This is a genomic window from Falsirhodobacter sp. 1013 (assembly GCF_051195255.1).
In the GTDB taxonomy this organism is placed as follows: domain Bacteria; phylum Pseudomonadota; class Alphaproteobacteria; order Rhodobacterales; family Rhodobacteraceae; genus Falsirhodobacter.
The window spans coordinates 1-49238 of sequence record NZ_JBNJLK010000016.1 but is presented as its reverse complement, the minus strand read 5'-3'; the positions used below and the strand labels follow the sequence as shown (position 1 = coordinate 49238).

Here is a 49238-nt window from a genome sequence, read left to right as displayed (position 1 = left end):
AAGTCCGAGGCCAGGATATGCTGCGGCGACGCTGTCCGGAATTGGCCCGCCTTGTTCGCGTTGTACTTCCGATCCAGAAACGCGAGCTGTCCGAACCGCTCGCCCAGATAGTCCTCGATGCTGGTACCCGCGCACTTTGGGACATGGGCGAAATAGCAGAGCTTCCCCGCAACCTTGAAGATCGGCATCTATATCCCTCGCTTTGTTGGCTTCTTCGAGAGAATGAAACACGCGCAGGAAGACGGGGTAAAGATAAAATCTTCTATAAGTTGCGCGCTGAGCAGTCGCGCCCCTGATGCGTCCTGTACCGAAGGGCGGCGATGAAGCTGCCCCGCCAAGAGCCGCCCTCCGTCAAATTACCAGACTGTCCCGGTGTCGTCGCAGCGCATCCAACCGCTCGCGGTTAGCTGAACGTTCCTGTAGACGCGCGCCCTGATTCTACCTGAGGTTGTTGATCTGGATCAACTTAGGGAGCGCCACCATGAGGTCTGCATTACATTCCATCATCCTGTCGATGACGGTCGTGGCGTTCGCCGCGTCAACGGCTTCAGCCCACGGCGGCGGCTGCAGGAAGTCATCCCCTGCGGGCCAGTGCTGCCACATGGACAATAGTACAGGCCGAGTGCACTGCCACTAAGAGTTGTCGCCTCTTCTTCTGCTCAGCCATAAGCGTAAAAATGAACGTCAAACGGCTTCCATCTGAGGTCGCACCGACAGATCATCCATTCGTGCACGCTCGTTCTTCGGCATCTGGTTGAACAACGCGAAGTCTTCGCTGGCAAAGATTAGTTGCACCCTCCCCCAAACCCGATCACAACATCCGTCCCCGCCTCGCCCACGGGATTGGGCGTTTCAGGATGCGCCTCCAGCGCCGACCGCAGGTTGGCCACGTAGGGCCGCAGCGGCGCGCACAGCGCATCACTTGCGGGACGCGCGCAGCCGCTCACGCCAATCGCTGCCGTCAGCCCGAGAATCCACCACCGCATCCTGCACGTCCTTCTGTTTCTGGATTGCCGCCTCGGCCTGCTGCTGCTCGACCTTGGCCGTCGTCTCTGTCTTGCCCTTCGCCTTGCCGCGCAGATACGCGACGACGACGCCGAGGATGGCCGCGCCCAGCGTGCCGAGAATCGCCCCGACCCCGTCCATCATTCCACCGGCGCGTTGGTACGGTCGGGCACGAAGTAGCCGATCCCCATGGCGATCAGGATGCCGGCCAGCGTGGACATGCCGGGGCCGGAGATTGCGGGCCACGCCGCGAACAGTTCCGACCAGGCGGAGGTGATGACGGCCGCACTGATGCCGCCGGCCAGCAGTTTGTTCGTCGGCGCGGCGGAGGTCTGTTTTGCCAAAGGCATGGTCATTCTCCTTGGATGAGAGTTTCGAGGCGGGCGGCTTTCTCCCGCAGGGCGTCGATGCCGACATGCTGGCCCGGGCCCCACTTGGTGTCGAGCGGCAGGCGGTAGAGGTCGAGGCCGCGCAGCAGGACCTGCACATCACGGTTGCGGGGGTCGTCGCTGCCGAAGCTGAGGGGGGTCGAGGGGAGGGTCGACACCCCATCCGCATCCGGCGTCAGGAACAGCTCCTGCTCGGCGGCGCGGCGGCGGGCCAGCCCGGATAGCACCGACCCGTTCGACCGGTTCCATCGCGGGAACTCCTCGGCGGCACCCGAATAGTCACCCGCGTTCAGCTTCCGCAGAAGCGTCGACGACCGGAGGTTGCCCGCCCCGAGGTTAAACGTGAAGGACACCAGAGCGGCGAACTGGTTGCCGGTCAGCGGCACGGTCACAGCTGCCGTCACGGCACGCTCGAATTGCGCCAGATCACGCTGCAGAATGGCCTCCGCTTCCTCTGCGGTGATCGTCATGCCCCTCGTGACCTTCGGCTCTCCAGCGGCCGAAGTGTGGCCAACACCAATGGTAGGGATCGTCCAGCCATGTCCGGGGTCGGGATAGGCTTCCAGCCTCAAGCCCTCGTGCTCCTTGATGAGCGCGAGGCCGGCGTCGTTCGTCTGCATGGTGATCTCCGGATATGAAAAAGCCCCGCGTGATGGCGGGGCAATGTGAAAAGGGAGTTGGAGAGGCTGCAAAGCGGGCGAACGGGCCACGCTCCAGTCAATTCACGGTTGTTGACATTCATTAAAGTTTTACCGACAACGAAGGAACTGAGGCAGACCATCTGACCAAAAAAAGAACCTGTACGGGAAGGTCCACAGATCAGAAGGTGCCTCAGTGCCTTGCGATCATCGAAGTAAACGAGGACTTCTACCCGGAGGCCGATATGACCACACCCGTACTGCTGCTGATGAAAAGCGTCCATGCGAACGCGAATATCGCCCGCCATCATGGCTACGACAGCGTTGTAGACAAACTGGTCGAGGCTTTAATTCAGCTCGACTGCGACATTGCACGATCCGCTACCGAATGTAGCTTTCCTAAATTGCGTATCATTCAAGGCGGCAAGCTCTAAGACTTTAGGCCCTTCCCAACGGCTGGTAGACTGCGATGTCTGTCCGGTTGTAGCCCTGCTAGCCAGTAGAAACGGGTACGGTTAAGGCGACTTCCGCCGACAGGCAATATTGAAGATCAACAGAATCCTGCACTGAGGCACGGAACTGAACCTCAGGTTGTCCGTTCTTCCCGGCTGCCGGATGCAGCGGGTAATCAGTGTGCGCTGAGCTTCTGGCTTGGCGCTTTTTTTTTGTGGCTGCATCCGGTAGATCCATATGGTCAGCGTCAGCGCGGCAGCCGGTCTTCGATCACTTTGCCAAGACCTTCCATGCGCTCCAGGCGGTCTTCCTGCTTATCCAGCTTGCGGAAGACCTCATCAAAGCGGTGGTCGAGGTGCATCCGAAGGTCGCGCCCGAGACGGTTGCCTTCCCGCGCCTCCTCCAGCACGAACGGGACCAATTTGGCGTTCTCCTTCACCGCTTCCATGGGCGACGAATGCGGCTCCGGCGGCGGCCGCTTCCAGAGATAGACGATCGCGAAGATGAGGCCGAGCAAGGCCAGCGTGCCGATGAGGCCATACTCGCGAAGGGATTGTTCCGTCAGGGCATCAATGGGCGGCATAGTGGATGCGCTCCCAACGCAGGCGAGAAGCCGCGCGGAACTCGGCTATGACAAAGGCGGGATAGATGGCGAGAAGGAAGCCGGCCGCGTCGGACGCGCCGGACAGGTAATCGAACCAAAGGTTGTAGGAGAGCATCCCGAAGAACATGCACGAGCAGAAGGACATGATTGCCCGCCAGCGTGGGGTGCGGAAGTGGTATCCGTTCACGTAGAGCGCCGTGAAGCGGAACACGCCCCAGCCGCATAGGATGACGGCCGCGAAGGTCTCGGAGAGGCCGGTCTCATAGACCTGCCGGTAGGTGGGCAGCATGAGCGTGTTCTCCGGCAGGACCAGGACGAGCCCCATGAAGAAGATCACCTTGCTCATGTGATACTCGATGCCGCGCCCCTCCCGGTCCATGACCGAGAAGAAGTCGGCGATCATGCCGAGGATGAAGCGCAACGTTTTCATGTCATCACCCCCGTGATGGCGGCCTTCACGACGGCGGCCGTGGTGTTTCGGCAAACGATCTTCTCAAGCGCCGCCGTCACCTCGACATCAGCCCCGACCTGCGTGACGGAAGCTGGGCCAATGGGGGCCCAATCCACCAAATCCAGCACGTCGCCCGTGGCGAAGTCGGTGATCGTGTTGACCCGTCCCGTCCGGCCGATGCGGAAGGTGTCGTTGCCCGCGCCGCCGGAAATGAGATGCGCGCCGCCCGTCACGACGATCGTGTCGTTCCCGGTGTCGCCGGTGATCGTGTCGGAACCGGCCGAGGCGAGGATGTAGTCGTTGCCCGGGCCGCCGCCGACCAGATCATCTCCCTCGCCACCGTCCAGCGTGTCGTCGCGCGAGTTACCCGCAAGCGTGTCGTTCCCCGTGCCGCCGTAAAGCTGGTTCGGGTTGCCCTGCCCGCCGCGCAGCAAGTCGTTCCCGCCTTCCCCGTAGGCGATGACGCGGGCCCGCGTCGGGTCCTTGATCTCATCGTCGCCGTCGCCAAGGTAGGCCGTGAGCAACTGGTTCTCGTTGTTCTCGATCCGGATCGTGTTGTTCAGCGCGTTGGCCTGCAGGATGATATTCAGCGCTTCCCGCCCCATCACGGAATAATCCTCGATGTGCGGGGGCATGCGAACGGCCCCGCCGACGTTGGCATTGGCGCCCCACATGCGCTGATAGCCGGGGGACCGCCCCTTGCTGCTGTTGAAGTCGCCCAAGGCCACGAAGCTGGTGGCGAAGCGCTGATCCGTGGGCACGGTGCCGAGGAAGGATTGCAGCTCCGACGGACGCGAGGTGTCGATGCCCTCCTCCACGATCAGGAAGCCCCAGTCATAGGCGGCGTTGATCGCGATCTCCCGGTGCGCTTCGAAGTCCGGATCCGTCTTGGACACGTCCGTCGTGGCCCACGGGTCGTCGACCAGGTCGTACATCTCGGATGTGCCGTCCTGATAAACCGTCGTGCGCTTGGTGCCGATCGCGACCGAGGACGATCCATACCAGAACGTCGGTATGGGTCGCAGTGCCGGCGTCTGCCCCTCGATCCACGGGCGCAGGCTGATCCCCCGGAAACCCTCGGGGATCGGGATGCCGCAATAGTCCATGATCGTGGCGCCGAGGTCGATGTGGCTGACCGGCGTCTCGACCTTGCGCGGCGCCTGCCCGGGGACCTTGATCGCCATCGGCGCGCAGGCCGCCTGCTCGTAGAGCGTGAACTTGTGCCAGCGGTCGCGGTCGCTCAGGTGGTAGCCGTGATCCGAGTAGAAGGTCACGATGGTGTCGGCGGCGAAGGGGCTGGCCTCCAGCGCGTCCAGCACCCGACCCAGCTGCTCGTCCATCCACAGCGCGCCGGCAGCGTAGTTGTGGATCGTGCGGCGGGCGTAGAGCTTGTTCGCATCCGTCCACAACGCGGGATCGGGTCCGAAGCCGTTGGTGCCCTCGCCCATGAACTGCTGGGCAAAGGGGAACGTGTGCCAGCCGCCGTTCCAGTCCTCGGGCAAGATCACGTCGTCAATGCTGATGAGGTCGTGGATCCGCTTCGGCGTCACCCATTCGAGGTGCGGGTGGTGGAAACCGCAGAACCAGGCGAACGGCCGATCCTCGGCGTAGGTGGTCAGGTGCTGGATGGTCAGGTCGGCCATCCGCTTGTCGTACCAGTCCGTCTCGTTCTCGAAGACGTCGCCGTAGAGACCGCCGGTGTAGACGCCGCCAGTCTTCGGCTGGATCGGCTCCTCCGAGAACGGGGCGTTGTCGTAGAGCGCGTCGTAGACCCAGCCCGGTTCCGGCGCGTAGCCATGGTAGATCTTGCCGACAGTCCCGATGTAGTAGCCTGCCTCGCGCAGGCGATACTGCCACATGTGCCGCGGGTGCAGGATGTCCTTCCATCCTTCCGACAGGTCGAACGACCGGGTTTCGGCTGGCGACATGCCCGACATGACCGCGGTGCGCGCGGGTTCGCAGACCGGGACGATGCAGTACGACCGGTCGAAGTCCGTCCCGCTGTTCATCAGTCGGCGCAGGTTCGGCATGTCATAGCCGCGGATCAGCACGCGCAACATCCGGTCGAGGTGGCAGAGATCGTCGGCGGCGATGAAGAGAAGGTTCGTCATAGCTCAGGCCCCATAGGTGGCGGCGTAGCGGATAAGATCGGCGCGCAGGTTGTTCATGGCCGCGGTGCCGTCGAAGATGTCGCCTTGGATCAGCGCGAAATCGAGGATGGAGCCGCTGAAGGGCTGGTTCCCCTGCCCTTGGCCGACGGTCCACTGCCAGACGGTGCCCCCGGTTGCCAGGAGTTCGCTCCAGCGGCCATAGGTCACGCTGGTGGGCGTCTCGGCCCCGTGCGCGCCGGACACCGCACCGGTGGTGAAGTCGAAGGACACGAAGCCCACGTCGCGCGTGTTGAGCGCGGGCGCATTGGGATAGGTCAGCAGCGCGTTGATGGCCGGGTTGATCAGCACCCCGCGCACCTGCGAGGCCCCCGCCGTGCTGCGGGCGACGTGGAACACCCGGGCGCCGTCGCCCTCGGCCACGGACGGATCGGAGTTCCGCAGGCTGATGCCCCAGTCCTCGGTGTCGATGGCCGCGGCCTTGCGGACGCTGAACATCGTCCACCGGCCCGTCAGCTTGGCGGTGTCGAAGCCTAGAACCGGCTGGCCTTGCGTTCCCGCAAAGCTGGCCGCCTCGTAGCCCCCATCCGCGATCCACGGCTGCACGCCGGTGCCGTCAAGGGCCAGCGTGCCGATGCGCGGCGCGATCCGGGTCCGGCCCGTGGTGGCGTCGGTCGCAGCCTGCCCCTTGGTCAGGGTCCACCAGTTCTTGAGGGCGGGATACTTGGCGAAGACCTCCTCCCAGACGAACGCGTCGGTGATCGGGCGGGCGATAGTGCCGGGAAGCGTGGCGATGGGCATGGTTCAGCGCCTCCTCAGCGCACAACAGGGGCGCGGCCGGAGCGCGCGTGACGGTAGTGGGTGGCGCCGCTGACGAGGCGGCTGGCTTGCGACCACTGGTCGGTGAGCGATCCGCGGTTGGCGGTGAAGCCGTCGCCCCGGTCACCGGTCTGGCCCCAGGCATAATGGACGGTCAGCTCGCCCAGCGGTTCGGCGGTCATGGTGATCAGCACGCTCGTGCCGCTGACGGCGACGCTTTCGATCGTCGCACCGTTTGTGACACCGGCCACGGTGAAGCCGTGATTGGCCGGATCGCGGAGGATCAGATTGCTCAGGGCCGTAAAGGGCGCGGTGATGACGCGCCCGGCGATGCTGCACTGGGCGTCAATGCAGGGGCCATACCAGGGCCGCCGCGCCAGCCGCTCGGAAACGGCGATCGCCTCCAACTCGCTCAGCAGCAGCGCGGATTGCGCTGTCAGGGTGGCGGCGGTGCCCGGCTCCAGAGGATACGGGTAGCGCGGGCCAGCGATGACGAAGGCCAGCGAGAAGTGCGCGAAGTCCAGTTCCCCTTCGGCCAGAATGACCTCCGAGGTTCCGTCCGTGCGCGTTCCGGCCGATTGCGACACCACCACCATCGGCAGCGGCGCCTGCCCGGCGGCTTCCGCCACTTCCATCCGCAGGCCGTTGGCCACGGCGGCATAATGCAGATCGGCCGTAGCCTTGGGTGTGGCCGGGGCACCCTCCAGCAGCGCAAGGGCGATGCGGTCGATGAAGAGCTCCTTTCCCCATGGCGCAAGGGCGGCCTTGGCGGCGGCGATGCGCTGGATCAGGGCCGTGCGCGCGGGGGCGCCGGGCAGCGCGTCCGCTTCCACGGTCGAGGCCAGCACCTGCGACAGCGCCACGACCGTCGGAAGCCCGCGATAGATCGCCCGCTCCCCCGTCAGGTGCGCGACGGCCTGCGCCGTGGCGGCCAGCCCGTCCTTCGGGGCCAGCAGCGTCTCGTTCACGACATGATAGGGGAAATCGTCCGGCAATGCGCGGATCACCCCGGAGGAACCGCCACCGAACGACACGATGCCGAGGGCCGGGTTCTGGGTCTGGGCAAGGGTGACGGTGCCGCGCTTTTCGAAGCCCCAGACGTTGCCGCCCCACTGCGTGGACAGGTAACGGAACACCTCGCCGCCCGCGTCGGTCGTCTTGATGCTGTTCCACGCCTCGCCCACGTTGTCAGGATCGGCGAATTCCACGGCCGCGCCCTCGCCGCCACCCCCGCCGCCGGTGTCACCAAGGCCAAGAATGTCTTCCGCGAGGAAGGTCCCTCGCAAAACCCCGTCCTGGCGCATCGTCAGCGCCGGCCCGTTCGCGGCCTCCACCAGAACGATGGAGTCGCTGGGCTTGGCCACCTCCGGCGGCTCGGGAGCGGAAAGCTCTGCCAGCTTCGTCACTAGCCCTTGCACGTCGTCCGGGACAAAGTTCCCGCGCGTGGTCCCGTCCTTGAGCGTCACCAGTGCCGGGCCGTTCTGCGCGGCCACGATGACGACACTGTCGCCGGGGGCTGCAATGTTGCGCAGGTCCAGGACATCCTGCGCGATCGCGGCAACGTCGGTCTTGCTGGCCTTGTTGGCCAGTTCACCTTGTCCGGTGTACACCCAAGCGGTGGTGCCGTAGCGATAGTACCCGCCGCCATTGGCCTGCGTGTCCGTGACGAATGCCATGTCGCCGGTCGTTCCTGTCACGGCGTCTAGTTCGGCCTTTGTCGCCTTGGTGTACTTCACGGGCAGCACGCTTTTCGCCGCCGCCGCGGCAACCTCCGCCCGGTCCGCGCTGGCGATCCCCTCGCCCACCTTCTTTGCAATGGCCTCCTGAAGAAGCGTGATCGCATCCGGGGACAGAGAGGCGACGTCCGCGAGGAATTTCCGGATCGACGGGCGCGAACGGCCATCGGCATCCTGCCACTGTTCGGCCTCGTCACCGTTGGCAAAGGTGTCGAACCGTTCTTCATTGGTGGAGAAGCGCCGGACGGCCTCGTCGATGGGAAGCTTTGCCATTATTACCTCATGCCACAGCGCTTAGCGTTTCGGAAAGTTGACGCATCGTGGCGTCGAACAGATCTTCGATGGTCAGGAAAGCGTCGCCCGGCAGACCAGCGACGGTACGGTAGCGCACGATCGGCAGGGGCTCGATCTCGATGCTGATGGTGCCGGTCACCACGTCGTCCGCACCGTTCACGCCGACGCGGAACGACATGACGACGCCTGAAAACCAGTACATCATCCCGTCCTGCAGGGTGACGCGGAAGAACGCCGGTGATCCGCGGTCACGCGCTGCTTCGACGGCCGCCTGCCCTCCATTCGAGGGATCAAGCGCCACCGTCGGGGCCACCGCTCCGTTGTTGAACGACCCCTTGCGCTTGTCGGTCCCCCGGCGATCAAGCGCCTGATGGGTGACGGTCGCGAATTCCCGCCCGAACTCGCCGATGCTTGTCACTTCGCCAATGGTGACCGGCCGCAACGCCCCGTATCCGTCTGGATCGTAGGAGGCAGGCGCAGCGAGGCTGATCGCCAGCGAGACGCCGGCGCCGGTTTGCGCTGTCATGTCTGGGCCTCCTAGGCCTTATCGGCGGAAGGAAGTGCGACAGGCCCATCCTTGGCAACGTCGATCGCTTTCGGGAATGCCACCGCCTCGGGGGGGTTAGGACCATGGGGCAGCATGATAGTCACGGTGAGCCCGTCATCCCGGCTGATGCCCTTCACCCACGGGTTTTCGGTATCCTGCCGTAGATCAACAGCGATGCCGTTGATGACGAGGATGTCGCCGGTGACCGACAGTGTCAGCACCTCATCGCTGCGAACGGGCGAAAAGATGATCCGCATCAGAACCACCGTCCAATAGCGGTCAGCGCGATGAATGCAAAGGTGCTGCTGGCTCCACCACCCTGACTGAACAAGGACCATTGCGTGCCGGTCGTGTGTATGAACGCTGTCGAAAGCGCCCCCTGATCTGAGCCGGGAATGCCGGTTGTAGATCGCGTCGCGCCCCACGAAACTGAAACGTCCCCAGTGAATGCCGCGGGGAACGGCCACGTATTGGACGATACGTTGTTCGTCGTCAGGTCGGCCGCGACCTTCGCCGTGCAGATCTGGGTTCCGTCAGCGAAGCGCAGGTAATTACCATTGGCGTTGCTCCCCTTCTCTAGAAGCGCGCCGGTGGGTACCCCTGCGGACTGCGCCACCGTGCCGATCACGTTGCCGCGCCGGAACGTTTTGTCCGCAGGATAATCGCTGCGGATCTGCGCCGCCGGCACTGCGCCAAGAGCGGCATAAGCCTGCGCCGCCGTGTTCGCCTTCAGCAATGACACTGCGAAGTCCGTGGGGTCGAGATCGCCCAGACCCATCGCATTCATCGCGGCGACCAGAGCATTCACGGAGGAGAGGAACGCGGGGAGCGAACCCACGAACGCGTTGGCGTCCGTGCCAAAGTTGGCGAGGTCGCCGAAGCTCGGGGGATCGGCAAGGCCGGAAACGGTAGGAAGCGCCATCAGACGAGCCCCTCTATCTCAAGGTTGGCAAAACTCATCCCGTGCGTCAGCGGGATGTCAAAATCAGCGAAGAAGCCGTAGATCGTCGTGCCGAAATCCGCGGTGTCGGCATCAGCGAAGTAGACGGCCGGCGTTGCACGAAGGTTGGACAGGATCCGCTTCACACGGCGCCCGTCCTGCGGCGGCATCGCGAACGAGAAGGTCGTGGTGTCGGAGAATGGGCGTTCCACGATGAGGGGGTTGCCCCAATCGTCACGATCCTTCAGCGAATAGTCAGTCATTCCGATGCTGGAACCTTCTAGGGTGATACCCAAGGTCTGGACGCGCCCCAGCACGATTTCACCGATGCTGGTTTCCCCCCCGCCCGATGAAAGCGTGACCTGCACCTGGGCCCCGGCGAACGCAGGAAGCCCGGTCAGGATCAGCTCGGTTTCGAAGGCGGGAACGTATGTGAAGAAGGAATACCAGTCGGTGACCTCGGATGTATCGATCACTTGGTGGGTCTGGTCGTAGAGCGTTGCACCTGACAACGTGATCTGAACCCGGATCGTTGCCGCCCCGATCCCGAACAGCGCCAGCCCATCAGCCTGAGTGGTCAGTGACATGGTCCACTGCATGTCGCCGTTGCGCGAAGCCCGGTCGTTGATCTTTTTGTCGAACGGCTTGTAGAGGTCTGTCGACCCGACGAGGATCCACCATGTCCCATCATCCGTGACGGGGTTTTTACCGGAGTTGGCAGGCTGGACCGACTGCCATACCTGATGCGTCGAAGGCGTGATGACGCGGGCCCCCGCAACGTAGGTCGTTCCGGTGGCCCATGTGGGATACTCGTTCTCCACCACGTTCGAGGTGAACGTGGTGATGTTCGCTGGCACGATGACTTTCATCAGGCGGCAGTCCCTGTTGCGGCTTGCTCCGGCGGAAGGCCGATCTTGTCGAACTTCTGGAGTATTTTCGCGACCTTCGCGTTGGAAGCGTTCAGCGCCATGAGGAGCTGGCGGTTTTCCTCACGAGAGGCTTTGAGCTCCCTGACCACCTCGCCATTCCCGAGCATGTCTCGGGTCTGGCCGCTGGAGAAGATGCGTGCGGGACCCGTTGCCTCAAGTTCGGGCCCCCGCTCACCCACCAGCCGCAGGCCACCGCCAAAGACCCCGCCACTGGCATAGGCCGGGACGTTCAAACCGATGGAGGACCAGTCGAACACCTCCGGCTGGAACTTGCGGACGCCGGCCAGGATCTCCTGCCAACCGCCGGCATCGAAGTGATCCTGTGGGTTCACCCCTGACCGCTTCACATCTGCATACGCCCCGAGATAATCGGTCGGGTCGACGTCAAGATCTTCGTGGTGTCGCGTGAACTCCAGCCAGAGCAAGTCATTCAGGTTGGCGATCGGCTGCACGCGGTCAATGCTGTCCGATCCCGACAGGGCTGCGATGGCCGCTCCGATCTCGGTGAGCGTCTTCCCTTTGGTGGGGATGCCCGCCTGTGCCGCCAAGGCGTTGATCTGCTTCGTGGTGGCGAAAAGGGTGCCTTCTTTGTTGCTGGTCAGGGTGGCGGCGCTTTGATTCACGCCCGCGATGCGCGCCTGAAGGTCGGCTTCAGCCTTCACCACCGTGTAGAGGTTTTGGATTGCCGTCCGGAGGTTGTCCATCGGGTTGGTGATCGCGGCCTTGGTGGCCGTCTCATACCAGACTGTGAAAGAAGCGGCGGGGTCGAACTTGAAGCTGCCGCCCAAGGTCAGCATGCCCTGAGCGTCGCCGAGGATGTGCAGAAGGCGCTTCTGGCTGTCGCTCATCCCGGACGCCAAGATAGCCGTCACCGTCACCTGGCGGTTGCTCATCGTCTTGAGGGCCAGTTCTACAGCCGAGGCGGACGACTTGCCCGACATCAGCGCCTGAACCTCCTTGATCATAGTGGACTGCCCCGTGATCGCGATCCACTTAAGATCGGCGGGCAGGTCTTTGCGCACGATGAAGTCGATCGACGACCGGATGCCTTCGTTCGCGGCCGTCAGCATGCCACGGATGTAATCCGGCACGTCCGCTTTCGCGATCAGGTCCACGTTGACCTTCAGCCGCTCCTGAAGCGCCGCGTAGCTGAAGCTCGTGACGTCCTTAATGGCGGCCTCGATCGCCCCCGTGGTCTGGTCGAACTGCGCCAGTGTCCCGTCGAAGTCGCGGACCATGGCTTGCAGATCCTTTGGCAGCTGCTTGATCGCCTCCTCCGTCAGCCCTTGGTAGCTGAGGAAGTTCTGCAACTGGGTCAGGACGTCGATCTGCTGCTCGTAGAGCGACCTCAGTACATCATCGTTGGCGCCCTCCAGATCGGAGATGCCAGCCGCAAGGCTCAACCCCGCTGTCACTCGAGCCGCGGCTGTCGCGTATTCGGCTTGGCTGCGGCTGGTCTGGCGCAAGCTGGTCAGCAGATCCGAGGCCGCGCCGGTGATCGACTTCGCCGCGTCGACGTCTCCGCCCTTCACCCGCTCCAGCAGCGTGTCGAACCGCGTCTGGTTGCCGGTCAGCGCCTGCTGCGGGTTGATGTACGACAGGTTCGAGTTGTTCAGGTCGTGGATGAAGTCCCGCAGCGACTGCGCCGTCTGGTACCAGAGGCGCGCCGATTGCTCGTAGGTCTGAGCGGCAGCTTCCGCGCCAGAGATGGCGGTGGCCAGCTCCGTCGACACTGTTCCGGCCAAGGCAGCAATCTCGGCGGTGAAGCTGGCCACTGCCGGCAGGACAGAGTCCATCCCCGCGGCCAGCTGGATCAGGGCAGCGTATGTCTCACGCCCCTTCTCCGTTGTCAGGTCCTGCGCCTCGATCATAGCCATGTAAGCATCGCGCGTTTTGGGCATCGCGATGTTCAGCTTCGCCAGTTGCTCCGTCATCTGACGCTCAAGCGTGCTGCGGCGCTGTTCTTCCGTGTAGAAGGCGTTGTAATAGGTCTGGGTGGCTGTTCCCATCGCGTCCAAGCCGCCGAACAGTTCGGCAAGGGCCGACGCCATATCGGCACCGGCAAGCCCGGTCGCGCTGAACGTGTGACTTAGCGTGTCCATGATGCTCGTCACGCCTACTAAGGACTGCGACAGGCGCGTGAGGGTATCGAGTGCTTCCTCCCCGCTCTTGGCGTACTTGTCGATGCCAGCGATCATGTCCGCCATGGCGTGACCGGCATCCTCAAGCTTCGCCTGGAACTTCTCGGCGATCTCCTCGGGCGACTTGTCGTCGGTGGAGAAACGGAACTTGTAGATGAAATTGTCGAAGGTGTCCCCGGCGATGCCCAGCGTGTCGGCCATGCCCACGACGCTCTCGCGCAACGCGCCGAAGCTCTGGGAGAGCGTGTCCTGCGTGGCCTTGTCCAGCGCTTGCCGTTCTGTGCTGTCGCTGCCGAAGACCCCTCCCTTGTAGCTCTGGTAGGTGCTGCCGCTGAAGCCGCCCGTCCCGTAGAACTTCCCCTCGATCCCGGCGCCCGCCAGCCGCTTGCCGAACAGCCGGTTGGTCAGGCCGCCCAAAGCGCCGCCGACAAGCCCACCCAGAGGGCCGCCGATCAGCGCACCGATGCCCGCGCCGATCATCGACGTGGTGGATCCGCCCAAGCCCGCGATCTTGTAGTCCCCCGCCAGCATGCCGCCGATGGCCGTACCCGCGATGGCCGGGCCTAGGTATGCGCCGATCTGCATGCCGAGGCCGTTGAAGCCTGCCGCGTTCGCACTCAGGCTGGCAGAGTATGACTGGAAGCCCTGCATGATGCCGCCGCTCGTGGCGCTGGACAGGGCCGCCTGCAACGGGGCTGTGATGCCGGACAGGACCGACGACCCGAAGCCGGTGATCTGGCCGAGGAACCCCGCACCCTGCATCAGGCCGCCGCCCATACCACCACCGACGCCTGTGGCGGCCGACGCCGCCCCTGCAACGCCACCTGCCCCACCCATGCCGACGCCGATCATCAGCTTGTTCTGCGCGGCCATGCGGATCATGCTCACCAGCATCGTGCGGAACCCGCCGATCATGGCATCCTTGAAGCTGGCGAAGTCAGCCGCCCCACGCTCCAAGAAGTCCCAGAACGAGTTGGACAGTTGCTCCATCAGGGGATTGCCCTCACGCACCTCCTCGTTGATGAGGTTCTGCGCGCGGGCGAACTGTTCAGCCGTCAGTTTGCCGGCCGCTTGCAGCGATGTGATCTCGCTGAGTTGCTCGGCGTACTTCTCAGCCGGCGTCTGGATGCGCTTCAGCCATCCGTCGGCCATCGACTGCATCTGCTTGTCGTATTTCTCTGCCTCAGACGTGCCCGCTTTCGTGGCCTTGCTTTGTGCGCGGATCGAGGCCGTAAGTTGATCTTCGGTATTCATGCGCTCCGACAGGACGTCGATCGCGGCTAGATCAATGGCAAGACGATTGTCAGCAACAATCGCCGCTTCGCCTGCCGCCACGGTCGCGTCACGTTGAGCCTGCGCCTCTTGGCGTAGTCCTTCGATTTGCCCAGCGTTCGCAGCGTTTTGTCCTGTCCGGAGGGCCGAGATTTTTGCCTCGACGACGGCAATCTGTGTATCCAGCCCTGCCGAAAACCCCGTAGCCGCCTGAAGTGCCGATGCCAAACCGCGTGCCTCTGCCGCCGCAGTTCCCAACCCGTCGGCGGCCAGGAGAGACAATTGCTCCAGCCTGGCCGCTTCGACGTTTGCAGTCCCTGCAGCCGTCGCCACATCGCGCATGGATTTGGGGATGGCATCAACAGTCCCGTAGACCTCGATCAGGATATCCAGAAACTCAGACGTGTTCTGCTTAATCTCACTCGCACCGCTGGCTTTCACCATGGCGTCATAAGCCACAGATACACGGGAAGCTTGATCAGCTGTCAGGCTGTATTCGTTCTTCAATTCAGCTGTCCGGAGCTTCGCCTCGATGGCGCTGGCCCCGATGTTGTTGTTGCCTTGGGCGATGAACTTCAACGCCTCACCGATCTCGGAACGGGCATCCTTGAAGCCCTCCGTCACGCTCTTTACGCTCGCATCGAGAGCGTCCAAGGCTTTGAGCTGAGCCAGACCGCTGAGAACCTGCAGGGTCTCCCGTGCAGCCGAGGCGTTGGTGCCGAACTCCGTAGTCAGATCCGCCGATGACAGGGCGGCGCGGTCCACGGCATTTTTGTATGCGTCTGTCGTAGCCGTGACACTCTGCAAGGCTTCGTCGAGCGTCTTGGTTTCTTCCTTGGCCGTCGAAAGAAACTTATACAGGCCCGCTCCTATGGCTACCGCTGCGCCGATAGCGGCACCCCAGACCCCAAGGCCGCCAGCCAGCTGCGGGAACTGCTGCGCAAAGGCCATGGCGGCAGACTGACCGGACGCCACTTGCACGGCAAAGTCACCGATCTGATACGAGGCATTCTGAATTTGCGGCCCCAGCTTGGAGGCTTCTTTGCCCACCGTGGCTTGAGCAACCGCGAACTCTCGCGAGGTGCTGGTCGCGGCCACCTGTGCAGCCCCCACCGCCTGCACGGCCTCAACCGGCGCCGCATACGCCGCGCGCACCTGATCCATCATCAGCTTATGTTCTCGCGCGCCAATCGTGCCGGCTTTGAGTGCGGCGGTAAGCAGAACTTCAGCCGCTGTCATGCGCTGAGCCGCAGCATAGGCTGGGTCAAGGCTGGCCCGCAGTTGCTCGATGGCTTGGCGCTGCGTCTGTGCCGCCGTGGTCACGTCCAGATATCGGTTGCGAGCCTGCTGCAGAACGGCGTTGGCTTGATCCTGGCTAGCCTCACCCCGAGCAACCGCTGCCGTCAGTTCCTTCTGAACATTGGCGTAACGCTGCGTGGCGGCGAATAAAGGATCGAGGCTCGCCCTGATGTCGTTGAAGGAGCGCGCCGCCTGCTGAGCCGGACGTTGGGTCTGCTCCAGAGCTTGCGCAATGGTCGACGAATACCCGGCAAGTCCAGAGGACAGGCTGTTGATCGCATCCGTCGCTTTGCGAACAGCGTCCAGAACGCCCTTCTCGCTCCGGCCTGCGGAGGCCGTCAGCTTGTCCAGGTCCCCTGCTGCCTTGACGGCCTGCGAGCTGTCGATCGAGAAGCCAAGGGCAGCGAGATCGGTCATGGAGGAAATCCTTGTCGGGTCGCAGAACGCCCCCTAGCCTTGCGACTTGGGTGAATTTGGGGTGGCTATGAAACCGCTGGCCTTACGGACAGCGCAGCGCTCACGTAACCGTTCGCGGCCGCGATGAAGCTCTTGGTAGCCAGATGATCGAGCATGTCGTTCCCTCCACAGGTTCGTATAACGGTCGTGTGGGGACGAAAGGTACTCTCGCATGAAGATGAAGAAGAAGTCCGAGCTACCGAGTAAGGTCTGCCCGGTCTGTGGTCGTCCGTTTTCGTGGCGCAAGAAATGGGAACGCGACTGGGATCAGGTCGTCTACTGCTCCGAACGGTGCCGCCGGGAGGTAAGGGGCAAGCTGGCGAGCGACAAGTAGGCCTGCCAAACCTGTGCCTAAACCCTATAGCCCACCGCCCAAGCCCGCAGCACCTCGTGCCCCATCCTGTGAAAGATAGCCCCAAGGTTGGCCTTGTTAGCCCAGCCAGCAGAGGGCGATATAAAAAGCCCCGCGCTGGCGGGGCTTGGTACTCTCAGCTTCCAGGTCTTGTGCCTGATCTGCACTCAGACGAGCGGAGGAGCGTAGACCGTAAAGCCCACATCGTCATCGGTCCTCACGTGCTCCGGCCTGTCCTTGAGTTCGTCCTTCGTCCAGCCGATGTGCGCATGGATGTCGCCACCTACACCATCGTGCACGAACTGAAGCGCGTCGAACGGAACGGCCACGTGCTTCGCGCCGATGCCTAGGAAGCCACCGACATCGATCACCGCGGAACGGATCGTTTCATCTGCCGACAGCAGCAGATCGCCGACAACGCCGACCTTTTCGTGTTCCGGACCATAAACGGAAACACCCGTCAGGTTCTCGATCGTCAGCTCAGCGCCTGTCAGAATAACGTGTTCATGTGACATGGATTGTCTCCTTCTGGCACACAAACGGCGACGTAAGTCGCTCCGTTCCATCAGAAGATTGGTGCCCTGCAAGTTAACGGAAAGTTCCCGTAGACCGATACCGTGATTCCCGCAGAGGTTGAAAATCTCAGAGGGGGATCATATGGCAGAAAACGTATCAGTTACCTTCCAGTGCAAAGCGTGCGGCGCCGACCCAACAACGCTAGAACTTCCCGACAACCATACCGACGACAGCATCGCCAAGTGTAAGCACTGCGGGGCAGTGTTCGGGCGGTATGGGGACATCGTCAAGATGGCCCGCGATAAGCTCAAGGCCGAGATGGTCGCCAAGACTAAGGCGGCCTTCAAAGGGCTCAAGGGCTGGAAGGTCAAATAGAAACGCCGATACCTCTGCCATCACCGCCTCTTCTTCTGCTCTGCCATCAGCGCGTCCAGCAGCTTACCCAGATCCTGGCTCACCTGCGCAGCGTTCTCCTGGATCGGGGCATACGGCGCAGGAACCCGTTCGCCGTTGCTGTCCTGCACCTGTGCCAGATAGGCGCGCGACAGGATCATAAGGGTGTCAGCTTCCCACGGGGTTGGCCTGTACCCGGTGATGGCGGCCCATGCCTGTATCTCCGTCCAGGCGACGGGCGCCGCTGACATCCCGCCGGACGCCAGCGGGCCAACCTGAAGCAGCCAGCCCGCAATATGGTCGTCAAACCCCACGTCGGGCAAGTCGACCCCCTTTCCTCCCTTCGCCAGCTTTTGCCAGCGAGTGGGCGGAGGCGGCGGGGTCGAACCGTCCTTCTGCTTCGGGGGCTTATCCTCGGGCGTCGACAGCCATGCGTGCTGCCGTGCCCAAAGGATCAGGCGGGCTTGCCGTTCCCGAAGAAGTTTCCCCGGTCACCGATGAAGCGGTCGATCTGCTCGCGGATGAAGGGGCGCTCGCGGTAGAGCTTGGCCGCGTTCTCGCGGGTAAACTCCAGCGGGACGCCCTTGTAGACGATGCCCTGCCAGCCGAGGGTCAGGCGCGCCAGCAGGTCGACCGAATGCGCCTCGGCAGCGGCCAGCGACTGGCGCTTCTTGCCGGCCTGCTTCTCGGCCAGATCGGAGAGAGCCGCCCGGAACTCGCGGCTGTCATTGCCCAGCAGGCGAATGGTGATCTTCTCTCCCGCTTCGGTCAGCAGCGGCTCGCCCGTCACCGGGTGCTCAAGTTGCATGTCGGCGCCACGGTCAGCGGCGGCGGTCAGGTCGAAATCTGCGAGATCCATGTGAATGTCCTTTGGTCTGGGGATGATCCGGGTTCATGAGGTGGGCGGCGCGCCCCGAACCACACGCGCCGCCCGTATCACCGCTGTCAGGCGGCGATCTTGACGATCGGGGTGCTGTCGACCTCGATCGTGCAGGCGGCCGTCACGACATCGTCTACACCGCCCACGGTCGGGCGGTAGGACATGACGAGACCGGCCAGCCAGTAGGCGGTGCCGTCCTGCAGCGTGACCTGGAAGTAGGCGGGCTGATCGCTTTCGTGCGCCGTTTCCATGTCCTTCTGACCAGCGTCGGAAGGGTCCAGCGCCATGGTGGGCGACAGGGTGCCGTTGTTGTAGCTTCCCTTGCGCTTGCCGGTGCCGCGCTCGGCTAGGGGCTGGTGGGTGACGAGTGCGAACTCCTTGCCGAACTCGCCGATGTTGGTCACTTCGCCGACGATCTTCGGCGTCAGTGCGGAATAGCCGGCTTCCGTGAAGGTCGCGGGCGCGGTCAGGCTGATCGCGAGGGACGCGCCAGCTGCGGTTTGCCATGCCATCAGCATGTCTCCTATGGATGTGAAAAAGCGCCGCGCGGGCGCGGGGATATCCGGAAGCCGGATGAGGTGTCGCCCGAAGGCGAAAATGTCAGTGGGTCAGCGGCCCGTCGAACTCGACTAGCACGTCGCCGTCGAGGTCGGTCACGGCCAGAACCTTGCCGGTGTAGGTCACGCCGTCATCGAGGGTGAAGGACAGCTTGCTGCCCTTGCGCGGAGCCTCGCCCTTGAAGCGCGCGTGCGGCTTCATCTCGTGGCCGACCCGCATCGGGATCAGCTTCACGCCGGTCATCGGCGCGGCATCGGCCTTCGCTTCGATTTTAGGTTCGTCCTTCGCAGCCATGGGGGCTCTCCTACTGAAGGGATGTTTCGTAGCGGAGCTGCACGGTTTGGTGCCACCAGCCGCCGTCCTGATAGGCACCGGTGACCGATGCCTTCTCCCGAACCCTGACACTCTGCCCGTCGTATTCCAGCAGCAGGTCGGCCGGGAAGGCCGTCGCGATCTGCGCGGCTGCCTCACGCCACACTTCCCGCTCCTGCTTGTCGCTCATCGGGATGGAGAGCCGCAGGATGATCGAGCCGCGGAGCCGGTGCGGGTCTGCAGCGCGCAGGGATCGTCGTTCCGCCGGCGTCATCACCTCGGAAACCGCGAGATAGGCGCTGTCGGGCGCGAACGCTTCGCCCGGCCACGCCACCGGAAGCGTTCCGGCAGCCGTAACGATCTGACCCTTCAGTGCCAGCCAGCTTTTCGTCGCGGCAGTCACTTCAGCCATGCTATGCACTCTCCATGCTCAAACCGATGACCGATTTGGAGATCTACGACACCCTGCATGAGGCGATCCGTCCCTTCCTGAACAGGACGGGCGAGACACCTCACGGCGACACGGTGATCAAAGCCGCCGTGAAGGCGCTGTCTGGCCTTCAGCTCGGCATCCTGCTGATCGAGGCTAAGGGCGAGCAAACGCCCCCGCCACCTGCCCCTGAAGCTTGACGGCTTCCTCTGACACGATGCGCTGCCACTGCTGGGCCACGCCCTCGATGAAGTGGTAGCCTTCTTGGTTGTAGCTGCGGCCCTTGCTGTCCTCGCCCACGAAACCGTTGTTCAGGCGACGGGCATAGGCGGCCTGGAAGCCAAGGTAGACCGTTTGCCCCAACTCTGCGGTTCCGATCGTCAGGGTAATCTCCCCGGACTGATCGCTGAAATCCTTTGCCGTGCTGACTGTCGGCAAGGCGGTGGTGGACGCCAGTAGGGAGCGCCGCAGGTTGCCGGTCTTGATCGGCATCCGGCCGCCTTCGTTGACGGTCTGCCGCACCTCGTTCGCCACCCGCTGGGCGCTGGACCGGAACACGGCCGTCTGGCGCTGCTTCGTGGCGGCTGCCCAGGCGGAGATGGTGGCTGCAAAACCTGACGCCATCAGGTCAGCCCCCAGCTGTAGTCAATGTTCAGCTCCATGTCGCACGTGCAGCGGGCGCAATGACGGGCGCCGCCGGCCGGATCGAGCGGATGCATCATCCGCGTCCCGTCGGGCAGGATGAAGGGCTCTGTTAGCCCCTGCACGGTCTTTCCGTTCATCTGGATGTGCAGCAGTCGCGGCTCCAGCCCGCCGCCGCCATGTCGCCACTTCCGGATCACGGCCTGTTCGGGATAGCCGGTTTTGCCCAGCCCCTGCCGGAAGCTCTCCTGGCGCGCTGCCATGACGGCCATACCGGTCTCGGTGCGCGCGATCGTCTCGGCCCGCAGCGCCAGCAGCCGGTCGCTATAGCGGCCCGTGATCTTCGCCACGTCGTCCTGCGACAGTGTCTTGCCGTCACGGATCGCCTTGGCTATGGCCCGGTCGAAACGCTTGTCGCGGCGGGTCATCTCCAGCACCTTCGCCATCTCGACAGGATCGCCCGACAGCAGCCGCGCGCGCATCGACTGCACGTAGCCCTCCTGCGGACCCGACAGGCCGATGATGCCGCCGGTGCGCTGGTTCTGCCCTTGGCCCACCCGGCCGGCCAGATCCAAGGCGATACGGCTCGGGTGCTGTCCGTGCTGGAAGCCCGACAGGATCGCAGAGCGTGCCGCTTGGCGGTCGGCCTCGATGATATTGGTCACCCGATCTGCGGTCACCTGACGGATGACCTGCTCTGCCGCCGGATCGGCCACGTCGAAGCGAAAGACCACGCGCTGCCCGGGCGGCTGGGGGATGTTCGACGACTGGAGCATGCCCGCCGCCGTGAATGTCTCGTTCAGCACCATCCGGAAGCTGGCATAGGCCGCAGGATCAAGGTTCAGCGCCTCGATGGCGCCGTCCAGATCCTGCCGCTCCAGCCGCTCGACCAGCAGGCGGATCTGCACCCCGTTGCGCAGGTTGGCAATGGCGGCTTCGAACGCCTCCCGCACCCGCGGCTCCAGTTTGGCAAGAAGTTCGGCGAATTGAGCCCGCAGCGATGCCATCAGCCCCTCACGATCAGTCGTAGGACCGCGGGGACGCCGGCGGCTGGGATCGGCGTCACGCGCACGATGGCCCCGCGCTTACCGTCGATGATGATCGTGTCCGTGACGGCCGCATCCATGGCCGGCGGCACGCACAGCACCTCAAGATCGGAGGCCAGCACCGCGGTGCCGTCGACGAAGGCAGCCGAGACACCCTTTACGATAGCGGTCAAGCCTTCAGCCTGCACTGTGGGCTGCACAGGCACCCATGGTTTGGCGGGGTCGGCCTGCCCCGGCACCTCGCGCGACAGGACGACGACGCCCTGCTGCGCGCCGGTCAGCAGGCGCTTGGCGGTGGCCGCGGCACGTTCATAGTTCATCAGACCACCCAAGCACCAATAAGGCGCGCGTTCACCGGCTTCAGGAACGGCGCCAGAAGGCCGTCCAACCCTGCGACCACCGGCACGCCAGCGTCCGCGTTGGCCGGAGGCTGGAAGTATTCCGTCTCGATGACGTCGACCTTCTCCCGCTTCACGATCGGCGCCGTCGGATCGATTGTGCGGGACAGGCTGAACCCCTGCCCTTCGGCCAGTGCGGCCCGGTAGGCTGCCTGCACGACGGCCAGCGGCACCAAGCCATCGGGCAGAGGCCGCCCATTCAACACAACGCCGGAGCGCGGCCACTGATTGGGCTGGTCCACGGCGGTCGTCACACCCTTGAAGCGAGCTCCGAAGGCAGCGTCGATGTAGTCGCTGCCCCGCGCGCGCAGGACAGCCAGGTCTGGCGCGGACACGGGCAAGCTGATGCCTAGGCTGTCCAGCCAATCCGCAAAGCCGTCGTCCGTGCCGTACGCCATGATTAGCCCTTCGCCAGCGCGATCAGGTCGGCCTTCTTCGCGCCTTCCGGGATAGTCACGCCCTTGTCCGTCAGCATGGCCTTCAGCTCTTCGACGGTCAGCTTGTCGAGGTCGGGGCCGTTGAGCACCGGCTCGCCGCCCTCGCCCGCGCCGATCACGTCATAGCGACCGGCCCAGCCCGTGGGCTCTTCCTTCACGTCGAACTCCGTGCCGACGGCGACTTCCCCGGTGGACCCGTAGATCCCCGGCTTCGTGATGCGGATGCGCATGATGCGTCCTCTCTGTCAGGTGAATGTCGGTGCCAGTAACCCGGCCCCGCGCCGGATCAGTTCACGACCGTACTGTAGAACACCCCGGCCCGTCCGTTGATGTCGGCCCGGATCTCGATGCCCATCGCGCCCATGACGAGGAACTGGTAGTTGTCCGTGGGGTTCTGACGGGTGATGGCGGTCGTGTTGACGGCCATGCCGACCAGCGGGCGGATGTACTCGCTCGACGGCACGAAGCCGAAGAACTCGTTGCCCGACAACTCGAACGACACCTCGATCTTGTTGATCCGACGATTGGCCAGAAGCGCATCCCGCAGCGAGCCGATCTTGAAGCCCGTCGAGCCCGAGTAGGGCTTGTCCAGGTTCCGGGCGATCTCGGGCGAAACATAGAGGTTGACCCGGCCGACGACGAGGTTCGCATCCAGCATCGCGCCGAAGGCCCCGTTGATGAAGCCTTCGATCTGGTCGGAGGTGCCGGTGGCAAGGTTGACGCCCGCGCCGCCGGCGCCCGTGCCAAGGTTGATCGCCTTCGACAGCGGCGAGGTCTTGATGCCGTAGGCGGCATAGCCTTGGAACTGGATGTTCGGGTCGCCGTTCAGCGCGTAGAGCGCTTGGTCGCGACGCAGCTTGCGCGTGATCGCGTCCTGATCGTCGGCCAGCGCGTCGAAGTTCTCCGACCGCAGCGTGTTCCATTCGCGCCATTCGCGGCCATAGCCGGACGAGAAGATCGGCACGATGGTCCCGCGGTAGTCGTAGCCGACCTTGTCCAGCGGCACCGGAACCTGACCCGACATCGACCGGACGACGACGCCGGCATCGCCGACGACGCGGGTCATGTGGACCAGCTTCCCGATGTTCACCGGCTTGGCCAGCGGCATCAGGTCGTTCATCCACGCGGCGCCTTCGTCACCCCGCATGACGGCCCGGGTGATGCCGTCGATCTCCAGCCAGGCGTCACGCGGCAGGATGGCGGCCGCGTTGGCGACCTCCGCAAGGGCTTCTTCCGTCCGGTGGAACCATTCGCGGTTGTTGCACAGCTCGGCCCACCATTCGCCGTGCTGGCGCGGGTGGGCGGCCACGAGTTGATCGTCGAAGTAACGCATCTCGCGTCCCCTTAAGCAGCGGCCAGATGACCCTTGGACGCGCGGACGCGGACAAGCTGATCACTGCCAGTGGTGTTGTTGAAGGTCTCCTCCGCGATCGCCACGATGCGGTTGCCCGTGGCGGCGGCAACAAAGCGGCCGGTCGCGTTCGTGGTCAGACCGGAGCCGCGCACGATGTTCTGGCCGGTCGGCACGCGAACGTTGAAGAATTGCTCGTCGAGCATCTCCATCCCGATCATCGTATCCCCAGCCGCCCACTCGGCGTCGACCCCGCGCAGAGCGAGGTAGTTGTCCTGAGCCACGAAAATCTTGGCGTTGGAGGCGGCGCCCGCGATGGCGAACTGGCCCGACGCGTTCAGCGTCACGGCAAGGCCAGGCAACGTTGCGGCGACGGCCTTGGCTTCCTGCACCTGCGGCGTGGCTTCGGTCGCCGGGCCGGCGTAGATCTTGTTGAAGCGCGGCATGTCACGTGCCCTCCGGCAGCTTGAACGTCGGCTTGTCGCTCGCGGCGTTGAACGCGCCATGCAGGGGGGCCGCGCCCTTGTTGACGATCTTCGCGGCCTGCTTGCGGAGCGAGGCGAGGGACAGCTCTTCCGCGGCGTCCTTGTCCAGCAGGTTCGCGTTCACGACCTTGGTCACCAGTTCGGCCTTTTCGGCTTCCTCGGTGGCCTTCTGCGCGTTGATCAGCGCGTCTTGCGCTTCGACCAGCGGCTTCATGGCAGCCGTCACCGCGTTCGTGATGGTGGTGCCGATGTCCTTCATGCCATCCGAGAGGGTCTTCACCTCTGCGGAAAGCGACTGGAATTGCTCATCGGTGATGGGCATGTCGTTCTCCTGATTGTTGAGAGAGGGTTCCCGCTCGGCGGCCAAGGCCCCCAGTAACGCGGCTTTCATGCGCTCCCAGACCGTCGCCTTGTCGCGGCGGTCGAAAGCCTCGATCAGGCGCATTCCGGCCCAGTCGAGCTCGCGGTCGGCATCCTCGATGTACGAGTTGATGACCTCGATTTCTTCGCCGTGATCCACGGCTTTGTTCACCAGCATGCCCACCCCTTGCTCCGGCGTGGCCGCTCCGGCCTCACCGATCAGGATGGCGTCATGGTCGAACAGGATGTTGCGGGCGACCTTCTTGCCGTCGGTGTTCTCCAGCGTGCAGAGCAGGCCCGTGGACGTATGGATCGGCTCGCCCTTCTCGATGGCGTTCAGCACGGCCTTGCCGCCCTCGGTCAGCTTGGCGAACTCCACGTCGATGACCTTGTCCAGCAGGACCCGGCCATCCTCCCGGCGGACGTTCTCGTTGTAGGCGCCGATGCCGTTGCGAATGAAGGCCTCGGTGTGGTTAGCCGCGACGAACTTGCCGCCAAGGGTCGGATGCCCCAGTGGTGCCGGCGTGCCCTCAAGGGTGGCGAAGGAGGCTTCGATTTCTGCGGCCGGATAGATGATGCCGTTCATCACCACGTCATCCGGCAGCGTGGCCGAGGGCACGATGATCTTGTCGCGGCCGTCCCGCTTCTCCTTGCGGATCTTGCCGACGTTGGCGCAGCGGATGTTGACCCGGACCTTGCTCATTCTTCCGTCTCCTCGGGTGTATCGCCTAGGGCCGATGCGGCATCGTCCGGATCGTTTTCCCCGATCGGGGCTTCCAGCGGCTCGTAGCCCGCCACGCCTCGGATCTCGTCAGCGGTAAAGGCGAGTTCGCCACGCGTGCCGGCCTTTTGGTTGATGTCGGCCATCTTCGCGGCGCGATCGATCTTCTCGGACGCCGAGGCCTCCGTGAGATCGGCCCAGTCCAGCGACCAGTCGCGATCCGGCAGCACGCCGAACCGCTCCAAGCGGTCGATCACCGCCATGATGTTCGGAATGACGATGTTCATGCGGCGCGACATGTTCGTCTGCGCCCACTCCTCGGCGTCTTCCGTGCTGGCCCGTTCGCCGGTCTGCGATCCCACGAGGATCTTCATCGGCATGGAGACGGACGCTGCGAAGGACTGAAGCGGGATGCGGTGGAAGTGCTCCGGCGATGGAAGCGTGACGTTGAGCGTCTTTGCCGTGATCCCTTGCAGCATCAGCAGCGAGTCGAGGCCGGTCTGCCAGTCGGTGACCACTCCATCCAGCTTGTCGACGATCTGCTCCACCGGAATGCCGAGAGCTTCGGCCATGTCCTGCATCCGCGCTTCCTTGTCGACCTCCAGCACAGGCGCCGATTTGGCGTTTTTCCAGAAGCCCTCGCCCCCCGATCCGCTGATCTTCTGCATGTCGAGAAGGTCGTTGTAGCCAGGCTGGAGCATCGACTGCCCGAATGTCGATCCATCACGCGACCAGATCACCACCCTATCTGGATGGATGCGGAACTGCCGGTTCGTCTTGGCGTCCCCGACCGCCGTTTCGTTGAACATGAAGGAGAGCGGCTTGCCGTAGGTTGGGCTCGTCTCGTCTTGATCCCACTCCCCCACGACAAGCTGGCCTTGCCAAGCCGGGATCACCTCGACCAGTCCTTCCAAGCCGCTCACATTGGCGACAGGCCGATCCATCGTCAGCCCATCGGCAAACCGGAGGATGACCCCGGCATACTCCCCCACCAGGCTGCGACGGTCGGCCTCCATCAGGGCCTGCCAGAAGCGCAGCAAGCCGAACCGACGGCGGATGTCCTGCTCCAGCGTCGTCTCGTCCCCGTGGTCCTCGGGCTGGACCTCCAGCAGCCACGGGTGGCTTTCCCACGTCTTTCCGATCGTGCGTTCCACGGCAGCTGTGGCCAAGCCATTGCGCTGGTACATGCCGTAGAACTGCTGGAACGCCAGCTGCTCCGGCCAGCCGAAGTCCTTGTAGAAGTTCTGCTTGACGCTGCCCCCGAAGTAGCCGGGGAACATCGTCTCCAGCCGACGGGAGGCCGCGTTTGCGATCCGCGTGTGAATGCCCATCAGCGATGCCTCGATTTCAACATGACCGTCGCTGTGGCTCCCCTCTCACGCGGCGCGAAGGCCATCACGAAGGCGTCGGCGAGGTTTGGCGACGGGATGTCGCGCTTGCTCAGGTCTTTCTTGCTCTCGACCTTCGACTTGCCTGCGTTGTCGAAGTCCTTCCGGGGCGTGGACAGTTCGTCCACCAGCTGGTCGATGTGAGTGCAGCCGCTGGCGATCGCGATCAGGTCCGCCGGATCGTGCTGCTCGCCCTTGTGGATGGCGTTGAACGTGTTGCGGAAGCGCTTGCCGACCTCCCACCACGTCTGGGCCTTCAGGTTGGCGTAGAAGTCCTTGTTCGTTGGAGACCGGGGATCCTTGGCGTCGATCCGCGTCTCCGGGTTCAGGACCGCCCCGCCAGCATTGAACCGGTGGTAGGCGATCTTCGTCCCGTGCTCCGTGTTCAGCGCCTGGAAGTGCGCGCCGGCGAAGGCCCCTACCCCGATGCTGTCATAGTCGATGCTGGCATTGAGCCGCCGCGCCATGCCGTGCACCCGCCCGGCCGACTTCAGCAGCTCATCCTCGCCCGCCTTCCACTCCTCCACCTCGGTGGCGAGGAATCCGTGCGCCGCGGCCGCCGCGTTCTTGTCGTCGCCGCTGTCAGCCACGTCGAAGCCGATCCGCTTCATGCCGCTTGGCGCGATGCCCAGTTTCTTGTGGGCGTCTATGGCGGCGAGGATCCACGACCGCTTGATGATGACCGCGTCGTCGTCCTCGCGCGGCTCTCCGAGGTAGATGTGCCGGAACTCTTCTTCATCCTCGGCCTTCTTTGCCGCGATGATCCGCTGCATGGTCGAGGATAGGAACGGGTTCTCGTTGTAATTGATGTGCCGCTTGATCGTGTCCGGCGGCGTGTTGGTCACGAACCGGCGCCAGACGAAGTCCGTCACCAGCCGCGGGTTGAACAGGATCCAGACCTGCGAGCCTTCCTTCCGGATCGTGGGCTCCAGGATATCCCACTGCTCGGCCGTGAGGTTGTGGGCCTCCTCCAGCCAGAGGATGTCGATCCCCTCCAGCGACTTGATCTCGTCGATGTGCCGCCAAAGCCCGTAGAACATGAACTCCGCGCCGGTGGTCCGGTGCCGGATCGCGTTCTCCGTGATGATGAACTCGTCCTGTAGCCCGAACCGCTCGATCTGGATCTTCAGCAGCGTGTAGACGCTTTCCGCGATCTTGTTCTGGAACTGCCGCGCGCAGAGCACCCGGATCCGGCACTTGGTGGCAAGGAAGATGGCGAAGCCCGCGGCGTCCCACGATTTCGAACTGGACCGCCCTCCGTAGAGGACCCGGTTCCGCGCCGGGGTCAGCCAGAAGTCACGAAGTGCCGGGTTCAGCGTTGGGCGTGAGGTCAGCGTAGAAGTCTGCAAGGGATTTGACCTCCACCGGCCCGCCGCCTGGCCCTGATAGCTCCCGCCTGTTGGTGTAGCTGCCGCCGACTTCCTTCGCCGCCTGTTCCAGCAGAGATGACGCCAGCACCATGTTGCCCTGCGTCTCGGCCTTCTCGCTCATGCGCTGCAGGGCGCGTAAGCGAACCGCACGATGACTGATCCCGATGCGGCTTGTGTCCTCCAAGAACACCTTGCGGGTCTCCTCGAACAACGCCCGCCATTTCGCCGCACAGTCCCGACCCGCCCGCTTGGTGGGGTCGTATCCTTCCACCGTCTGACGGGTGATCGTCTCACCGAACTCCTGCCTGACCGCCGTCACCACTGTGGACGGGCTGTCGAAGCACGCGAGGGCTTGCACGATGAAGGTTTTGACCTCCTCGGCCAGCTTTCCTTGTGCCATGTGGTGTCAGGCCTCAGTCAGGGAGATTCGAATGGATTGGAAGGAAGTGGCTGCAGTAGGAAGTCTAGGACTGGGCGTAATTACATTCCTCGTGGGGCACTGGGTCAGGGCATTTACTTACCGACGAGAACAGCGACAACGTGAATGGGAGCGCCTCAGTGCGATCCTCGACACACTAGAGAACCTCGAGGCCAAAAAGGGGAACTGGTCCCAATTAGCCGCGGCTGCCGAGATGGTCCACCTAACCAAGAACCGACAGGTGGTCCGCCAGCTCGCACGGGAGGCGCGAGATCATTGGAAGGGCTTCGACACAGTTACCGGCGAACAAAGGGGGAGCGACAAGCACATCGCAGCCCTAGATGATACGATCGTAAAACTCACCCGGTTCGGAGGCATACGCCGCATGCTTTCCCGATTGCCGCTGCTGCAATTTCTGGACCCGCGTTAGCCGCATCCACAAGCGCACGCACATGTGTGGCGTCCGCACCATAGCGCCGGACCACGCCGACGAACTCCTCGACGTCGTGTCCACGCATCGCGAACGTCGGTCGACCCGTGTCCTTGTTGAACTTCGGAGCGCCGAATGCATCCACATCCTGGGCGCAGTGGTATAGCTCGTGCTCCACCAACGCGCAGGCTTCGGCGTCCGAGGCTTGCAGCCACCAGTTGGCGTCGATCGTGATGATGAAGTCCGGAATGTCCCCGAACCAATACGTCACCTGCAACACCGCGCGGGCCCGGCTCCACTTGCCCATCGCACCCTGAGGTGATCCCGGCTCGGCGGTGCCGATGACCATGCGGCCCTTCTTGGCATTGGCGACATTCGTCCAGAGGAAACCGATATGAGCATGGCGCAGATGCTCGTGATCCTCGTTCAGCAGATCGGCCGTCTCGGCGATGAAGGTGGACATGGCCCAGTCTGCCAGATCAGGCGAAGGGGCGAACCATGCGTCATGCTCCTCCACCCGCTCCATGTCAGGCATGGGACGTGCCATGTAGTTCTCCATTATGGATGAGCACGGCGGTAGCGATCAACTCCACCGGGCCAGTATCGCGGCTGCTGCCCTGACCACGGGTGCCCGGCCTATGCGAGCAGGACGTAAGCGAACACACCTACGTAGATCAGCACGATGAGAGCGAGCATCTTTTTATCGATCATGCGCCGACCCTAGCGCAGGCACGTCGCCGCATCAACGTTCATGTTTAGTTCCGCAAAGCCGAACCGTAACTACCCGCAGATTATCACCGCGCAGCCAATTACAGTTATGGCGAAAAAAGCGCCAAGAACCCATACCCACACCATAAAAACACTCTCGCCTGTTCGTTTTCTTGTCGGTCAACGACTGAGAGCGGGGTTAGTTCGCATGCTTTGCAAAGGCAATCACCATGCCCGTACGATCCGTCCTCGGGAGGATGACGCCGCATATCGCGTGGCCCAAACCCTTAAGGTGCACCTGAGGCTCGAGAACGTCACCCACCGGAAGGCGGATTGGAAAAGCGCGGCACCATTGCTGGACCGCGCTTCATCATCAGGGTGTCAGGCCGTCCTACTGTATGATCTCCACGCGATCGGCCTCGATGTCGGCGTCGCGCGTCAGGTGGGTGTCGACTTCACCTTCGATCTTCACCTTGGTCGTCTCGGAAACTTCGCGGTTCGGGAAGTCGTCCTCGTCGATCTCGACGTTGATCTCGTTGGTGCCGTCCGAGAGCACGTACATCTCGTCGCTCATCTTGCGGACCAGCATCCCCTCAAGCGTGACATGCATGCCGTCTTTGGGGTCGGCCATGATGTCCGCGATGGTAGCCGTCTCGTAGGCGTCCTTGTTGTCGTCCTTGGTTTCGGACGGCCCGGAGTATTGGGCGAACGCGGCGCCGGAGAAGCCGAAGATGATGCCGGTGGTGAGCATGAGTGTGCGCATAAGGGTCTCCTTTTCGATACCCGGGCCCAACGGAAGTATCCCTTGGCAGTTCCGTGATCGATAGGGACTGCGACATTTCGACCGAAGCCTGGATGTCCGACCTTGATATGCCACACCATGCATAAGGTACGAAAAAGCGCGGCACCCGAAGGCCCGCGCAGTGCTTTGGACATACGTCCTCAAGCACAAAGATAGCACCGATTTTTCGGCATGCAACTACTTCTTGCCACCCATCCAGTATTTTGCCGCTACATCTAGTCCCTCGCGCAACCGGTCGAGGCGCTCCGGCCAGAAACCCTGGTGGCAGACCATCCGCATTTCGCTCCAGACCCATGAGCCCATGCGCTTGTTCAGGTCGCGGCGCTCGTCGGCATCCCGCAGCTCGCTGTGGGTGGGCTCGGCGTCCCCCTCATGCCCGACCGGATCCATGTTCAGGCACGACCGACCACCGGCGACGAGGCGCGTGCGCTCCATCAGCGCGGCGAAGTCGTGGCCCGCTTGGCACTGATCGCTGTCGATGATGCCCTTGGCCGCAAGTTGGTCGAGGACGTGGGCGTGTTCGTCCACCGCGACTGTGACCCCGGCATCCTCTCCATCCCGCAAGACCCAAGACCCCTGCCGGCGGCGCTCCTCGGTGGGCCTCGCCTTCCCTTCCCTGTCTTGCCAGATGTCGGCGGTGACGGCAGCGGAGGTGGCGTCCTTCATCCGCCGCTTCTCGCGCTGTCGCGCCTTCTTGGCATGGTCCTTCGACACCTGCTTGGCCGCCGTGACCTTGGCCTTGCTCGCGGCCGCGATCTGCTGCGCGTAGCGGTCGATGCTCATTGGTCCTCGTCCTCTCGTTCGTCGTGGGTGGCTCGGTACTGATCACGCTCGTGCTGCTCGCGGCGCTCTTTGCGCTTGGCGAGCCGGGTTGCGTCGCGGAGCATCCGAAGCTGGGCGGCGGTGAGGTGGGGCTGAGGGTCAGCGGTCATGGCTCCTCCTGCATGTGAACAAAACGTTGGCTCGCCGGTTGATGGCTAAAGGGAGACCAACATGACCGAGAAAACCGACCAGCAGCGCGACGACGAACCCAAGCGCGACGACGCACCGGCGGGCCAGCCGCAGAGCAAGGACCCCAGCCCGAACCCCGATCAGACCTCCGAGGACGCGCAGGCCAAATACGAGGGCTGACACGGCCATCATGCCCTCCCCTGGCGCAGGACACGCCACCTCTCAGACACGGCGCGTTCACTGCGGTCCAATTCATCCGCAATCACATGCAGATCGGAGCCGCTTTCCATCATGCGGCGCAAATCCTCGTCGTCTTGCTCCGTCCACGGATCACCAGCGCTTTCCCGGGCCATCACCGGGGCGGAGCCGATGTGCAACTTCCGGGTCAGCCGGTAGCCAGTGCCCCAGACCGTTTCGAGCAGATCGGGATGCTTCGCCCGGATGTGGCTTGCCATCACGGCGGCCACTCGCTCGTCCTGCTCGAACCCCGCACCATGGATGGCCGTCATGATTTGCTCTTTGGTCAGGGTGCGAGGATACGCGGCATTGAGGGCGAGGAGCATCTGCGCGTGCTTCTTGGTGACGCCCAGTTGCTTCCGAAGGCGCACCACGTCGTCCGTCGACTGCCCCGTCAGTTGCGTGATGACTTCCAGCGCGTAGGGAAGCCGTTCGGCCGGAGGCAGTGCCATGATCTCTTTGTGGATGGCGTTCATGTCACCCCCACAGGATCACGATGAGGGCGACCAGTAATATCGCCAGCACGCCGAGGATGTGTACGAAGCGGAGGCGCATCATGGGGCCACCTTGCCGTTGATCAGCGCCTGGGAAATTGCCTTCATGTATGCGATCGCCCAGATCTTGTTGGCGTGTTCGGTCGCGATCCGCGCGGCATCGCGTTCGGCTGCCAGCGACCTCAGCGTGTCAGCCACTTTGCGATTGCCATGGACCTTAGCCTCTCGCGCGGCCAGCTCGTCCACAGCAGCGGAGGATGTGTCGATGATGGCGCAGCCTTGCTTCACGGTTGCTCCAGCAATATCGTCAACGCCGGTCGGGGTTGGATGCCGTTCCCCGCTAAGCCCAGCCTCTCGGTATGCTTCCTGCTGGGGCCGCATTGCCACCGATCGGGCGCGGATCGCCGGATCGATGCCGTCCTGATCATGAGGGAAGTCGGTCATACTGCCTCCTTCGGCGGGTAGGCCTCGGCCAGCCACCGGGTGAATGTGTCGTGGTTGCGAATGCGGCCGCTGGCGTCGAACAGCTGCGGCTCGTCCCGGCGCGCGAGGCAGATCACCACGCGCATCCATTCGTTGAAGTCGGTGGAGCGAAGGGTCTGCTTGCAGACCTTCAGCCCGTGGTGGCGGAGGAAGATGGCCTCCCGCAGGGTCATGGGGCTTCCCTCGCGATACGGGCGCGGGCCTGCTGGATGCCGTGGACCACCGTAGTGTGGTCGCGGTTCACCATCTGGCCGATGCGGGTTGTGGACCAGCCGAAGCGTTCCTTCGCCAGCAGGTAGAGGTGCTGGCGGGCGTCAGACCAAAGCCGGGCACGCTGGTCGCCTAGCAGGTCGGCACGATCGATGTGGTAGGCCTCAGCCACCTCGTCAGCCAAGGCCATGAAGCGGGCGCGGGGAGCCGCGACGATGGCTTGGATCTCGCTCATGCCGCGGCCCTCCGCGCATCTGCCCGCAGCGACAGGCTCGTGCCGTCGGCCAGTGCCCGGTGACGCTGGGCGAAGTCGGCCGCCGTCACCCGCCCCGCCTTCACTCGATCGCAGACCATGGCCGGGTCGAAGCCGGCCAGAGTGCAGACGATCTCGAAGTCCGGCGACCCGATCCAGCGACGGGCGTCCGCCTTGACGAAGTCGTAATCCTCGGCGTGCTGCGAGGCCGTGTTGGGGCCGCCCACGGCGCACTTGATGTTCTCGAACAGCACCGCTTCCCACAGGCGCTTCATGGGCAAATGGCGGCTCATGCTGCACCCCCTGCCCGGCGCGGCTGGTCGTAATCGGCGCCGGCCACCTTGCGCAGGAACGCCTTTCGCTTTGCCCGTTGGTCGCTGAGGGGCTGGACGCTGGCGGCCGGAAGCGGCGCGCCACGGCGGGCGGCCACGTCCGCCATCGAGTGCGAGAAGTAGCCGAAGCCCCGCGGCATCCAGCCCGGCTGGCGGCTGCGCTGACGCTCGCAGACCTCTCGGATCACCCGGCACTGGGCGTCGAGGTCCAGTCCGGCCGCCGCCCACTTGTCGGCTTCGACCATGTCGGCCTGCCGGCCGATCATCGCGCCAGTCGGCCCGGTGATGCCATCCGGCCCCACCCCCATCGCCGCCAGCAGCTTTTCCCGATCTGTCGGATCTTGCTGAGAAGCAGCGGCAGTCTCGCGCTCGCGCGTCTGCTGCGAAGCAGCTTCTGGTTCTGGTTTCTGACTATGCTTGAGCAAATCGCTGGCAATTGCTACAGGCGCTTTGTTTGATTTCAACGCCTTAGCTTCTCCGCCCTTCTTTCCTGCTGTCTTCCGTTCCTGCGATATCGAAACCGCTTTCTGGTACTCTTTCGTCAGACGCGGGTTGGTGATCTCGTCCCCCTCGACAGCGAAGAAAGACTGGATCTCGGCCCAGACCGAGGGCCAGCGCTTCGGGCTGACGCGGGTGATCCGGGCCAGTTTGGCCGGGTCGTTCGGCAGCGACGCTCCCGATCGCCACATGGTCATCAGCAAGAGGCAGTAGGCCCCGTGCTGCTCCGTGGTGAGGTGGAGGGTGTCGGCAAGGTAGTCGCCGGGATAGAGCTGCATGAAGGGTGCGGCGGACACGGTCAGTCCTCCCAGATCAGGTTGATGGCGGGATTGAAGCGGACGCGGGCGGTGCCGACCTCACCCTGGCGCTGCTTGGCCACGATGATCTCCAGCCGGTTGCGTGCCTTCTCCATGGCGGCCGCCCAGTCCTCGTGATCCTCCAGAGGATCATCCGGCGCGGGGCGTTCGCGTTCGACGTAGTACTCATCGCGGTAGCAGAAGAGGACCGCGTCAGCGTCCTGCTCCAGCTGGCCGCTCTCGCGAAGGTCGGAGAGCATCGGGCGCTTGTCCTCGCGCTGCTCTACCGCCCGTGAGAGCTGCGACAGGGCGATGACCGGCACGTTCAGTTGGCCCGCCAGCGCCTTGAGGGCGATGCTGATCTCGGTGATCTGCTCGTAGCGTCCCTTGGCGTTCGATTTCAGCAGCTGGGCGTAATCCACGATCATCAGGCGCATCCGCCCATCCATGGCCCGCTGTGCCTGCTTGGCGCCGGCCAGCAGCGCGCCGAGGTCGGAGAAGTGCCGCGACAGGAACATGATCGGCAGCGCGGCCACTTCGCGCGCCGCGTGCATCATGCCTTCTACCTGGTCGTCGGTCATCTCGCCGCGGCGCATCTGGGCATAGCTGGTGGCGAGGCGCTGATGGGCGGTCTGTTCCGAAAGCGCCCGGATCGCCATGGCCTCGGGGTTCATCTCCAGTGACGCGATGCAGACGCCATGGCCAGCCCGGGCCGCGTTGAGGGCCATCGACAGGGCGACGCCAGTCTTGCCCATGGAGGGGCGGCCGCCGATCAGGATCAGTTCGCCGGGAAAGAAGCCGCCGATCATCTTGTCCAGCGCGTAGATGCCCGACTTCACGCCTGTGTCGTCGGTGCCCTCATAGGCGGCCTTCACCTGCGCCAGCGCGGTCGTCACGGCGCTCATCATGGAGACGGGCCCTGCCCCGTCCGAGGGCGCGGCATCGATCAGCGCGGCCTCAAGGCGACCTGCGATGATATGGGCGGCCTCTTCTCCGCGCAGGATCGAAGCTTGAGCTTCTGCCATGGCGGCGACGAGCTTGCGCTTCTGGCGCAGATCCCCCAGCAGCTGGGCATAGCCCTTCACCGAGGACGGAGCCGGAGCGGATCCCGCCAGCCGGACGAGGTAGCCCGGCCCGCCGAGGGACCGAAGGCCATCATGCGACCGCATGGCATCCCCCACCGTCACGGGGCTGACAAGCATGCCATCGCGGTCCCGCTTTGCCAGCACTTCGAAGACGGCGGCGTGGACCGGATCGTTGAACAGGTCGGTGCCACCGGCGCGGATCACCTGCCCCACCCGCTCGGGTTCCAGCAGCAAGGCCCCAAGGACCATCTGCTCGGCCTCGACGCTCATCGGGTTATGGTCGGGGTGCAAGCGTGCCACCTGTGCGTTCATTCGGACCCCCGGCACTCGGCGGCGGCACGCGTGGCTTGCTCCACGAGACGGGCGGCCACGTCGCCTGCGCGCTGCCATGTGTCGGCTGGCGTTGCCTGCCCTTGGTCCGGTGTGATAGGTTTCTGGAAGGCCATGCCGCTGTTCCTTGTGCTAGCGGTGACGGTTCAGGCCCGATGCGGATGCTCCAACATCCTCTCGGGCCGATTTCGTTTCGGTGATCCCCACGGCTGCGAATGCCTCGGCCACCGAGGCGACCACGGCCACCTGCCCCCGCCAGCCCGCGTGCCACTCCACCTGGTCGGCGGTCAGCTTGCGGGCGGACGGGGGCTTGGCCCCGTCCTTCACCTCGATCGCAAGGTTGATCCCGCGATATCCGACGAGCAGATCCGGGCATCCCGAACCGACGCTGTGAAGCGGCTGGACGCTTGCCCCCGCCTTGCGGAGCGCCTTGACGATCTCGGGCTGGTTGGCGTCGACCTTAGCGGCGGTTCTCATCGGCCCCTCCGCAGAATGTCATGGCGGGCTGAATAGATCGCGCTGTTCAGCTTGCCCCGGCGGGGGTCGTTCGGGTGCAGGGCGGCGCGCTCCGCCAGCAACTCCGACAGAGGCTTGCATGCGAGCTTCGGCGTCGGGGCGGTGATCGGCGCAGACGAAGAGGTAGCCCTTGCGGACTTGATCAGCCCAGCGACCGGGGCGGCGATAGCCGAACGGAGCGCGGTCGCTGCCGCAGAAATGACAGACGTGGCTCCCAGGCTCATTCACAAGCCCTCGGAATTGTCTGGGGAAAACTTTCCGCAACGACGAGCTGCGCGAGCAGCCCACCATTCCCCGGCCGCGCCGAGGTGCGTAGCGGCCCAAAACTCGGCCCGCGCAAGGGTGTAGAGGATTGTCTTCATGCAGGCGCTCCCGTCAGAAGGTGAAGGGCGGCGTCTCGTGTCTGTGGGTTGGCAATGGCCTTACCCACGACCCAGCCCTGCGGGGCATTCTTGCCCTCAAACCAGTTCTCGGCGGTGGTCGGATCGACCTGAAAGACGTGCGCGGCGTGGGCCGGGCTGTCGAAGTTCTGGACGATGAAGCGTTGCCACACCTTGGCGAAGGTCTGGCGGTAGCTGAGCACCGCGTGGCGCTCGGAAAACTTTCGGGAGGACATACCTGAGGCTCCGTTCCTATGTTGCGGGTGTGAAGGCGCAACAGAAGCAGCAGAGGGAAGGACGGGGGCCGTGTGCATCACGCGGCCCCTTGTTCTTTGGGTGCGGCTCCATCGGCTGCAATGAAAGCCATGATCCGACCTGCCACATCGAGGGTGCAGCCGTGGTCAGCTTTCAGGCGGCGATAGAGACGGCTGTTGTTCACAGCGCGGCTAGTCACCGTCGCAGGCGCGATGCCTTTGCGGGCCGCGTAAGTCTCAATCTCGGAGATGAGTTCATGTCGGGTCATGCCCCATATAGGGACTTTTGTCCCCCTAATGTCAAGGGACTAATGTCTCCTATCTTGAAGCAGCTTCCAAAGCTATGAATCGGTGCATGCCCAAGCTATTTCGCGATGCACTTCTTGAAGCTCTAGAACGCACTGGCGCCCCTTTGAAAAAGGTCGCTGAGGGTGCAGGCGTTTCTTACGACCAACTGAAGAAGCTTCGCCAGCGCGATACCGGGTCAACCAACGTGGACGACGCCGTAAGGGTGGCAAACTTCTTCGGGATGACATTGGACGAGTTCATTGGTGATGACACCGCTCAGGCACGATCCGAAGCCGTCGCTCTATACTCTCAACTGACCGAAGCTGAGCGGACAATTTTGCGAGACGCTGCACGAGGTCGGACCGTTCCGGCCCAGGCGGCAGAGAAGTGATCTCCCGAAGCGCTTCATTCCAAGATTGTACGTCGCCCTCAGTCACACCCGCCACCCGTTCCCCTTCTGTTCTAACTGTAAGCGGAGAGTCCCGCGACGGTCAACCTACGGGTGACGATGAGGGTGGGCGGAGATGAGGATGAATGGCTGCTTGATCTTAGGGTGGCTAGCTGTAGTGGTTGCGTTTCCTGCATATGCGGACACAGATCCGGAGGCATGCGTGAGCATGACCAACGCTTCCGAGCGGCTGCGGTGCTATGACGGCATCTTCCGTGGACAAGAGAATGAGGCCGCATCAGAAACCTCCACACCTTGGACGGTTTCATCTGTTCGCTCCCTTCTGGATGACAGCACGACCACGGTCATGCAGACCTCTTCATTGGACCCTCTGACTCTCCGAAATGGTCAGACTGAACATGGTGCATTGATCATTCGATGCAAAGAAGGTGTCACGAGCGCGTACATCACCTTCGCTGGTCACTTCATGTCTGATTTGGATCGGAGCGGACGAGTCAACTATCGGATCGATGACCTACCTGCGACTTGGCGCGAGATGACTATCTCAGGCAGTCACGAAGCGCTTGGTATGTGGGATATGCGCCAGGCGAGCATGTTCATATCAGCAATCATGGGGGGCTCAGAGCTGTTCGTGCGGGCCACGCCACTCAATGAATCTCCTATCGAAATGCAGTTCAATATCGCTGGAGCAGCGGAGGCCGCGAAGCCTCTGCGCGAGAACTGCAGGTGGTGAGTAGATGACCGACGCTGAACGCATCGCGCAGCTGGAGGGTGAAGTGCGCGCGGCAGTCTATGCAGGGGCCGACACCATTTCGGCGATCTTGCGGGCTATGTGCCAGACTGCCGAAGACTGCGCAGAGATGGCCGAAAAGCTGCGTACAATGAGCGGCGCGGCCACGGAGCAGTCGCAGTTGCAGCGGGCAGATATACTCCGGATAGCTGCTGAGATGATGGAGCAGAAATGACAGACGCTGAGCGCATCGAGCAGCTTGAGCGCGAGCTGGACGAGACGCTAGACGCCGCACTCACGATCATCGTGGGCATGGCTGACGCGATCGCACCGACGGCTGAAAGCAAGCGGGAATTGGCGAACGGTTTTGCGGAGGCCGCCGAGAGCGTGGATGGTGCCATTCCCCGCCTGTCGCGCGCTGTCGCAGACTTGCTGCTGAGGGTAGCTGACGAGCAGTAGCTATCCTTCCCGAGTGGCGACCCTGATTCCTGACTAGCATTGACATAGAAATATGCTAGCCTATATTGGCTAGCATAACGTCATATAGGTGCTAGCCATGACTGAAGATGAGAAGCTTTCGAAAAGCGAAGTTGCCAAGATCGGCGCAGAAGCTCGTTGGGGAGACAGTGCGACCCTCCCTCGTGCGATCTGGGGCGCAAACGACCAGCCTCTGCGCATCGGCAACATAGAACTTCCTTGCTACGTGCTGGATGACGAAAGGCGTGTTTTGACCGCAAGTGGGGTCCAAGCTGGAATGGCCATCGCCCAAGGCGGATCGATGAAAAAGGGCCTGAGTCGACTGGAGCTTTTTGTCAGCGGAAAGATCATTTCTCCTTTTATTTCCGGTGAGTTGAGAGATCGAGTCGAGAACCCCATTCTCTTCCGCACTCCTGCCAATGGTAAGGCCTACGGATACGAGGCTGAGGTGTTGGCGGAAATTTGTGAAGCTGTTCTTTCTGCCCGGCAAGCGGGAAAGCTTCAGGCACAGCAGCAGCCCATTGCCCAACAGTGCGAGATCCTTATGCGCGGGTTTGCGCGGGTTGGGATCGTCGCCCTAGTTGACGAAGCTACTGGCTTTGAGCGTGTCCGGAAGCGTGGCGAACTTCACAAGATCCTTGAAGCGTACATCGCGAAAGAGCTCCTGCCATGGAGCAAGCGCTTTCCAGACAGCTTCTACGAAGAAATGTTCCGCCTGCATAATTGGGAATATGATCCTAAATCTGTTGCTCGACCCGGTGTCGTTGGGAAGTTTACCAACAAGTATATCTACGATGCTTTGCCGGAAGGTGTTCTTGAAGAACTAAAGGCAAAGAACCCAGCCAACAAACGGCGGCATCACCAATATCTTACGGAAGAAGTTGGTCACCCCCACCTCGAGCGACAGATCACGGCAATGACTACGCTCATGCGCGCTTCTGATGACTGGGGGCAATTCAAGAAGCTCTATGCCGCCGCAAAAGCTAGAGCTGAACGCACGGCCTGAGTGGGCCTCGCATAGGGACAGAGACAGCCCGCCTTCACCGGCGGGCTTTTTCATGCTTAGATGCCCAGCTCCTTCGCCAGAGCCTCAAGGCCAGCCACCGTCGCGTCGTAAGCGCCGTTCGCCTTCGGATGCTCCACCTGAAGCGTCCGGTAGAACACCAGCCACCCCGGCAATTCCTCGATGGCATATGTGCCCGACCACGTGCGGCCGGTGATCGAGAATGTGCGGGCGTTAGCGTCGTGCGTGATCTTCATGGTTGGGTTATGCCGCCAGCGTCGGATCCACACAAGACGCAACGCCGGCATGAAGAAGCCACGGCGTCATCGTGACGACCGTGGCTCCTGCAATGTCAGAAACGATCAAGCGCCCTTAGGCTCATCAGGCTCTTTCTCCGGCATCACCTCGTCTGGCTCCTGAGGGATGATCTCCGGCGTGATCGGAGTGATGACGTTCCCAACCGGATCTGGACGCCGGTCCTCGTCATCGCGCTGCTCGGGATACTTCGCCATCACTTGTCATCTTCGGGGATGCGGTTGCCGACGTGATCCTCGATCTGCTCCGTCTGGTTGTTCCGGCTGTCCTGGCCCCGGTCCTTGGTGTCCTGCGACTTGTCACGGTTGGAGAGCACTTCGTTCGCCTCCAGATCCTCCGGTTCGATCTCGCTCATAGCGCCGGTGCCGTCACCTTTGCCCTGAACGTGTCCGCCGAACTTCTTGTTGTCTGCATGTGCCATAGTGGTTCCTCCTTGAGCAGGATCAACCGAGGCAAGGGCGCGATGTTCCTATCTATCAGGAAAGCGGCACACCGTTCTCGATCAGCTTCTGGCGGACATAGCCCGTTGCCACGTCCTTGAGCATCGAAACTGTGAAGCCGCCTACGCTTGCCAGAGCACCCTTGCTGCGGTTCCAGATCGTGTCGTCACGGACCACCGCTACGAAATCATGGCCTTTCATAGTCATCCGCCAGACGCCGCCAGTCTTTCCGCTCTCCTCGAGCATGCCCTCGTCAGCCAGAAGCTTCAGGTGGTAATATTCGATCCGCTCATCCGGCTCCATGTCGTGGGTAAGGCCCAGCAGGGAAATCGGATCGGGGTTGGCTTCGATTTCAAACATCAACCTCCGGATCAGATCGTCGTCGCGCTTCATGCTGTCCTCCTGGCTTAGCAGCAGGATCAGGTTACGCACGCGGGCCGCCTCGTCATAGGATTCGATCAGCATCACACGCTCCTCCCAGCACCACGCTGGCAGGGGCAGGGTAACAGGGCGAATCTAGGGCGTCACCGTGATAGGGGACTTTTGTCTCTTTTACTGTTGACAGGGACATTTGTCCCCTTCATATTCATCCCATACCCACCGCGACAGATGAGCCGGTGGAGATGGAGATGAACCGATGCAACATCAGCCGAACTTCACCGCTGCCCTCGCCGTTGCTACCTTCCGCAACGCGCCCGCAGCACCCGCCTTCTACCCGGTGTATCCGGTGCACCCCGCCTCCGACGTGATCGACCTCGACCGCAGCCAGTGGTCGCCCGTCGAAGAAGTGCGGTGCTGATCATGGTACAGGATTTCGCAAAGCTGTTCCACGTCGACGGCATCGGTCAGGTTCTGGCCGAGCTTGAGGAACACCCCGACACCGAGCTTCCCTGCGTGCGCTTCCGTATTCCGGATGCGTCGGACGTGACGCTGGAGATGCGTCTCAGCCCCAACGGCATGTCGTACGAAGCGGCAGAGGCATTCGCCCGCAAGTGCTTCGACGGCCTGACCGCTGAGAATGCCGGCGCCGTGGTCAAGGAGCTCACCGACGCCCGTGACGGCCTGTCCAGCATGGAGGCCCGTTGATCATGGGCATCCACGGCCGCATCGCGCTTGACCAGAACCTGCGCCTCGTTGCCGGTCCTCCGGCACGCCGTCGCAGCCGCTTCTACCCCTCGACCGTCACCGTCACCATCGAGCCGGATTTCCCAGGCGCCGGTGACAGCGAGTTCGAGGCCACCTTCGACACCGCGACCGGCAACCTGGTCAACGTGCAGATGGGCGGCTGGACCTGCCCGCCCCACACCTTCGCGCTGATCGTCGGGGACGCCGAGTTCGACCGCTGCTGCGAGGCGGTGGCGGATCGGATCAACGAAGCGGCAGCGGAGGCCACCCAAGACGCCGAGGCGGACTGGGCGGATCACCAGAACGACCTGCGGAGGGACCACTGATGCTGACCCCCACGCAGAACGCCCGCGCCATGCTGGACATCCTCAAGACGCACCACCCGGACGCCTCCTGCGCGTGTTCGGACGCCGAGCTGCTGCGCTACGCCATGACGGACATGCTGCTGCTGGTGGACGGCCTCGGGCTGGACGCCGGTCAGGTGATCAGCGCGGCCGAAGTGGACGCCCGCTACGAGGTCCAGCGCCTTGGGCCGGTGGATCGCGCCGCCTTCGTCGAACCCCCGGCCATCGCCGCCGAATAGCTTCCCCGCAGTGCCTTCACTGTCCCGGCACTGCGCACCTCCCGGCCAGCATCAACCGCCCCATACCGCTGGCCGGGCTTTTCCCCTTCACCCGATGGAGCCTGACATGGCCGACAAGATCGACAACGGAGGCAAAGCATTCCCTGCCCTGTGTTCCGACCATTCCTGTGATCCCGGCGGCATGTCCCTGCGCGACTGGTTCGCGGGTCAGGCGTTGTCTGGGATTGCCGGCTGCGCCGATGATCTGGGCGTGAACACTTGGAAACCTGATCAGGCAGCTCTCATCGCATACAGCATGGCCGACGCAATGATCGCCGCCCGCAAAGGCGGTGCAGCATGACCTGTGAAGTGCTGCCCCCCGCCCTGTCCACCCGCCGCACCCGTGCCGCCAGCCTCATTGCCAGCGCCGCAAGCGTGCTGCGCCACGGCACCCGCGACAGCGAGATCGCCCTGCTGGATGGATCGACCTGCACCAACGCCACCTTTGCGGAGCGCGTGGCCTTTGCCCTGCGACACGACGGCGACGCCCTGCCCGAGATCCAGGAGGAGATCGACCGCGTCCTGACGCTGGCCGGATACGCCCCGACCTACTGGGAGCGCCGGATCGACCGCTTCACCCCGGCAAGCGCGGACGACGAACCCCGCTGGCGGGTTACGGCCAAATACGGCGCGATGGCCTTGGCGTTCGTCCTGGTCGTGATCGGCGCCCTTGGCTTCGCAGCCGACACCGCCCGCCGCACCGACGCCACGCTGGCACAGGCCACGCAGGCGCAGTTCGTGGAGTGGTCGGAATGAAGCACGAAGTCTTCAACCACCCGCTGACTGAGCGCGATCTGACCGGGCATGTCCATCCGACGCCCGCCGCCATTCGGGTCGCCATCTTCGAAGCCTTGGATGCCGACGCCAAGCACACCGACCCCCTGTCAGCCCCTATCCCCTTCCGCACCTATCGGTTGATCCGCGAGGCCATCACCAAGGCGTGCGACGACCACGAAAGGACGCTGCTGTGAACATGCGCATCGACATCCCGCTGATCGAGCGGATCGCCGCCCTCCTCGACCCCTACCGCGACGACGGCGACCTGTTCATGGACAGCCTCGACAGCCAGACCGACGTGCTAGACCTGATGGACCGGTCCCTCGCCGCCATGCAGGCCGACGAGGCGCTGGCTCAGGCGATCAAGTCGCAGGAAGACGCACTGGCGAAGCGCCGGCAGAGGATCGAGAGCCGCCGGGACGCCCACAAGGCCGCCGTGCGCGAGATGCTGCGGGCGACCGGCCAGAAGAAGGTGGAGCGCCCCCTCGCCACCCTGTCCATGCGGCAGGGGTCGGTGGCAGTCCACATCCACGACGACGCCTCTGTGCCCACGCAGCTCTGCAAGGTCACGCGGACCCCCGACAAGGCGGCGATCCGCAAGCAAATCGATGCGGGCGAGGACGTGCCGGGCGCCTACCTGGTGCGCGGCGAAGACACCCTCAGCGTGCGGGTGCTCTGATGGACAACCTGCGCCACTGGAACCGGTTCGCAGACATCGATCCGAAGTTCACCAAGCCCATCACAGGCAAGGCCTACAAGGGCACGTCGCCGAACCCTCAGTATGTCATTCGCTGCCTGACCGAGATCTTCGGACCTGTCGGCGAAGGCTTCGGCTGGGAGGTAGTGCGCGAGGATTTCACGCCACTCGGCGACGAGGTGCTGCACTGGTGCCGGATCAAGTTCTGGCACGGGTCGCGCGAGAACAGCTTCGACAGCTACGGCCAGACCAAGGCGCTTATGAAGACCAAGAGCGGCCTGATGAGCGACGAGGACGCGCCGAAGAAGAGCCTGACCGACGCCATCATCAAGGCGGCGTCCCACATCGGTATCGCTGCGAACATCTTCCTCGGTCGCTGGGATGACCAGAAGCACGTCGCTCAGGTGGAGCGGGAATATCGGGATGCTGAGCGTGTGGCTGATGCTCCGCCCGCTCCCACCGCTGACGATGCGGCCGCCGCGCTGATGAAGGCCCCTACGCTGGCCGACCTGCAAGCGCAGTTCGCCGCCCTCTACCGCAACCACCGCGCCGTGGCTGACCACCCCGAGGTGATCGCCGCAAAGGACGTGCGGAAGACCCAACTCACCGAACATAAGGACGCAGCATAATGGGCAGCGTGAACAAGGTCATCATCGTCGGCAACCTCGGCCGTGACCCCGAGGTGCGCAGCTTCCAAAACGGCGGCAAGGTCTGCAACCTGCGGATTGCCACCACCGAGACGTGGCGCGACAAAGCCAGCGGAGAGCGCAAGGAGCGCACCGAATGGCACCAGGTCAGCGTCATGGACGAAAACCTCGTCAAGATCGCGGAGCAGTATCTCCGCAAGGGTTCCAGCGTCTACATCGAGGGGCAGCTTGAGACGCGTAAATGGACCGACCAGCAAGGCGTCGAGAAATACACGACCGAGGTTGTCCTGCGCCCCTTCCGCTCGACGCTGACGATGCTGGGCGGCAAGCCCGAGGGTGAGCGGCAGGAGCAGCGCGGCGGCTACGACCAGTCGCCGGAGGGCTACCAGCAGCCTGCATACGGCGGCTCGGCGGCAGGGGCTCGCACGGGTGGCGCCGGAGACTTCGACGACGAGATCCCGTTCCTCCCGGATCGGAGGCTCTGATGCCCCACATCCCCCAATGTGACACCGGCATGTGGGCGCTGATCCAGCCCATCATCGCGGACGGCTGGATCGCCCGCTCGCTGATCGAGGACCGCATCCTTGCGGTGCTGGAAATCGAGGATGACGCCCAGGCTGAGGAAGTGCGCGCGCGGGTTCACCGCGTGCTGGATGCGCGGGAGGCGATGGGAGCGTGATGCCAACCATCTGGGGGCAACGTGTCGGGCACGCCATCGTGCCCTACGGCAAATACCAGGAGGATCTGGCCGATCTTCCCGAGGGCTGCCGCCTGCGCATCAAGCTGGACAAGGACCGGAACGGCAAGTTCTCATCCCTGTTTCACCTGATGCTCGGCAAGCTGGCCAAGGCCATCAACCGCGGCCCGGCACAGACGAACATCGACGCCCTGAAGCAGTGGGTGAAGCTGAAGAAGGGCTGGTATGACGCTGTTCCCCTTCCGCAGCCCGCACCCGACGGCACCAGCCACGCCATCGTGTTCCGCAGCACCAACTTCGCCAGCATGGGTGAGGAGGATTTCCACGCCTTCTGCACCGACGCCTGCGAACTAATCCGCGCTGAGCTAGCCCCTTGGGTGTCCAGTGCGCCGGAATGGCCTGAGATCCGGCAGATCATCGCCAGCATCACGCCGGAGGCCGCATGAGCTTCCTCGCCCGCATCAAAGGGCCGCTCGGCGCGAAGCACCCGAAGCCCGAACGCGGCACGGCGGCGGCCAAGCGGCACCTAGAGGCCGTGAAGCAGCTTTGCTGCGTGATCTGCGGCAGGCCCGGCCCCTCTGACGCCCACCACTGCATCAGCGGTCGATACGGCAGCCGGAAGGCCAGCGACTTTGACACGATCCCGCTGTGCAAGGCGCATCACCAGGACGGCCCCGAGGCCATCCACCAGAACAAGGCCGCGTGGGAAGCCGCGAATGGGCCTGACACCGATTATCTCCCCGTGGTCGCAGACATGCTGGCCGGGGAATCCACAAGCCCATGGAGGCAGTCATGAACAGCATCGCTGTCGAGTTCGAGACTATGTCCGGCGTCTTCCACAAGATGCACCTGCGGGATCTGCCCTCGCGCGCGATCCTGCACTGGTTCACTGGCGCAGATGAGGGCAACGCCCACGATCACCCATTTGATATCGACATCCTCATCCTGATGGGCGGCTACGTCGAGCGGGTGTGGCAACCGGACGGCACCTACCAAGACATCACCCGCAGCATTGGCGACAAGTTCATCACCTCGGCCGACAAGATCCACAAGATCATCGAGCTGCTGGATGGCCCCTGCCTGACGATCGCCACCTATGGCCCGGGCGTGAAGGCTGCCGGCTTCTGGCGCTGGATCGACGGCAAGGCGCAGCGCTGCGACTGGAACGGCGAATGGGAGGATCGGCTTTGACCCACACGACACAAGCAGGGCTGCGGGCGCGGATCGAGGCGCTGACAATCCAGTATATCGGCTTGCCTCAACAGCAATACGTGCATCGAGATAGCGTACTCGCCCTTCTGGCCACCCCGCCCGCCCCGCAGGGGACAGCGCCCGCAGCGGAGCCGGTGGCGTGGCGCGTCCGCGTCAAGAGCGATGACCCCGAGGAATGGTCGCTGCTGCCCGCTGGTGGCGGCGCTGACTACCTCAATCGCACGGGCTACGAGTGCCAGCCCCTTTACGCCTCACCCCCGCCCTCTGCCGCGCCCACGGACAACACGGCGCTGGTGGAGGCGGCACGGAAGTTGGGCCGATGGTGCGCTGACAACGTGATGCCCAGCGGTGACATCGACACGCTTCTGTTCAATCTGGATGCCGCCCTTGCCAGCCGTCCCGCCGCGCCCAAGGCCGATACCGATGTGGCGGCGCAGACAGAGGCGATTGCCGAAATGCTCTGGCATCGCTTCGCGCCGAATCAAGAGGTCGATTGGCCGTCAACCCATGCCAGCGAATACCGATTGGCGGCTGGTGACATTATCGCCGCCCTCACCGATCCGGCGAGCAACCGCAGCGCGGGGGCGGATGTTTGATGGCCGCCTATGAAAATCATGGCGAAAGCGACGAGTGGTATACGCCCCGCTACATCTTCGACGCCATCGGAGAACGGTTCGATCTGGACGTTGCTTGCCCGTCAGGCGGTCCGCGTCATGTTCCGGCGGCGGCCTTTCTTACGGTGGTTGAGAACGGTCTGATCCATCCGTGGAACGGGTTTGTTTGGATGAACCCGCCATTCGGCCACCAGTCCACGAAACGCCGTTGGCTGTCCAAGTTCTTCGCGCACGGCAACGGTATTGCTTTGGTGCCGGATCGCACCTCGGCCCCGTGGTTTCAGGAGTTCGCGCCACTTGCAGATGCGATCTGCTGGGTCAGCCCGAAGATCAAGTTTGAGAGGCCGGACGGAACGCGAGGCGAAAGCCCTGGCACTGGAACGGCGCTTTTTGCTGCTGGTGAGCGGGCCGCGCTGGCGCTGGACCGCTGCGGGCTTGGCATGGTGACAGGACGCCGGAAGGAGAATGCAGCATGACCCCCACCAACGACAACGCGACGGCGGGACGGTTTGACCCTCTGTGGTCGATGGAAGAAATGCTGGAATGCCCGGAGGGTCAATATGTGCGGGCCAGCGACTATGCCGCCCTGCAAGCCCGCGTGGCCGAGATGGAGGCGGAACGGGATGCGGCGCGGAAATACGCAGCAGAGGTCCGTATCAGGGAGAACGCGGCAGAAGATGCCCGCATAACGGCAGTTGATGCGCTCTCCGCCGCCCTATCGCGCGAGAAGGAGGCGAAGGCCGAGGGGATGCGGGCGGCAGCAGAGATTGCAGATAGTGCCTGCGTGGGCAGCTTTGACTGGAAGGGCGAATGTGGATGCAGTGCTTGTGAAGCAGCGGACAGCATCCGTGCCGCCCTCGCGCAATCCGGCGGGGCCAATCCGGCGCAAGGCAAGGGGGACATCGCGACCACCGCCCTCGCCTACCTGGTGAACGCCCAGCACGACCTGCGCACGGGAGCGGATCCGGCGCGGGCACTGGCCACCCTCAGCGAAGGTGTGGCGGCGGTTGAGGCCGGAATGGCGGGAGGTGGGGTGTGATGGATGGCCAGATGGACATGTTCGCGCTGATGCGTCCAGCCCCTATCCGTCGGGAGTGTGAGCCTCATGGTTCGGTTCTTCAGGGAGAGGCGCAGGAACTGCTCTCGCTTCCGGGAAAGATTCGCGCCCTCCCCTTGGCGGAAATCGAACTTCACCCCCATGACGATGGCCTGTGGATGTGGAGCACATCCTACCACCTCGAGGACATGTCGGGAGGTAGCTACAAGGTCGGGCCGAAGTGGGGAAAGTTCGCGCCCACTCGGAGCGACGCACTGTTCTACGCCGCAGAGGAGCTCATCGAGAAGATGGGGAAGAAGTCATGCGTCAGCGCTCGCAGGGTAGAAGCTTGGGCGAGGGACCTGCAATGACTGCCGCCTGCGCAGAACAGTGGTCGCCCATGATCGAGGAGACGGCGACATGATGAATCCGTCCCCGCTTCTGACGCCGCAGGAAGCCGCTGCGCACCTGCGGATCAGCACCAAGACCCTGCAGCGCCTCCGCAGCACCGGCGGGCTGCGCTACGTCGCCCTTTCTCCACAGCGGATCTTCTATAAGAAGGAGGATCTGGACAGCTTCATCGAGGACCGAACCCAGCAATGCCATACCGCCCGAAAGGCTCGCGCTTCTGGCACTATGACTTCCAAATCCGGGGTCGTCGATTTCACGGCTCTTGCGGGACGGAAGACTACGCCGAAGCCAAGGCGGTAGAGGCGGCTGCACGGGTAGAAGCAGGCAAGGCGCCAGAGATTACCGGGCGCTTTACGCTGGACCAAGCGCTCGGAACCTACTGGCTGGACGTCTGCCAACACCAGAACAGCGCCCGGGTGGCCAAGAGCCAGTTCGCTGGCATCCTGTCGATCATGGACGGCAAGAAGCCGATGGACGCCCTGACCAATGCTGACGTTATGAAGTTCGTGGCGCGGCGGCGGGCGGAGGTCAGCAACGCCACCGTGAACCGGCAACTCCAGTCGCTCGGCCGGGCGCTGCGGCACATGGCCAAGATCCATGGCGCGAAGATGCCGGAGATCGACCTACTGGCCCTTCAGACGCCGGAGCCGGAAGAACGCGTGCGGGCGCTGTCATGGGATGAGCAGGAGCGTCTGTTCCAGCATCTGCGGCCAGACCTCAAGCCGTTCGTGACCTTCGCGCTCATGACCGGCGCGAGGCTGGCGACGATCTGCGATCTGCAATGGCAGGACATTCGGGATGACGAGGGGCGGATGACGTTCCGGGTGAAAGGTGCAAAGACGATGCGCTTCCCGCTAAACCGCGAAATCCGGGCTTTACTCTCCGCCCTGCCCCGATCGGACCTGCCTGACCACCGCCGCTATGTCTTCACCTACGAGGTCCAGAACCGGAAGGACAAGCCGCGGCGCCGGATCATCGCCGATGGCGGTGGCCTGATGGAGGATTGGCGGAAGGCGCTGGACTTGGCCGAGATCCACAACTTCCGGTTTCACGACCTGCGCCACACCTTCGCCACCCGCATGCTGAGGGCCACCGGAAACATCAAGCTGGTGAGCCGGCTGCTGGGCCACGCTGACGTGGAGACGACGAGCCGGTATGCGCACGTGATGGATGAAGACATGGAAGGCGCCATAATGGAGCACAGCATGGTGCGAGCGCCCGTTTCCCGAAGTAAGTCCCGAAGCGGGCGGATATCATCAACTAAATAAGGAATAAACTAGATTAGCCCGACGCTTCCCAAGCTTACGACGAGGGTTCGATTCCCTTCACCCGCTCCATCCT

At 63.6% G+C, this 49238-nt stretch carries 79 protein-coding genes (1 of these 79 running past the window's edge); 30 read left to right on the top strand and 49 right to left on the bottom strand.

All coding sequences use genetic code 11. The annotated features are described in order from the left end of the window. The 4 genes from ACSHZY_RS16100 to ACSHZY_RS16085 all read right to left on the bottom strand — a co-directional run. On the bottom strand, positions 1–188 hold the beginning of the coding sequence (locus ACSHZY_RS16100) for a sulfotransferase family 2 domain-containing protein (protein ID WP_435170865.1). 433 nt of this gene lie to the left of the window's left edge; 188 of the gene's 621 nt are visible here — the first part of the coding sequence; its start codon is at positions 186–188; its stop codon lies beyond the left edge, outside the window. 730 nt (positions 189–918) lie between these two features. Beyond that, positions 919–1149 (bottom strand): hypothetical protein, encoded by a 231-nt coding sequence (locus ACSHZY_RS16095; protein WP_435170863.1) that lies wholly within the window; start codon positions 1147–1149, stop codon positions 919–921. After that, positions 1146–1355 (bottom strand): hypothetical protein, encoded by a 210-nt coding sequence (locus tag ACSHZY_RS16090; RefSeq protein WP_435170861.1) that lies wholly within the window; start codon positions 1353–1355, stop codon positions 1146–1148. Before ACSHZY_RS16090 ends, ACSHZY_RS16095 begins: the two co-directional genes overlap by 4 nt. Before the next feature lie 2 nt (positions 1356–1357). Continuing rightward, entirely contained in the window at positions 1358–2014 is a 657-nt protein-coding gene (locus ACSHZY_RS16085) for a lysozyme (RefSeq protein WP_435170859.1), read from the bottom strand. 263 nt (positions 2015–2277) lie between these two features. Here ACSHZY_RS16085 and ACSHZY_RS16080 point away from each other — a divergent pair, with 263 nt between their 5' ends. Next, on the top strand, positions 2278–2466 hold the full coding sequence (locus ACSHZY_RS16080) for a hypothetical protein (RefSeq protein ID WP_435170858.1): 189 nt from the start codon (positions 2278–2280) through the stop codon (positions 2464–2466). A 266-nt stretch (positions 2467–2732) separates the two neighbouring features. Here ACSHZY_RS16080 and ACSHZY_RS16075 read toward each other — a convergent pair whose 3' ends face one another. The 10 genes from ACSHZY_RS16075 to ACSHZY_RS16030 are packed head-to-tail and all read right to left on the bottom strand — an operon-like array spanning position 2733 to position 16042. Beyond that, entirely contained in the window at positions 2733–3068 is a 336-nt protein-coding gene (locus ACSHZY_RS16075) for a hypothetical protein (protein ID WP_435170856.1), read from the bottom strand. Further along, complete coding sequence (locus tag ACSHZY_RS16070) at positions 3055–3519, bottom strand: hypothetical protein (protein ID WP_435170854.1); 465 nt, start codon at positions 3517–3519, stop codon at positions 3055–3057. Before ACSHZY_RS16070 ends, ACSHZY_RS16075 begins: the two co-directional genes overlap by 14 nt. After that, positions 3516–5651 (bottom strand): sulfatase-like hydrolase/transferase, encoded by a 2136-nt coding sequence (locus tag ACSHZY_RS16065; protein ID WP_435170852.1) that lies wholly within the window; start codon positions 5649–5651, stop codon positions 3516–3518. The genes ACSHZY_RS16070 and ACSHZY_RS16065 overlap by 4 nt, the downstream gene beginning before the upstream one ends. Before the next feature lie 3 nt (positions 5652–5654). Beyond that, entirely contained in the window at positions 5655–6449 is a 795-nt protein-coding gene (locus ACSHZY_RS16060) for a hypothetical protein (RefSeq protein WP_435170850.1), read from the bottom strand. 14 nt (positions 6450–6463) lie between these two features. Next, positions 6464–8476: a hypothetical protein gene (locus ACSHZY_RS16055; RefSeq protein WP_435170848.1), complete on the bottom strand. Its 2013-nt coding sequence runs from the start codon at positions 8474–8476 to the stop codon at positions 6464–6466. 7 nt (positions 8477–8483) lie between these two features. Continuing rightward, a complete protein-coding gene (locus tag ACSHZY_RS16050; RefSeq protein ID WP_435170847.1) occupies positions 8484–9023 on the bottom strand; it encodes a hypothetical protein in 540 nt (179 codons plus the stop codon). 11 nt (positions 9024–9034) lie between these two features. Next, a complete protein-coding gene (locus tag ACSHZY_RS16045; protein ID WP_435170845.1) occupies positions 9035–9301 on the bottom strand; it encodes a hypothetical protein in 267 nt (88 codons plus the stop codon). Beyond that, positions 9301–9966 carry a hypothetical protein gene (locus ACSHZY_RS16040; RefSeq protein ID WP_435170843.1) on the bottom strand — a complete coding sequence of 222 codons (666 nt, stop codon included), beginning with the start codon at positions 9964–9966 and terminating at the stop codon, positions 9301–9303. Before ACSHZY_RS16040 ends, ACSHZY_RS16045 begins: the two co-directional genes overlap by 1 nt. Beyond that, on the bottom strand, positions 9966–10853 hold the full coding sequence (locus ACSHZY_RS16035; RefSeq protein ID WP_435170841.1) for a hypothetical protein: 888 nt from the start codon (positions 10851–10853) through the stop codon (positions 9966–9968). Before ACSHZY_RS16035 ends, ACSHZY_RS16040 begins: the two co-directional genes overlap by 1 nt. Next, positions 10853–16042 carry a hypothetical protein gene (locus ACSHZY_RS16030; RefSeq protein ID WP_435170840.1) on the bottom strand — a complete coding sequence of 1730 codons (5190 nt, stop codon included), beginning with the start codon at positions 16040–16042 and terminating at the stop codon, positions 10853–10855. Before ACSHZY_RS16030 ends, ACSHZY_RS16035 begins: the two co-directional genes overlap by 1 nt. Positions 16043–16253: 211 nt before the next feature. On the opposite strand from ACSHZY_RS16030, the gene ACSHZY_RS16025 reads away from it, so the two are divergent. Then, a complete protein-coding gene (locus tag ACSHZY_RS16025) occupies positions 16254–16415 on the top strand; it encodes a DUF2256 domain-containing protein (RefSeq protein WP_435170838.1) in 162 nt (53 codons plus the stop codon). Between the two features lie 185 nt (positions 16416–16600). On the opposite strand, the gene ACSHZY_RS16020 is transcribed toward ACSHZY_RS16025, so the two are convergent. Beyond that, on the bottom strand, positions 16601–16948 hold the full coding sequence (locus tag ACSHZY_RS16020; protein WP_435170836.1) for a PRC-barrel domain-containing protein: 348 nt from the start codon (positions 16946–16948) through the stop codon (positions 16601–16603). A 142-nt stretch (positions 16949–17090) separates the two neighbouring features. Between ACSHZY_RS16020 and ACSHZY_RS16015 the strand changes: the two genes are divergently transcribed. Beyond that, complete coding sequence (locus ACSHZY_RS16015) at positions 17091–17324, top strand: ECs_2282 family putative zinc-binding protein (protein WP_435170834.1); 234 nt, start codon at positions 17091–17093, stop codon at positions 17322–17324. A gap of 20 nt (positions 17325–17344) precedes the next feature. Here ACSHZY_RS16015 and ACSHZY_RS16010 read toward each other — a convergent pair whose 3' ends face one another. From ACSHZY_RS16010 to ACSHZY_RS15990, 5 genes are all read right to left on the bottom strand, one after another. Beyond that, positions 17345–17656 (bottom strand): phage tail assembly chaperone, encoded by a 312-nt coding sequence (locus ACSHZY_RS16010; protein ID WP_435170874.1) that lies wholly within the window; start codon positions 17654–17656, stop codon positions 17345–17347. Positions 17657–17796: 140 nt separating this feature from the next. Next, entirely contained in the window at positions 17797–18201 is a 405-nt protein-coding gene (locus ACSHZY_RS16005; RefSeq protein WP_435170832.1) for a hypothetical protein, read from the bottom strand. Positions 18202–18287: 86 nt separating this feature from the next. Beyond that, the gene (locus ACSHZY_RS16000; protein WP_435170831.1) at positions 18288–18734 is read right to left on the bottom strand and encodes a hypothetical protein; all 447 of its coding nucleotides are present in this window, start codon (positions 18732–18734) and stop codon (positions 18288–18290) included. An 88-nt stretch (positions 18735–18822) separates the two neighbouring features. Then, entirely contained in the window at positions 18823–19074 is a 252-nt protein-coding gene (locus ACSHZY_RS15995; protein WP_435170829.1) for a hypothetical protein, read from the bottom strand. Positions 19075–19084: 10 nt separating this feature from the next. Further along, complete coding sequence (locus ACSHZY_RS15990) at positions 19085–19504, bottom strand: phage tail terminator-like protein (RefSeq protein ID WP_435170827.1); 420 nt, start codon at positions 19502–19504, stop codon at positions 19085–19087. Between the two features lie 26 nt (positions 19505–19530). Between ACSHZY_RS15990 and ACSHZY_RS15985 the strand changes: the two genes are divergently transcribed. Further along, entirely contained in the window at positions 19531–19722 is a 192-nt protein-coding gene (locus ACSHZY_RS15985; protein ID WP_435170825.1) for a hypothetical protein, read from the top strand. On the opposite strand, the gene ACSHZY_RS15980 is transcribed toward ACSHZY_RS15985, so the two are convergent. From ACSHZY_RS15980 to ACSHZY_RS15910, 15 genes are all read right to left on the bottom strand, one after another. After that, entirely contained in the window at positions 19679–20146 is a 468-nt protein-coding gene (locus ACSHZY_RS15980; RefSeq protein ID WP_435170824.1) for a hypothetical protein, read from the bottom strand. The genes ACSHZY_RS15985 and ACSHZY_RS15980 overlap by 44 nt on opposite strands. Continuing rightward, positions 20146–21171, bottom strand: coding sequence for a hypothetical protein (locus ACSHZY_RS15975; protein ID WP_435170823.1), 1026 nt, complete (start codon positions 21169–21171; stop codon positions 20146–20148). The genes ACSHZY_RS15980 and ACSHZY_RS15975 overlap by 1 nt, the downstream gene beginning before the upstream one ends. Then, a complete protein-coding gene (locus tag ACSHZY_RS15970) occupies positions 21171–21530 on the bottom strand; it encodes a hypothetical protein (protein ID WP_435170822.1) in 360 nt (119 codons plus the stop codon). The genes ACSHZY_RS15975 and ACSHZY_RS15970 overlap by 1 nt, the downstream gene beginning before the upstream one ends. Further along, positions 21530–22006 carry a DnaT-like ssDNA-binding protein gene (locus ACSHZY_RS15965; RefSeq protein WP_435170821.1) on the bottom strand — a complete coding sequence of 159 codons (477 nt, stop codon included), beginning with the start codon at positions 22004–22006 and terminating at the stop codon, positions 21530–21532. The genes ACSHZY_RS15970 and ACSHZY_RS15965 overlap by 1 nt, the downstream gene beginning before the upstream one ends. A gap of 2 nt (positions 22007–22008) precedes the next feature. After that, entirely contained in the window at positions 22009–22275 is a 267-nt protein-coding gene (locus ACSHZY_RS15960; RefSeq protein WP_435170819.1) for a HeH/LEM domain-containing protein, read from the bottom strand. Between the two features lie 56 nt (positions 22276–22331). Further along, complete coding sequence (locus ACSHZY_RS15955; RefSeq protein ID WP_435170817.1) at positions 22332–23378, bottom strand: major capsid protein; 1047 nt, start codon at positions 23376–23378, stop codon at positions 22332–22334. A gap of 11 nt (positions 23379–23389) precedes the next feature. Beyond that, complete coding sequence (locus ACSHZY_RS15950) at positions 23390–23842, bottom strand: hypothetical protein (RefSeq protein ID WP_435170815.1); 453 nt, start codon at positions 23840–23842, stop codon at positions 23390–23392. Between the two features lies 1 nt (position 23843). Continuing rightward, the gene (locus ACSHZY_RS15945) at positions 23844–24944 is read right to left on the bottom strand and encodes a hypothetical protein (protein ID WP_435170813.1); all 1101 of its coding nucleotides are present in this window, start codon (positions 24942–24944) and stop codon (positions 23844–23846) included. After that, positions 24941–26293, bottom strand: a complete 1353-nt coding sequence (locus ACSHZY_RS15940; protein ID WP_435170812.1) for an anti-CBASS protein Acb1 family protein — start codon at positions 26291–26293, stop codon at positions 24941–24943. The genes ACSHZY_RS15945 and ACSHZY_RS15940 overlap by 4 nt, the downstream gene beginning before the upstream one ends. Then, a complete protein-coding gene (locus ACSHZY_RS15935; RefSeq protein ID WP_435170810.1) occupies positions 26293–27699 on the bottom strand; it encodes a PBSX family phage terminase large subunit in 1407 nt (468 codons plus the stop codon). The genes ACSHZY_RS15940 and ACSHZY_RS15935 overlap by 1 nt, the downstream gene beginning before the upstream one ends. Continuing rightward, positions 27647–28120 (bottom strand): DUF2280 domain-containing protein, encoded by a 474-nt coding sequence (locus ACSHZY_RS15930; protein WP_435170808.1) that lies wholly within the window; start codon positions 28118–28120, stop codon positions 27647–27649. The genes ACSHZY_RS15935 and ACSHZY_RS15930 overlap by 53 nt, the downstream gene beginning before the upstream one ends. Before the next feature lie 377 nt (positions 28121–28497). After that, positions 28498–29115 carry a putative metallopeptidase gene (locus tag ACSHZY_RS15925; protein WP_435170806.1) on the bottom strand — a complete coding sequence of 206 codons (618 nt, stop codon included), beginning with the start codon at positions 29113–29115 and terminating at the stop codon, positions 28498–28500. A gap of 552 nt (positions 29116–29667) precedes the next feature. Continuing rightward, positions 29668–30039, bottom strand: a complete 372-nt coding sequence (locus tag ACSHZY_RS15920; protein ID WP_435170804.1) for a YgiW/YdeI family stress tolerance OB fold protein — start codon at positions 30037–30039, stop codon at positions 29668–29670. 216 nt (positions 30040–30255) lie between these two features. Next, positions 30256–30861, bottom strand: a complete 606-nt coding sequence (locus ACSHZY_RS15915; RefSeq protein WP_435170802.1) for a hypothetical protein — start codon at positions 30859–30861, stop codon at positions 30256–30258. Next, a complete protein-coding gene (locus ACSHZY_RS15910; protein ID WP_435170801.1) occupies positions 30858–31010 on the bottom strand; it encodes a hypothetical protein in 153 nt (50 codons plus the stop codon). Before ACSHZY_RS15910 ends, ACSHZY_RS15915 begins: the two co-directional genes overlap by 4 nt. A 61-nt stretch (positions 31011–31071) precedes the next feature. Between ACSHZY_RS15910 and ACSHZY_RS15905 the strand changes: the two genes are divergently transcribed. Continuing rightward, positions 31072–31209, top strand: a complete 138-nt coding sequence (locus ACSHZY_RS15905) for a hypothetical protein (protein WP_435170799.1) — start codon at positions 31072–31074, stop codon at positions 31207–31209. Between the two features lie 8 nt (positions 31210–31217). Here the strand turns inward: ACSHZY_RS15905 and ACSHZY_RS15900 are convergent, their stop codons facing one another. The 10 genes from ACSHZY_RS15900 to ACSHZY_RS15855 form a co-directional block, all read right to left on the bottom strand. After that, a complete protein-coding gene (locus ACSHZY_RS15900; RefSeq protein WP_435170797.1) occupies positions 31218–31742 on the bottom strand; it encodes a winged helix-turn-helix domain-containing protein in 525 nt (174 codons plus the stop codon). 78 nt (positions 31743–31820) lie between these two features. Continuing rightward, on the bottom strand, positions 31821–32204 hold the full coding sequence (locus ACSHZY_RS15895) for a hypothetical protein (protein WP_435170795.1): 384 nt from the start codon (positions 32202–32204) through the stop codon (positions 31821–31823). Further along, positions 32201–32416, bottom strand: coding sequence for a hypothetical protein (locus tag ACSHZY_RS15890; protein ID WP_435170793.1), 216 nt, complete (start codon positions 32414–32416; stop codon positions 32201–32203). The genes ACSHZY_RS15895 and ACSHZY_RS15890 overlap by 4 nt, the downstream gene beginning before the upstream one ends. Beyond that, positions 32413–32688, bottom strand: coding sequence for a helix-turn-helix domain-containing protein (locus ACSHZY_RS15885; protein ID WP_435170791.1), 276 nt, complete (start codon positions 32686–32688; stop codon positions 32413–32415). The genes ACSHZY_RS15890 and ACSHZY_RS15885 overlap by 4 nt, the downstream gene beginning before the upstream one ends. Continuing rightward, complete coding sequence (locus ACSHZY_RS15880) at positions 32685–32999, bottom strand: hypothetical protein (RefSeq protein WP_435170789.1); 315 nt, start codon at positions 32997–32999, stop codon at positions 32685–32687. Before ACSHZY_RS15880 ends, ACSHZY_RS15885 begins: the two co-directional genes overlap by 4 nt. Further along, positions 32996–33814 (bottom strand): YdaU family protein, encoded by an 819-nt coding sequence (locus ACSHZY_RS15875; protein ID WP_435170787.1) that lies wholly within the window; start codon positions 33812–33814, stop codon positions 32996–32998. Before ACSHZY_RS15875 ends, ACSHZY_RS15880 begins: the two co-directional genes overlap by 4 nt. Before the next feature lie 20 nt (positions 33815–33834). Continuing rightward, a complete protein-coding gene (locus ACSHZY_RS15870; protein ID WP_435170785.1) occupies positions 33835–35217 on the bottom strand; it encodes a replicative DNA helicase in 1383 nt (460 codons plus the stop codon). A gap of 162 nt (positions 35218–35379) precedes the next feature. Continuing rightward, entirely contained in the window at positions 35380–35724 is a 345-nt protein-coding gene (locus ACSHZY_RS15865) for a hypothetical protein (protein ID WP_435170784.1), read from the bottom strand. A gap of 397 nt (positions 35725–36121) precedes the next feature. Further along, positions 36122–36379 (bottom strand): hypothetical protein, encoded by a 258-nt coding sequence (locus ACSHZY_RS15860; RefSeq protein ID WP_435170783.1) that lies wholly within the window; start codon positions 36377–36379, stop codon positions 36122–36124. 77 nt (positions 36380–36456) lie between these two features. Continuing rightward, on the bottom strand, positions 36457–36666 hold the full coding sequence (locus ACSHZY_RS15855) for a hypothetical protein (RefSeq protein ID WP_435170781.1): 210 nt from the start codon (positions 36664–36666) through the stop codon (positions 36457–36459). 86 nt (positions 36667–36752) lie between these two features. Between ACSHZY_RS15855 and ACSHZY_RS15850 the strand changes: the two genes are divergently transcribed. From ACSHZY_RS15850 to ACSHZY_RS15830, 5 genes are all read left to right on the top strand, one after another. Continuing rightward, positions 36753–37076 (top strand): hypothetical protein, encoded by a 324-nt coding sequence (locus ACSHZY_RS15850; RefSeq protein ID WP_435170779.1) that lies wholly within the window; start codon positions 36753–36755, stop codon positions 37074–37076. A gap of 226 nt (positions 37077–37302) precedes the next feature. After that, positions 37303–37827, top strand: coding sequence for a type VI secretion system-associated protein TagO (locus tag ACSHZY_RS15845; RefSeq protein WP_435170777.1), 525 nt, complete (start codon positions 37303–37305; stop codon positions 37825–37827). A gap of 4 nt (positions 37828–37831) precedes the next feature. Then, positions 37832–38059 (top strand): hypothetical protein, encoded by a 228-nt coding sequence (locus ACSHZY_RS15840; RefSeq protein WP_435170775.1) that lies wholly within the window; start codon positions 37832–37834, stop codon positions 38057–38059. After that, a complete protein-coding gene (locus ACSHZY_RS15835) occupies positions 38056–38283 on the top strand; it encodes a hypothetical protein (protein WP_435170773.1) in 228 nt (75 codons plus the stop codon). The genes ACSHZY_RS15840 and ACSHZY_RS15835 overlap by 4 nt, the downstream gene beginning before the upstream one ends. A 97-nt stretch (positions 38284–38380) precedes the next feature. Further along, positions 38381–39307: a P63C domain-containing protein gene (locus tag ACSHZY_RS15830; RefSeq protein WP_435170771.1), complete on the top strand. Its 927-nt coding sequence runs from the start codon at positions 38381–38383 to the stop codon at positions 39305–39307. Between the two features lie 56 nt (positions 39308–39363). On the opposite strand, the gene ACSHZY_RS15825 is transcribed toward ACSHZY_RS15830, so the two are convergent. The 4 genes from ACSHZY_RS15825 to ACSHZY_RS15810 all read right to left on the bottom strand — a co-directional run bounded on the left by ACSHZY_RS15825 (position 39364) and on the right by ACSHZY_RS15810 (position 40524). Beyond that, positions 39364–39561 carry a hypothetical protein gene (locus ACSHZY_RS15825; RefSeq protein ID WP_435170769.1) on the bottom strand — a complete coding sequence of 66 codons (198 nt, stop codon included), beginning with the start codon at positions 39559–39561 and terminating at the stop codon, positions 39364–39366. 105 nt (positions 39562–39666) lie between these two features. After that, complete coding sequence (locus ACSHZY_RS15820) at positions 39667–39816, bottom strand: hypothetical protein (RefSeq protein WP_435170767.1); 150 nt, start codon at positions 39814–39816, stop codon at positions 39667–39669. Then, positions 39816–40040, bottom strand: a complete 225-nt coding sequence (locus tag ACSHZY_RS15815; RefSeq protein WP_435170766.1) for a hypothetical protein — start codon at positions 40038–40040, stop codon at positions 39816–39818. Before ACSHZY_RS15815 ends, ACSHZY_RS15820 begins: the two co-directional genes overlap by 1 nt. A 55-nt stretch (positions 40041–40095) precedes the next feature. Beyond that, positions 40096–40524 (bottom strand): DUF2513 domain-containing protein, encoded by a 429-nt coding sequence (locus ACSHZY_RS15810; protein ID WP_435170764.1) that lies wholly within the window; start codon positions 40522–40524, stop codon positions 40096–40098. Between the two features lie 172 nt (positions 40525–40696). Here ACSHZY_RS15810 and ACSHZY_RS15805 point away from each other — a divergent pair, with 172 nt between their 5' ends. The 20 genes from ACSHZY_RS15805 to ACSHZY_RS15710 all read left to right on the top strand — a co-directional run bounded on the left by ACSHZY_RS15805 (position 40697) and on the right by ACSHZY_RS15710 (position 49165). Then, positions 40697–40858: a hypothetical protein gene (locus ACSHZY_RS15805; RefSeq protein WP_435170762.1), complete on the top strand. Its 162-nt coding sequence runs from the start codon at positions 40697–40699 to the stop codon at positions 40856–40858. A 2-nt stretch (positions 40859–40860) separates the two neighbouring features. Further along, a complete protein-coding gene (locus tag ACSHZY_RS15800; RefSeq protein ID WP_435170760.1) occupies positions 40861–41145 on the top strand; it encodes a hypothetical protein in 285 nt (94 codons plus the stop codon). Further along, entirely contained in the window at positions 41142–41510 is a 369-nt protein-coding gene (locus ACSHZY_RS15795; protein WP_435170758.1) for a hypothetical protein, read from the top strand. The genes ACSHZY_RS15800 and ACSHZY_RS15795 overlap by 4 nt, the downstream gene beginning before the upstream one ends. After that, positions 41510–41767, top strand: coding sequence for a hypothetical protein (locus tag ACSHZY_RS15790; RefSeq protein ID WP_435170756.1), 258 nt, complete (start codon positions 41510–41512; stop codon positions 41765–41767). Before ACSHZY_RS15795 ends, ACSHZY_RS15790 begins: the two co-directional genes overlap by 1 nt. Before the next feature lie 106 nt (positions 41768–41873). Continuing rightward, positions 41874–42107 carry a hypothetical protein gene (locus ACSHZY_RS15785; RefSeq protein ID WP_435170754.1) on the top strand — a complete coding sequence of 78 codons (234 nt, stop codon included), beginning with the start codon at positions 41874–41876 and terminating at the stop codon, positions 42105–42107. Beyond that, complete coding sequence (locus ACSHZY_RS15780; protein ID WP_435170752.1) at positions 42104–42562, top strand: hypothetical protein; 459 nt, start codon at positions 42104–42106, stop codon at positions 42560–42562. The genes ACSHZY_RS15785 and ACSHZY_RS15780 overlap by 4 nt, the downstream gene beginning before the upstream one ends. Continuing rightward, the gene (locus ACSHZY_RS15775; RefSeq protein WP_435170751.1) at positions 42559–42777 is read left to right on the top strand and encodes a hypothetical protein; all 219 of its coding nucleotides are present in this window, start codon (positions 42559–42561) and stop codon (positions 42775–42777) included. The genes ACSHZY_RS15780 and ACSHZY_RS15775 overlap by 4 nt, the downstream gene beginning before the upstream one ends. A gap of 2 nt (positions 42778–42779) precedes the next feature. Continuing rightward, positions 42780–43262 (top strand): siphovirus Gp157 family protein, encoded by a 483-nt coding sequence (locus tag ACSHZY_RS15770; protein ID WP_435170749.1) that lies wholly within the window; start codon positions 42780–42782, stop codon positions 43260–43262. Further along, on the top strand, positions 43262–43909 hold the full coding sequence (locus ACSHZY_RS15765; RefSeq protein ID WP_435170748.1) for a hypothetical protein: 648 nt from the start codon (positions 43262–43264) through the stop codon (positions 43907–43909). The genes ACSHZY_RS15770 and ACSHZY_RS15765 overlap by 1 nt, the downstream gene beginning before the upstream one ends. Continuing rightward, on the top strand, positions 43906–44412 hold the full coding sequence (gene ssb / locus ACSHZY_RS15760) for a single-stranded DNA-binding protein (protein ID WP_435170873.1): 507 nt from the start codon (positions 43906–43908) through the stop codon (positions 44410–44412). The genes ACSHZY_RS15765 and ssb overlap by 4 nt, the downstream gene beginning before the upstream one ends. Continuing rightward, positions 44412–44606 (top strand): hypothetical protein, encoded by a 195-nt coding sequence (locus ACSHZY_RS15755; protein ID WP_435170746.1) that lies wholly within the window; start codon positions 44412–44414, stop codon positions 44604–44606. Before ssb ends, ACSHZY_RS15755 begins: the two co-directional genes overlap by 1 nt. Continuing rightward, on the top strand, positions 44606–45070 hold the full coding sequence (locus ACSHZY_RS15750; RefSeq protein WP_435170744.1) for a hypothetical protein: 465 nt from the start codon (positions 44606–44608) through the stop codon (positions 45068–45070). The genes ACSHZY_RS15755 and ACSHZY_RS15750 overlap by 1 nt, the downstream gene beginning before the upstream one ends. Continuing rightward, the gene (locus ACSHZY_RS15745; protein WP_435170742.1) at positions 45067–45420 is read left to right on the top strand and encodes a Ref family recombination enhancement nuclease; all 354 of its coding nucleotides are present in this window, start codon (positions 45067–45069) and stop codon (positions 45418–45420) included. The genes ACSHZY_RS15750 and ACSHZY_RS15745 overlap by 4 nt, the downstream gene beginning before the upstream one ends. Next, entirely contained in the window at positions 45417–45815 is a 399-nt protein-coding gene (locus ACSHZY_RS15740; RefSeq protein ID WP_435170741.1) for a hypothetical protein, read from the top strand. Before ACSHZY_RS15745 ends, ACSHZY_RS15740 begins: the two co-directional genes overlap by 4 nt. Next, positions 45812–46432, top strand: a complete 621-nt coding sequence (locus ACSHZY_RS15735; RefSeq protein WP_435170739.1) for a hypothetical protein — start codon at positions 45812–45814, stop codon at positions 46430–46432. The genes ACSHZY_RS15740 and ACSHZY_RS15735 overlap by 4 nt, the downstream gene beginning before the upstream one ends. Continuing rightward, positions 46432–46926, top strand: a complete 495-nt coding sequence (locus tag ACSHZY_RS15730; protein ID WP_435170737.1) for a DNA N-6-adenine-methyltransferase — start codon at positions 46432–46434, stop codon at positions 46924–46926. Before ACSHZY_RS15735 ends, ACSHZY_RS15730 begins: the two co-directional genes overlap by 1 nt. Beyond that, positions 46923–47489 (top strand): hypothetical protein, encoded by a 567-nt coding sequence (locus tag ACSHZY_RS15725; RefSeq protein WP_435170735.1) that lies wholly within the window; start codon positions 46923–46925, stop codon positions 47487–47489. Before ACSHZY_RS15730 ends, ACSHZY_RS15725 begins: the two co-directional genes overlap by 4 nt. An 11-nt stretch (positions 47490–47500) precedes the next feature. Further along, positions 47501–47857 (top strand): hypothetical protein, encoded by a 357-nt coding sequence (locus ACSHZY_RS15720; protein WP_435170733.1) that lies wholly within the window; start codon positions 47501–47503, stop codon positions 47855–47857. 118 nt (positions 47858–47975) lie between these two features. Continuing rightward, positions 47976–48197, top strand: a complete 222-nt coding sequence (locus ACSHZY_RS15715) for a hypothetical protein (protein ID WP_435170871.1) — start codon at positions 47976–47978, stop codon at positions 48195–48197. Next, positions 48134–49165 carry a tyrosine-type recombinase/integrase gene (locus ACSHZY_RS15710; RefSeq protein WP_435170869.1) on the top strand — a complete coding sequence of 344 codons (1032 nt, stop codon included), beginning with the start codon at positions 48134–48136 and terminating at the stop codon, positions 49163–49165. The genes ACSHZY_RS15715 and ACSHZY_RS15710 overlap by 64 nt, the downstream gene beginning before the upstream one ends. Positions 49166–49238 lie beyond the last annotated feature (73 nt).

Excerpts from the sequence above, each read along its gene's own strand:
- ACSHZY_RS15730 (WP_435170737.1), top strand. The coding sequence starts at position 46,432 with ATGGCCGCCTATGAAAATCATGGCGAAAGCGACGAGTGGTATACGCCC.
- ACSHZY_RS16065 (WP_435170852.1), bottom strand. The coding sequence starts at position 5,651 with ATGACGAACCTTCTCTTCATCGCCGCCGACGATCTCTGCCACCTCGAC.
- ACSHZY_RS15815 (WP_435170766.1), bottom strand. The coding sequence starts at position 40,040 with ATGGCACATGCAGACAACAAGAAGTTCGGCGGACACGTTCAGGGCAAA.
- ACSHZY_RS15825 (WP_435170769.1), bottom strand. The coding sequence starts at position 39,561 with ATGAAGATCACGCACGACGCTAACGCCCGCACATTCTCGATCACCGGC.
- ACSHZY_RS15850 (WP_435170779.1), top strand. The coding sequence starts at position 36,753 with ATGCCCAAGCTATTTCGCGATGCACTTCTTGAAGCTCTAGAACGCACT.
- ACSHZY_RS15865 (WP_435170784.1), bottom strand. The coding sequence starts at position 35,724 with ATGAGAACCGCCGCTAAGGTCGACGCCAACCAGCCCGAGATCGTCAAG.
- ACSHZY_RS15745 (WP_435170742.1), top strand. The coding sequence starts at position 45,067 with ATGAGCTTCCTCGCCCGCATCAAAGGGCCGCTCGGCGCGAAGCACCCG.
- ACSHZY_RS16040 (WP_435170843.1), bottom strand. The coding sequence starts at position 9,966 with ATGGCGCTTCCTACCGTTTCCGGCCTTGCCGATCCCCCGAGCTTCGGC.
- ACSHZY_RS15940 (WP_435170812.1), bottom strand. The coding sequence starts at position 26,293 with ATGGGCATTCACACGCGGATCGCAAACGCGGCCTCCCGTCGGCTGGAG.
- ACSHZY_RS15840 (WP_435170775.1), top strand. The coding sequence starts at position 37,832 with ATGACCGACGCTGAACGCATCGCGCAGCTGGAGGGTGAAGTGCGCGCG.
- ACSHZY_RS15990 (WP_435170827.1), bottom strand. The coding sequence starts at position 19,504 with ATGGCTGAAGTGACTGCCGCGACGAAAAGCTGGCTGGCACTGAAGGGT.
- ACSHZY_RS15890 (WP_435170793.1), bottom strand. The coding sequence starts at position 32,416 with ATGACCCTGCGGGAGGCCATCTTCCTCCGCCACCACGGGCTGAAGGTC.
- ACSHZY_RS15755 (WP_435170746.1), top strand. The coding sequence starts at position 44,412 with ATGCCCCACATCCCCCAATGTGACACCGGCATGTGGGCGCTGATCCAG.
- ACSHZY_RS15875 (WP_435170787.1), bottom strand. The coding sequence starts at position 33,814 with ATGCAGCTCTATCCCGGCGACTACCTTGCCGACACCCTCCACCTCACC.
- ACSHZY_RS15885 (WP_435170791.1), bottom strand. The coding sequence starts at position 32,688 with ATGAGCGAGATCCAAGCCATCGTCGCGGCTCCCCGCGCCCGCTTCATG.
- ACSHZY_RS15780 (WP_435170752.1), top strand. The coding sequence starts at position 42,104 with ATGACCTGTGAAGTGCTGCCCCCCGCCCTGTCCACCCGCCGCACCCGT.
- ACSHZY_RS15790 (WP_435170756.1), top strand. The coding sequence starts at position 41,510 with ATGCTGACCCCCACGCAGAACGCCCGCGCCATGCTGGACATCCTCAAG.
- ACSHZY_RS16020 (WP_435170836.1), bottom strand. The coding sequence starts at position 16,948 with ATGTCACATGAACACGTTATTCTGACAGGCGCTGAGCTGACGATCGAG.
- ACSHZY_RS15975 (WP_435170823.1), bottom strand. The coding sequence starts at position 21,171 with ATGGCATCGCTGCGGGCTCAATTCGCCGAACTTCTTGCCAAACTGGAG.
- ACSHZY_RS16035 (WP_435170841.1), bottom strand. The coding sequence starts at position 10,853 with ATGAAAGTCATCGTGCCAGCGAACATCACCACGTTCACCTCGAACGTG.
- ACSHZY_RS15845 (WP_435170777.1), top strand. The coding sequence starts at position 37,303 with ATGACCAACGCTTCCGAGCGGCTGCGGTGCTATGACGGCATCTTCCGT.
- ACSHZY_RS15995 (WP_435170829.1), bottom strand. The coding sequence starts at position 19,074 with ATGGCTGCGAAGGACGAACCTAAAATCGAAGCGAAGGCCGATGCCGCG.
- ACSHZY_RS15960 (WP_435170819.1), bottom strand. The coding sequence starts at position 22,275 with ATGCGCATCCGCATCACGAAGCCGGGGATCTACGGGTCCACCGGGGAA.
- ACSHZY_RS15805 (WP_435170762.1), top strand. The coding sequence starts at position 40,697 with ATGCAACATCAGCCGAACTTCACCGCTGCCCTCGCCGTTGCTACCTTC.
- ACSHZY_RS16015 (WP_435170834.1), top strand. The coding sequence starts at position 17,091 with ATGGCAGAAAACGTATCAGTTACCTTCCAGTGCAAAGCGTGCGGCGCC.
- ACSHZY_RS15770 (WP_435170749.1), top strand. The coding sequence starts at position 42,780 with ATGCGCATCGACATCCCGCTGATCGAGCGGATCGCCGCCCTCCTCGAC.
- ACSHZY_RS15905 (WP_435170799.1), top strand. The coding sequence starts at position 31,072 with ATGACCGAGAAAACCGACCAGCAGCGCGACGACGAACCCAAGCGCGAC.
- ACSHZY_RS15785 (WP_435170754.1), top strand. The coding sequence starts at position 41,874 with ATGGCCGACAAGATCGACAACGGAGGCAAAGCATTCCCTGCCCTGTGT.
- ACSHZY_RS16090 (WP_435170861.1), bottom strand. The coding sequence starts at position 1,355 with ATGCCTTTGGCAAAACAGACCTCCGCCGCGCCGACGAACAAACTGCTG.
- ACSHZY_RS16060 (WP_435170850.1), bottom strand. The coding sequence starts at position 6,449 with ATGCCCATCGCCACGCTTCCCGGCACTATCGCCCGCCCGATCACCGAC.
- ACSHZY_RS16000 (WP_435170831.1), bottom strand. The coding sequence starts at position 18,734 with ATGGCATGGCAAACCGCAGCTGGCGCGTCCCTCGCGATCAGCCTGACC.
- ACSHZY_RS16085 (WP_435170859.1), bottom strand. The coding sequence starts at position 2,014 with ATGCAGACGAACGACGCCGGCCTCGCGCTCATCAAGGAGCACGAGGGC.
- ACSHZY_RS16055 (WP_435170848.1), bottom strand. The coding sequence starts at position 8,476 with ATGGCAAAGCTTCCCATCGACGAGGCCGTCCGGCGCTTCTCCACCAAT.
- ACSHZY_RS15950 (WP_435170815.1), bottom strand. The coding sequence starts at position 23,842 with ATGCCGCGCTTCAACAAGATCTACGCCGGCCCGGCGACCGAAGCCACG.
- ACSHZY_RS16025 (WP_435170838.1), top strand. The coding sequence starts at position 16,254 with ATGAAGATGAAGAAGAAGTCCGAGCTACCGAGTAAGGTCTGCCCGGTC.
- ACSHZY_RS15900 (WP_435170797.1), bottom strand. The coding sequence starts at position 31,742 with ATGAACGCCATCCACAAAGAGATCATGGCACTGCCTCCGGCCGAACGG.
- ACSHZY_RS15910 (WP_435170801.1), bottom strand. The coding sequence starts at position 31,010 with ATGACCGCTGACCCTCAGCCCCACCTCACCGCCGCCCAGCTTCGGATG.
- ACSHZY_RS16050 (WP_435170847.1), bottom strand. The coding sequence starts at position 9,023 with ATGACAGCGCAAACCGGCGCCGGCGTCTCGCTGGCGATCAGCCTCGCT.
- ACSHZY_RS15750 (WP_435170744.1), top strand. The coding sequence starts at position 44,606 with ATGCCAACCATCTGGGGGCAACGTGTCGGGCACGCCATCGTGCCCTAC.
- ACSHZY_RS15765 (WP_435170748.1), top strand. The coding sequence starts at position 43,262 with ATGGACAACCTGCGCCACTGGAACCGGTTCGCAGACATCGATCCGAAG.
- ACSHZY_RS15720 (WP_435170733.1), top strand. The coding sequence starts at position 47,501 with ATGGACATGTTCGCGCTGATGCGTCCAGCCCCTATCCGTCGGGAGTGT.
- ACSHZY_RS15725 (WP_435170735.1), top strand. The coding sequence starts at position 46,923 with ATGACCCCCACCAACGACAACGCGACGGCGGGACGGTTTGACCCTCTG.
- ACSHZY_RS15855 (WP_435170781.1), bottom strand. The coding sequence starts at position 36,666 with ATGACCCGACATGAACTCATCTCCGAGATTGAGACTTACGCGGCCCGC.
- ACSHZY_RS15920 (WP_435170804.1), bottom strand. The coding sequence starts at position 30,039 with ATGCGCACACTCATGCTCACCACCGGCATCATCTTCGGCTTCTCCGGC.
- ACSHZY_RS15830 (WP_435170771.1), top strand. The coding sequence starts at position 38,381 with ATGACTGAAGATGAGAAGCTTTCGAAAAGCGAAGTTGCCAAGATCGGC.
- ACSHZY_RS16070 (WP_435170854.1), bottom strand. The coding sequence starts at position 3,519 with ATGAAAACGTTGCGCTTCATCCTCGGCATGATCGCCGACTTCTTCTCG.
- ACSHZY_RS15970 (WP_435170822.1), bottom strand. The coding sequence starts at position 21,530 with ATGAACTATGAACGTGCCGCGGCCACCGCCAAGCGCCTGCTGACCGGC.
- ACSHZY_RS15740 (WP_435170741.1), top strand. The coding sequence starts at position 45,417 with ATGAACAGCATCGCTGTCGAGTTCGAGACTATGTCCGGCGTCTTCCAC.
- ACSHZY_RS16095 (WP_435170863.1), bottom strand. The coding sequence starts at position 1,149 with ATGATGGACGGGGTCGGGGCGATTCTCGGCACGCTGGGCGCGGCCATC.
- ACSHZY_RS15945 (WP_435170813.1), bottom strand. The coding sequence starts at position 24,944 with ATGAGCAAGGTCCGGGTCAACATCCGCTGCGCCAACGTCGGCAAGATC.
- ACSHZY_RS15965 (WP_435170821.1), bottom strand. The coding sequence starts at position 22,006 with ATGGCGTACGGCACGGACGACGGCTTTGCGGATTGGCTGGACAGCCTA.
- ACSHZY_RS16080 (WP_435170858.1), top strand. The coding sequence starts at position 2,278 with ATGACCACACCCGTACTGCTGCTGATGAAAAGCGTCCATGCGAACGCG.
- ACSHZY_RS15775 (WP_435170751.1), top strand. The coding sequence starts at position 42,559 with ATGAAGCACGAAGTCTTCAACCACCCGCTGACTGAGCGCGATCTGACC.
- ACSHZY_RS15860 (WP_435170783.1), bottom strand. The coding sequence starts at position 36,379 with ATGTCCTCCCGAAAGTTTTCCGAGCGCCACGCGGTGCTCAGCTACCGC.
- ACSHZY_RS15915 (WP_435170802.1), bottom strand. The coding sequence starts at position 30,861 with ATGAGCATCGACCGCTACGCGCAGCAGATCGCGGCCGCGAGCAAGGCC.
- ACSHZY_RS15955 (WP_435170817.1), bottom strand. The coding sequence starts at position 23,378 with ATGCGTTACTTCGACGATCAACTCGTGGCCGCCCACCCGCGCCAGCAC.
- ACSHZY_RS15880 (WP_435170789.1), bottom strand. The coding sequence starts at position 32,999 with ATGAGCCGCCATTTGCCCATGAAGCGCCTGTGGGAAGCGGTGCTGTTC.
- ACSHZY_RS16005 (WP_435170832.1), bottom strand. The coding sequence starts at position 18,201 with ATGGATCTCGCAGATTTCGACCTGACCGCCGCCGCTGACCGTGGCGCC.
- ACSHZY_RS15800 (WP_435170760.1), top strand. The coding sequence starts at position 40,861 with ATGGTACAGGATTTCGCAAAGCTGTTCCACGTCGACGGCATCGGTCAG.
- ACSHZY_RS15985 (WP_435170825.1), top strand. The coding sequence starts at position 19,531 with ATGACCGATTTGGAGATCTACGACACCCTGCATGAGGCGATCCGTCCC.
- ACSHZY_RS15930 (WP_435170808.1), bottom strand. The coding sequence starts at position 28,120 with ATGGCACAAGGAAAGCTGGCCGAGGAGGTCAAAACCTTCATCGTGCAA.
- ACSHZY_RS16045 (WP_435170845.1), bottom strand. The coding sequence starts at position 9,301 with ATGCGGATCATCTTTTCGCCCGTTCGCAGCGATGAGGTGCTGACACTG.
- ACSHZY_RS16075 (WP_435170856.1), bottom strand. The coding sequence starts at position 3,068 with ATGCCGCCCATTGATGCCCTGACGGAACAATCCCTTCGCGAGTATGGC.
- ACSHZY_RS15835 (WP_435170773.1), top strand. The coding sequence starts at position 38,056 with ATGACAGACGCTGAGCGCATCGAGCAGCTTGAGCGCGAGCTGGACGAG.
- ACSHZY_RS15925 (WP_435170806.1), bottom strand. The coding sequence starts at position 29,115 with ATGGCACGTCCCATGCCTGACATGGAGCGGGTGGAGGAGCATGACGCA.
- ACSHZY_RS15820 (WP_435170767.1), bottom strand. The coding sequence starts at position 39,816 with ATGGCGAAGTATCCCGAGCAGCGCGATGACGAGGACCGGCGTCCAGAT.
- ACSHZY_RS16030 (WP_435170840.1), bottom strand. The coding sequence starts at position 16,042 with ATGACCGATCTCGCTGCCCTTGGCTTCTCGATCGACAGCTCGCAGGCC.
- ACSHZY_RS15895 (WP_435170795.1), bottom strand. The coding sequence starts at position 32,204 with ATGACCGACTTCCCTCATGATCAGGACGGCATCGATCCGGCGATCCGC.
- ACSHZY_RS15980 (WP_435170824.1), bottom strand. The coding sequence starts at position 20,146 with ATGGCGTCAGGTTTTGCAGCCACCATCTCCGCCTGGGCAGCCGCCACG.
- ACSHZY_RS15810 (WP_435170764.1), bottom strand. The coding sequence starts at position 40,524 with ATGCTGATCGAATCCTATGACGAGGCGGCCCGCGTGCGTAACCTGATC.